Below are 57,671 nucleotides of genomic sequence, written 5' to 3' on the forward strand. Positions count from 1 at the left end.
ATGGGAAGGAAAAAGCCCCAACGATCGCAAAAAGTCTATGGAAGAATTGGAACAAGACAATCTTAAATATAGGGGCATGGGTCAAATACCACCAGGGATGTAATATTAATAATTTCCCATCTTCAGCGGTTTGATAAAATATTGAATAATAATGAAATAGTCAATGACTTAAGTAAAATGCTGTTTAATATAAAAAAAGGATTGATGTGTAAATTTACGTTAGAAAGTTAGCTAATCCATTAGTGGACGCCATTCCAGAATAAGACTTGGCGTCCATTCCATACATCATACCCATACGACCGGGTACTTCCTGAGTAGAAGTGTGCGTCCAAATTTAATATAAGGAAATAATCCAGAAAGTTATGTGTTAAATTCGAGCATGAACATAGTTATCTTAAAAAGGCTCAAGGGGAGGAATAAACATGAAAACAGATGAAGCGAATAATCACTTTGTTGCCGGTAATGCTGAAGAGCTGCTTTCTGCATTAGAGAATAAAGAGCCATATATATTAATTCCGAAGTATTTCAAAGGAAAATTTCTGGAAAATACACAATTACCATTGACAGAGAAAGAACAAATGGGGTTTGAATTAGGTTCTCGTGGTACAGCAAACTTATTATCTAGTCCTTTATTTCATTTCATAAACTGGCTTAGTAAAGATAGCAAACAACAAAAAAGGATAGACAGTAAAATTCGTAAGTACACACTTAAAGAGCAAGGAGATCATCTTCTTTTATATTTGCGTCAATTAGATTATTAAAAGGACACCGGTGAAATTGAAAGGGGATGTAAGTTTGATCGGTGATAATGTAGCAAAAACGCCCCCGGTATTTAAGAAAAAATTGGGTGTGTATAATGATTAGTTGAATAGAGTTTTATTTGAATTAAGTATTTTAGGTGGGCGATGTTTTTTGAAAAGAAATAGTTTTATCTTTGTTATAACTTCACTACTGGTATTGTTAATCACAGGTTGTGAAGTGGAAGAGCTATCCAAGGAGAAGGAACAGATACAACGGAATTCATTCAATGGTGATAGTAAATATTGGAGTTTAAACGAGTATGAATTGAAAATTGAAGATAACGAAATATTCGCTGGAAATGGAGAACTACAATACAAAGCTGAGGGGAATATTACTGATTATATTTCATTTAAAATGATTGCAGTTATCAATGATGAAAAGGTCGAATTACAAGGGATGAAAAATGTTAGCTCGGTATCAAATTTTAATAATATAGAAACTGGTAGTGCTACACAGGAAATACCTATGATTAAAGGGGAAGAAATAAGGCTTACAGATATAGATGATTATTATGGAATTATAGAATGGATGTCATCAGAAGGGAAGCGAAAGAGCGAGAAAATAAATACCTTTTAGGATGATAAAGGCCCTATATTTAACTAATGAGCAATGGGCGCGTGATAACCTAATAATTTTGCGCCTGAATTGGGCACAATGCTTTAATAAGGATTATTGCTCTATATTAAAGAATAGGGACAGCTTTGTAGTAGATCTGAATTACCTTAAAGTGATAAAGTTTCTTAAACTTAAATGTCAATGGACTTTAATATACCGCGGTTAAAGGGAGGGTAATTATGTTTCAGAAATACACCATTTTTGTGATATTTGTACTGTTACTAATAATATCTGCTTGTTCATCGCAATCAGATGATGAAAAAGTTTCCTTCCAAGATCAAGTGAATGAAGCATTGGGGACGAAAGTGTTTATCCCTAAAATGAACGATTATCCTATTACGTTAGCGGAAATCCGCCACTCACCAACTGACGATAAAAACAGTTTAATCGTTCGATACTCTAAGGAAAAGGGTGAATTAAGAGACGAATCATACAAGAAAAAATACGAGGATAACACGAATGCTGATGTATTATATGGAATTTATGGCGGTGAACCTTTAATATTTAGAATGACTTATCATAATGGAAAAGCTAATTCTCAACCTAGTGACTCCAAGACCATTAATGGTATTCATGTACAATATCATAAAGTTGAACGTAATAATGCAAAAGTGTTATTGGTTTCATTTAATGCGGGAGATGGCTCCTATTTATTGGAATTTAATCTACAAGATGAATTAACACAGGAAAAATCATTTGAGATTGTAGAGTCAATGGCGGAGGAAGTAAGTAAATAGAAGGAAAAAATGTTTAACCGAAGACGACCTACATAAAAAACCGGACTTCCTTAAATAAGGGTCCGGTTTCGGTTTATTTGGCAAAGCGGTGGTTTCCGATGGTCACTGTTGTTTCGCGTGAGGAAATCCAGTCGCTTTGTGCAGTTTTTGGGTTATAGAAATAGAGTGATTGACTTCCTTGCCCTTTATATGCGATGGCTTCATTTACAGCTTGCATGTCCTCTGCGTGGTATCCTTCATTAATAGCGCCGTTTTCAACAGGGCTAAAAGCATAGTGTCCCTTTACATTTTCATAAATAACCCCTCTTATCGAATTAGGAAAGTCTTTATGATCCACTCGGTTAAGAACTACTGTGGCTACCGCTACTTTTCCAGCATAAGGTTCGCCCTTAGCTTCCGCGTGTACAAGTTTAGCCATCAACTTCTTATTTTCGTCTGAAACAGAGTTTGGAACGTTAATTATTTCTCCCGCATACAGAAGATAACCGGTACGATTGTTAGCAATTTGCAAGTTTGCTAGCGTTACGTTGAATTTATTAGCAATTAACCAGAATGAATCCCCTTTTTGTGCTTTATAGGAAGCGGCATCGGCACCGTGTGGAATAGCTAAAATGATAAATGTGATGAATACTACACTTAGCACGTTTTTAAATTTGCTCCTCATTGTTGTCCCTCCTGCTAAGGTCTCATACTAAAAGACTACTAGATGTAATATTCCTTAGCATTCACCAATAATTACCTGTATTAAGTCGCATCTTGTCATCCGCGTGCGATCAAGTATTACATTTACATGTGGTAATAAATTCCTGGATTGTAAAAATTCAAATTTATGGAAGTGAAGGAATATGGAGGATGAACTATAACAAATGTTGCATCATTGTTACGGCCGGGCCCACTTTGCCCCGTGGCGAAAGTCGCGCGGCCCGGCCCGAAAGTTGCGCAACCGGGTGCGGAAAGGTCCCCAATGTCCAAATCCATACATGATTTGTCCATCTTCTGAATAGCTATAAAGAAAGAACGACTAGCAGGAGGAGACAGTATGCTGCAACTTATTCTGGAGCTGTTCACGAGTGAGCAAACAGCGAAAGACATTTTAGCAAATCCAACTACCGAATTGATTTTTATGATTTTGTTTACCACTTTCTTCCTCGCCATTTTGGTCCATATCAGCTTATTTACTCGACTGAAAAAAATACGAAACTATATTGATACAACCAATCGATTGGATATGGAGCCGCTAAGCACATTTAAAGCGGAGTATGACCGGGTTCGGCAGGAAGAGCCAGTCAAGCCGGAAACGTTTGTGCAGGAGAAGTTTTCCGGCTGGCGTGTTTTTAACGTGCCGGTTGTTAATCTCATTAAAATGGTGCAGATGACCGTTTCTGTCTTTATATTGATTGGTGTGCTGGGGACGTTTATCGGCCTGACCATCTCGCTTGGAAGTATCAACGGTGCGGGTGGTCAATTGGTGGAAAATGTTGCTGCCGTCCTGCCAGGTATTGATGTGGCATTTTATACGAGTATTGCCGGGATGGGGCTGTCCTTGGCGATGACTGTGCTGACGAAAGTGTTTAATACAGAACATATGCTTACAGATCTGATGTTAAAATTCGAATCCCAATTGGAAGCAACAGAACAGGATGGGATGAACCGGCTAATTGACGTGTCGGAATCTATCAACCAATCAATCCAGTATCTACAGGAAACGAATCAGCAGTCACTAACGGGTATTGAACAGGCATTTGCGGGATTTCAGGAGTATACAAGCGGTTTGCAGCAATCGGCAAAAGATTTGGCGGCTTTTAACGACGGGCTTGCTAGCAACTTGGAGACATTCCAGGAATTGTTTGCGCATATGAAAGAGGTGACGGATGGATTCGGCGAGTCCACCGCCAAGCTAAACGATAATTTTGATACGTTGTTTGTTTATTTTAAAAAGATGGATCGTAACCACGAGCAAATGGCTCAAACAATGGAGAACACGTACGAACGGATAAAAGACGTGTCGGAAACGCAGGCAAACACGCTACAGCAGTTTGAGAAGTCAGCTGAGGAGTTAAAATCATTTACTTCTTCCATCTTGGAGGAGCAGCAATCGATGCACACGGCTTTTGAAAAAATCACGCAAAAAACGAATGACCTGGCGGAAAAAATGGGCGCGCATAATAAAGAATTTAAGCAGGTGTTTGGATCGGACCTTAGTGCGAAACTGTCAGGCATCATCACAGCCGTTCGTGAATTATCCAAGGACTTCGAAAAAATGGGCGGTTCGATTAGTCAATTACCTGAGGCGCTGGAAGTTATTAATCAAACCCAAGCGGAGTATAAACACCTTTTATCCGAGCGTTTTGACGATTTGAAAGAATTTAACCGGACGTTCAACAATCACCTGAAAGCTCATTCCGAGGAATCCAAGGACTTTGAACGGCAAATGCGGGATGCGGCGCAAACTCATGAGCGGCTTGGCACGCAAAATAATCAACTTATTAATGAGATAAACAAAACGATTTCCCAAATGAACCATTCATTCCAGCAGCGCGAAAACCAAGTCGAAGCAAGTATGGATGCTATAAAAAAGACACTCAGTGATTATGTGGCTAATCTGGAGGGCAAACTTGGGGAGAAATTGGATAAGGTTGCGCGCAACATTGATGATTCGGTCGATATGACGAATGATGGTCTCAAGAAGGAATTTCAGGAGATTCGGCGTCTGTCTGAAGAAGTCCAGCAAAACAATGCCCGTTACATCCAGCAAACACTGAGGGATCTAGGCCGGGAGATAGAAGAACTAAACCGGCAGTTGAATCGTATGGGGCAGCAGCCTGAAAATAATAGTGGCAGGTTGAGACAAAATGAATACTAAATACCAGCGTCTTTTTAAGAAAGAGCAGGATGAAGGGCATTTTTGGCCATCTTTTACCGATCTGTTGACCATTATTTTGCTATGTTTCATCTTAATTTTCATTGCGATGATGATTATTAAATCCTTGCAGATAGAGGAAATGAAAAAGACCATCGACCAAATCATGGGGGTTCGTTCTAAGCTAGTTAATGAGCTACAGACCGAATTCAATGATTCAGCCCTTGGGATTGAAGTGGATAAGGAGACAGGTGCGATTATTTTTGATACAGAAATTCTATTTGCCTACAATAAGTCGGAATTAAAGCCGGATTCCTTCCAGTTTTTAGATGAATTTGTTCCTAAGTATTTGGATATTTTGTTGCAGAGCGGCTATGAAGACTATGTGGCGGAAATTATTATCGAAGGCCATACCGACCGCGATGGCGGCTATTTATATAACCTCGAGCTCTCACAGGACAGAGCATACAGTGTGGCGGAATATATTTTGAGCGACGATTTTCCATATAAAAATATTCAACAGCACCTGAAGGATAAACTAACCGTCAACGGCAAATCCTATACCGACTTCCGGACGGATGACGCAGGCAATTACAGTGCCAAAGCCTCCCGAAGAGTAGAATTTAAGTTTCGATTGAAAGATGAGGAAATTCTTAAGAAGACACGAGAGATTTTGAAGGAGTAAGACCTGGTGGAAGTCGTTTTCGCTGAAGTTGTCACAGATTTCGCTGAAGTTCACTGTATTTCCGCTGAAGTTGTCACAAAATCGGCTGAAGTTCACTATTTTTTCGCTGAAGTTGTCACAAATTTGGATGGAAATCCCAGGTTCCAGATGTAGTACGGCAAAACTCGCGCGGCCCGGGCCTAAAGTCGCGCGAAAGCAAATAATAGATTGAAAAACAATCACCCTGCCAGCGGTCCCGCATGCAGGGTGATTGTTTTTCGCGGGGCAAGAGGGGCAGGATCCATGTCCCGGTGATGTACTCGCCCGTAGAGCATGATTTCTATTTTTACGGGCAACAATAAAAGGACTCAACCTATATGGATACGCATGAAGCGATCCTCCCCCTAACAAGTATGAGCTCACTTGAATGTTTTTGATTGAAATTGATTTTTTGTGATTGATTTTTGCAATCGTTTTCGATATACTTTACTTGAAAGAAAGTGGTGGGAGGTGGATCATGCTTACAAGTGAACGTCATCAACGGATCATGGATTTAATCAAACAAAAACAAACCGTTACCATTCAGGATGTTGCCGTGGTAACTGGCGCATCGGAGTCCACCATTCGTCGTGATTTAACTGAGCTGGAAAACCGGCAAAAACTGCGGCGCATTCATGGTGGTGCGACGATTCATAAACAAATAAGCAGTGAATCAAGTGTTGGTGAAAAATCAGCCAAAAACAATCAGGAAAAAACAGCAATTGCCAAACACGCGGCATCACTTGTCGCGGAAGGGGATTGTATTTTCCTGGATGCCGGAACAACGACAACAAAGATGATTCCTTATTTGCAAGGGAAACAGGTAACCGTTGTCACCAATGGCCTTACACATATGGATTCACTTGAGGAAAATGGGATACCTACCTACCTGACTGGTGGCTATATGAAGTCAAAAACGGGTGCTTTGATTGGCACACAAACCATGGAGACGCTTGGCAACTACCGGTTTGATGCTTGTTTTATCGGGGTGAATGGTTTTGATATCACGTATGGGTATACAACGCCCGATCCCGAAGAAGCAGGGGTTAAACGTACGGCTTTACGCCTGGCCCGTGGTAAATATGTGCTAGCTGACAGCAGTAAATATCAAGGTATCACGTTTGCGGGAATTGCTGCATTAGATGCCGCTTGTTTAATCACAACGTTGACAGATGAGCACATGCTAACAGCGCTAAGAAAACAAACAGAAGTTAGGAGCGTTTCTCCATGATATATACGTGTACCATCACACCGTCGATTGATTACACGACTTATTTACCAACCTTTCGAACCGGCGACTTAAATCGCACGGAACATGTTGCGTATTATCCCGGTGGAAAGGGGATTAATGTATCCCGCGTGTTAAGCAGGTTGCGTGCAGATACGACGGCGCTGGGATTTGTCGGCGGATTTACCGGGGGTTATATAGAGACGTTTTTACAGAATGAAGGAATCTTGACCGACTTTGTTCACACCAGTGAGACGACGCGGATTAATGTGAAAATAAAAGCAGATGAAGAAACGGAAATAAATGGTCCGGGCCCGGTTCTCGAGGAAAGGCTGCAAGCGCAATTATTTTCCAAACTACAGTCACTACAACAGGGGGATACGTTCGTGCTTGCCGGGCGGATTCCAAACAGCATTCCGGATGCCTTTTTAGATAAAGTCGGCGAACTGTGCCAATCGCGAGGCGTGCATTTTGTTGTGGATACATCCGGCCCAAGGTTAAAAAAGCTCGCTAAGCAGCAACCATTTTTAATGAAACCGAATCAGGAAGAGTTAGGCGAGATGTTTGATACAACGATTCATGATCGGCACGAGGCACATGCCTGCGCAGAGCAATTAGTGGCACAGGGGATAACCAATGTAATCGTTTCGATGGGGGGAGCAGGCGCGCTCTTTGTAAATAGCGAAACGGCAGTAGCAGCAGTGGCCCCTGAAGGTCATGTGCAGAACACAGTTGGTGCGGGTGATTCGGTTGTCGCCGGGTTCCTAGCCTTCTATGAAAAAGGAGCAAGTGTGAAGGACGCTTTTCAATTTGGTGTCGCTTGTGGCAGTGCGACAGCCTTTTCAACTGATTTATGTGAACGACAGCAGGCAGAAGCATTGCGCCAAACGGTAAAACTCTCCACGATGAACAAGGATGTGAGATAAATGAAGATAACCGAGCTCTTAAAGAAAGATACGCTCATACTCGATTTAGAAGCTAATACGAAAGAAGACGTATTAAATGAATTAGTCGGAAAACTGGATGCGGCCGGGAAACTATCTGATGTGGAAAGCTTCAAACGCGATATTTGGCGCCGGGAGGAAGAAAGCACAACAGGTATTGGTGAAAGTGTCGCTATTCCGCATGCGAAATCTGCCGCAGTGGAAACGCCGGCCATTGCGTTTGGACGCTCTAGCGATGGGATAGATTTTGCCTCCCTCGACGGACAGCCGGCCCATCTTTTTTTCATGATTGCGGCAAGTGAAGGGGCAAACAATGACCATTTAGAGGCACTTTCCCGGTTGTCAACGTTTTTGATGGATACCTCATTCCGGGATAAACTATATGCGGCAACGACAACAGAAGAAATCATTCAAGCAGTCAATGCCAAAGAAGCGGAAGTTGAAGGGGAAGCGGAGGATAGTTCCGACGACGCTACCGCTAAGCTGCTAGCCGTTACAGCGTGTCCAACTGGTATCGCACATACGTACATGGCTGCTGAAAAATTACAAGAAACCGCTAATGACTTAGGGTTAGCTATTAAAGTTGAAACGAACGGATCAAGCGGTGTCAAAAATAGGCTGACAAAAGAAGAAATCGACCAAGCAGATGCCATCATCGTTGCAGCAGATACTCAAGTAGAAATGGCGCGTTTTGACGGTAAGCCGGTTATCCAAACAGGGGTTGGCAAGGCCATCCATGAGGCAGAAGATTTGTTAAAACAAGCCTCCTCCCAAAACGATGTCTCCATCTATCATCATGAGGGTGGAAAAAGTGAAGATGAAGAAAAGGGCGAACGCACCGGTTTTTATAAACACTTGATGAATGGTGTTTCCAACATGCTGCCATTTGTAGTGGGCGGCGGTATTTTAATTGCCCTTTCCTTTTTCTGGGGAATTAATGCTTCTGATCCCGACAGCCCCGAATACAATGCGTTTGCGGCGATGTTGAATGAAATTGGTGGCGGTAAGGCGTTCTTCCTTATGGTGCCAGTACTGTCCGGTTTTATCGCGTCAAGTATCGCTGAACGCCCAGGCTTTGCGCCGGGCATGGTCGGAGGTCTGATCGCAACAACGGTTTCCGGTGCCTCAGGTGCATCCGGTGGGTCAGGATTTCTGGGCGGATTAATTGCTGGTTTTCTAGCCGGTTATGTGACCCTGTTTGTGAAAAAAGCATTCAGCCGTTTGCCGGATGCGTTAGAAGGATTAAAACCGGTATTATTTTACCCGCTTTTCGGTATTGCTTTGACAGGAATCATTATGATGCTTATCAATCCGCCATTGACCCAGTTGTATACTGGCTTAACGCACTTTTTGGAAAGTATGGGCGGAACCAATCAACTGCTTGTCGGACTGATTATTGGTGCGATGATGGCATTTGATATGGGTGGACCACTCAATAAGGCGGCATATACATTCGGTATTGCCATGCTTGATGCGGGAAATTATACGTTTATCGCTGCGGCTATGGCGGGTGGAATGGTGCCACCGCTCGGGGTTGCGCTGGCTACCTCACTATTTAAAAATCGTTTTACGAAACAGGAACAAGAAGCTGGGAAAACTGCCTATGTACTAGGGGCCTGCTTTATTACAGAAGGGGTTATCCCATTTGCAGCGGCTGACCCCGCTCGCATTATTCCGGCGACCGTTACAGGTGCAGCGGTAACTGGTGGATTGACCATGCTGTTTGATATTGGGCTGCGCGCCCCACATGGCGGCATATTTGTAATGGGGCTGGTAGAAGGTGGTGCAGGTACCATACTTCTTTATGCAGTATCAATCATTATTGGTGCCATTGTTACGGCGTTGCTAGCAGGCTTATTGAAGAAGCGCATAAGGTAGTAGTGCCACTTTCGAAATGCGCTGGGTTGTGGTACGGGCTTTAAAATAGATGGTACATCATTTAAAAATGGTACATCATTTAAAAAAGAGTCTGTTTACTAAATCGTCATGATCGCCGACGACTCCACCGAGAAAAGGGCATTTATAACGCAAATGAGTGACCGAATAAGGCCGGACCATGGAAAAAAGGGCACTCATAACGTGGATGAGAGACCGATCGGGGCTGCTCCACTGGGAAAAGGGCATTCATAACGCAAATGAGTGACCAAATAAGGCCGGACCACGGAAAAAAGGGCACTCATAACGCAAATGAGTGACCAAATAAGGCCGGACCACCGAGAAAAGGGCACTCATAACGCAGATGAGAGACCGATCGGGGCTGCTCCACTGGGAAAAGGGCACTCATAACGTGGATGAGTGACCAAACAAGGCCGGACCACGGAAAAAAGGGCACTCATAACGTGGATGAGTGACCAAACAAGGCCGGACGACCGAGAAAAGGGCACTCATAACGTGGATGAGAGACCGATCGGGGCTGCTCCACTGGGAAAAGGGCGCTCATAACGCAAATGAGTGACCCAATAAGGCCGGACCACGGAAAAAAGGGCGCTCATAACGCAGATGAGTGACCAAACAAGGCCGGACCACGGAAAAAAGGGCGCTCATAACGCAGATGAGTGACCAAATAAGGCCGGACCACGGAAAAAAGGGCACTCATAACGCAAATGAGTGACCCAATAAGGCCGGACCACCGAGAAAAGGGCACTCATAACGCAGATGAGTGACCGATTGAGGCCGGACCATGGAGAAAAGGGCACTCATAACGCAGATGAGTGACCGATTGAGGCCGGACCATGGAAAAAAGGGCACTCATAACGCAGATGAGAGACCGATCGGGGCTGCTCCACTGGGAAAAGGGCACTCATAACGTGGATGAGAGACCAAACAAGGCCGGACGACCGAGAAAAGGGCACTCATAACGCAAATGAGTGACCCAATAAGGCCCCGCCACGGAAAAAAGGGCGCTCATAACGCAGATGAGTGACCAAACAAGGCCGGACCATGGAAAAAAGGGCACTCATAACGTACAGAAAGATGGTCATCATTAACGGCATCATAATTCCTGTACCGGCCGCTGCTGCTGTGAACCAATAATGATGACTACAAAAGACCGGGTCAACAATAGCCCGGTCTTGTTACATATAAAATGAAATGCACTATTAGTCTGCAAAACAACTTTTGTCGTACTGATAACCCACAGGTGCAGAAGATTTTCTAAGCTTTCCAGAAATCAGGTAAAGATGGAACAATCCCACTGCAGTTTTTTTGTTTCATAAAATTTTCTCCCCAAATGATGAATCGGCTATTTACATTCCCGGGAAGAGAGCGGGGAAAACAATCTTATTCCCCACACACTTTATTTCCCCCTGTCTTCCTTACTTTACCTTGCTTGATCCATTCATCGATTTGGTCTTTTGTCCATCCGGCCTTTTCTATATACAAAACTCAACCAATCCAACGCCCCCCAATCCCCCAGAATATGATACAATTTTGAATGAATACATAATAAAGAAACGTTTTTCTAATGCGGAACGTCTATAAAGGTACGAGGGGGGAAAAGGATGAAAAGACAATTGCAGATGATTGGTTTTTTTGCACTTGTTTTTATGTTTTTAAGTTTTGGTCTTACCTGCATTGTGCATGCAGATGAACAAGATATTAGGCTGAACATACAGGTAGACGCCGGATTAAATGGAAAAGTGAAGCAGCAGCAGGGCTATCCTGTTACGTTAACGATCACGAATGAAAAAGCAGATTTCACCGGGGACCTTGTCGTCACGCTACCAGTTGGCAACAAGGTTATCCCTATTGACATTGCCTCCGGGACAACGAAAATGATTACATTTTCGGTTCCGGCAATGCGGGAAGGTGCTTTCAGTCGAGGATCTAATCAAAAGGTGCAGCGTTTTCATTTATATGAAGGAAATTGGGAAGATGGCGAGGAAGTAACCATCGACACCAGTCTTGATTTGTCTCCTGCCTATATGGCGCGAGAAAAATTAGTGATAGGTGTACTTTCCGACCGTCCGGATAGTTTAAATTATATAAAATTAGCATCTTTCCAAGGTAATAGTCCGGAAGTTATTCATTTACAGGCAAGTGATCTCCCTGAAGATGCTACAGGGCTAGATGTTCTGGATATGCTTGTCATCAATGATTATTCGGTTGCGAAATTACCGGATAACATTCAAGCGGCCATGAAAGATTGGGTAGGAGAAGGTGGGACGCTTGTAACCGGTAGTGAGCCTGGGCTGCAGCAACAGTTTGGTGAACTTGCCGACTTATTGCCGCTAACAGTTAAAGGAAAAGAAATAGTTCAAAAGATGCAAGGTTTTAGTAAACTCTATCAAAAGCCGCTTCAAGCGGATAGCATAGAATTGTTTACCGGGGAGATCGACGAAAAAGCTCGTGTGCTGTATAAAGAAGATTCGCTTCCGTTAGTTGCTGAGAAGGCGTTTGGTCAGGGCGACGTTACCCAGGTCGCATTCGATTTGGGGTTACCTGTGTTGGCCGATTGGAAGGGAAGTCAATCATTGTGGGAAACTATTGGGAGCGATGCAGGCAATAGGAATTCGCAAATGATGCCGCTTAACTTGCGGATGAATGATCAATTGACGAACATGTCAAGAACCTTTCCGACGTTGGCGAATTTCAAAGTTTCAACGCTTTCTTACCTATTTATTGCGTATTTGTTGTTGATTCTTCCTGTTCTTTACATCGTTTTAAAAAAAGCAGATAAACGGGAGTGGGCATGGGTGGTCATTCCTGCTATTGCGGTTATATCAAGCGTTGGATTATACGCAGTTGGAGCGAAAGACCGCAGTGGTCACGTAAAAACTAATACAGTGTCGGTTATTTCCGTAGATGAACAGGGCATTGGAAGTGGTGACGGCTCCGTCTCCATGTTATCCAAAGGGGCCGGCGCATACACGTTGACTATGGACAGTGAGCTCGATCCTGTGGCTGCAAACAATCGATATAACCCACAGCAGACGGTGACAGACTTGCCGTTTGTTGAAGCAAAAGGAAAGCATACAGCGATTAACTATCGGAATGTGGAATTCTGGTCACCACGGAGTGCAGCAATTGATTATCCTGTGAAGAAATATGGTCACTTCCAGTCTGGTTTAACACGAGCAGATGATAACATAAGTGGACAGATCACCAATAATTTCAAACACGATTTGCACGACGTTTACTTGATCAGCGGAAACAATTACCAAAAGGTAGGAGATTTGGCTGCTGGTAAGTCCAAAGAAATCAGTTTCAGTGTGAAGGACAAGAGCTTTTATCAACGCCCAATTGAGGGAGTTGCTCAACGATTATTTGATCAGCTTGGTTCCATGACCCAACACAGCGATCAAGCGCTACAAGCGGATCTGTTGTCGATGGCTATTCGAAATAACATGCAGCGTAACGTTAATACACCTGTTTTAATCGGATTTAGCGACGAAGCGTTATATCCGGTAACCGTAAATGGCGATGAAACGGTTCAGAACAATCTTCATTTGTTCACCCAACCGGTAACGATTCAATTGCCTCGTAATGAAAAAAGCACTTTTTCATCCGAAATGAATTTACCAAACATATCGGTTCTTGATGGCCAAATTTTTCACAATGGGACGATGCAGAACCAACTTTTCTTTGACGCTGAATCGGGCACCTATTTATTGAGGTATGAACTGCCAGCATCGTTAAAAGAGCGAACGGTTCAGCTAAAGGAAATAGACGTGAGCATTCCGAACCACAGAAATGGAACCACCTATTCACTTCACAATGTTGAAAGTGATACGTATGAAGCAATAGATCAAAATCAGGCTTCTTTTGATCAGCGTGCTCATGAAAACTATATAACAGACAATGCGGTGGTTGTTCGTGTGAAAGCTAGTAGAGATGGTTCTATCAAAGTTCCAACGGTTCGCGTCAAAGGAGTGATAAACCCATGATAGAGATGATCAACTTAACGAAACGATACGGTCCGTTTACCGCACTGGAAAATCTGACCCTAACGATTGATAAAGGTACTGTTTTTGGGTTTGTCGGGCCGAACGGTGCCGGAAAGTCTACCACGTTTTCCATTTTGGCAACCCTTTTGGCACCAAGTGACGGTTCCGCATATGTGAATGGGTATGATGTGACGAAAAATCCCAAGCAGGTGCGCAGGCATATTGGTTATGTACCCGACTTCTTTGGTGTATATGATCAGTTTAAAGTCAATGAGTATTTAGATTTTTATGGTGCGAGTTATGGTATTTCCAGTACAGAAAGAAAGGCGATTATTCCGCAATTACTAGAGCTTGTCAATCTGACGGAAAAAGCAGACAGCTATGTTGATTTGCTCTCAAGAGGGATGAAGCAGCGTCTTTGTTTGGCACGCGCATTAATTCATGATCCGGAAGTGCTTATATTAGATGAGCCGGCGTCCGGACTTGACCCGCGCGCCCGGGTTGAAATGCGAGGAATCTTACGGGAGCTGAAGGATATGGATAAGACCATTATTATTTCATCCCATATTCTCCCGGAGCTTTCAGAAATCTGTGATGAACTGGGGGTAATTGAAAACGGGCAGCTAATCGCCAGTGGTAATGTCAGTGACATTGAACATCAATTGCAGGGGCAAAAAGTATTATTGGTGACGGTCAAAGACAATGTCGAGCAGGCTGTCCGCTTTTTTGAAGACGATCCAAACGTCGTCCGAATTGACCGGGACGAACAAAACGGACGACTTTTGCGGCTCTCTTATCAAGGGTCAGATGATGAGCAAATTGCATTGTTAAAAAAGGCTGTCAATAGTGACTTGTCCATTTTAACCCTTTCGCAAAAACAAACGAATTTAGAAGATATTTTCATGGAAATTACCAAGGGAGGCGAATAAATGGGGCGTTTACAAGCATTATTCATCAACCCTGTCTTAAATAAAGAAATCAAATTGCGGTTTCGGTCCTTTAAGAACTTTTTAGGCATCTTTTTGTTTTTGGCCATCTGCGGAGCGGTTAGTCTCGCGTTCATCTATATTGAGACGCAATTGTCGCATGATAGTTTTACAGCTTCTGACAGCAGAAATTTGTTTATGCTGCTGTCGATGGGGCAGCTTGGCTTAATCGTGTTTATCACGCCCGGACTGACAGCGGGTGCGATTAGTGGAGAAAGGGAAAAGCAGACGTTGAATATTATGTTGACGACACAACAATCCTCCACATCGATCATTTTAAGCAAGCTGTTTTCTTCCATCTTATTTCTGACTTTAATGTTAGTTGCGTCTTTGCCGCTATACAGTATTGTTTTCTTGTATGGTGGTGTTTCGCCGCAAATGGTATTTGTTACATTTGGTTATCAGTTATTGACGATGCTAACTATCGCAAGTATCGGCATCATGTTTTCGACGCTGATGAAAAGGACAATGCTTGCTACCATCACTACTTATGGCGTCATGCTATTTTTAGTTGTGGGTACGATCATTCTGTTTTTTATTATGCTCCGTTTCATCGTAGGGGTTTCGCAAGGACCACCGGGGGTAGGTCAACCCAGTCATATCATGCCATATTTGGTACTAATGCTGAATCCTGGCGTTGCGATGATGACATCATTTGAACAAAATATGTTTGTCTATCAATTTCAGCAACTGGGAATTGATTGGCCGCTTTGGCGAGGTTTTACCATATCCTATATAACAATGACAGTGGTTGCGTTGTTAATGGCGATCAAACGGTTACGACCCACGATGCGGTTAAAGGCAACGCGAAAGAAGAAGGGGTAACCGATGGAGCAGCAAAATCAGCTTTTTCAGTTGCTAAAAGAAGTGAAAAGAAAATTGTGGCTGCAAAAAACGGTACATCGTTTGTATACCGTACTTCTCATAGGTGCTGCCATTGGGTTAGTGTGGATCGGTCTCAGCCGTTTATTCGTCATTCTTTATGTAGGTGAAAAAATAGCCATCAGTTTTGGGCTCTTGATGATTGGTTTTGTCATTTATGTTTTCGTAAAAAAACCTACCAATCTTGATGCAGCTAAGAAATTTGATCAGCATGGACTGGATGACCGGGTGCTGACTGCCATGCATTTTAGCGAGGACACTTCACCTGTTGCCAGCTTACAGCGAAAAGACACGCTGACAAAGATGAAGCAGGTCCTGCCCGTTATGAAACAGGAAAAGATCCATGTCTTGCAATGGAAGAAATTACTTATCTTATGCAGCATGGTTCTGCTCGCTTATCTCGGCATTGCTTTTCCCAATGATGTACGGCAAACAGCCAAAGACACGGAAGAAGAACTCGAAATTGTGAACGAAAGCAAAGAAAAGCTTGAACAGTTTGCTGAGGAACATAAAGAAGACGCAGGCAAACAAGCAGAAGAAAAAGTGGATAAACTCATGGAAGACATGAAGCAGGAGAAAAAAGCTGCGGAATTGCAAGAAGATGTCCTGCGTGCAGAAAAACAGCTGAATAAACTAAAAGAACAAGCAAAAACGAGTCAGCAGCAGTTAAACAAAATGGCCGAACAATTAGCGAACAAAGGATTAAACAAGTTAGCAGAGGCCACCAAACAAATGAATGCAGGACAAATGCATTCACAAATGACGAAATTGCAGGAGCAACTGAACGACCTAGAGAAGGGAGACTTACAGGCGCTACAGAAAAAATTACAGTCGGCAGCGGACATGATGGGGATGGACAGTCATCATCGGAAAAAGATGATTTATCCAAGAAACAGCTCGAACAAATGATGGATCAGATGGAAAAACAGATGCAGGAGCTTGCAGAAGACGCCGGAAATGGTTCGAAGCTTGCGGCAGCACAGAAAGATTTACAAAAGCTTGCCCAAAACATGAATCAGCAAATGGCTGCTGCCGGTCTTGGTTCGCCCGGTTCACTGGCCTTTTCCAATGGTACGCCATCTGCAGGCGGCACATCCGGGGCGATTGGACAATCAGATCAACATCAGCAAGGACAGTCGGGAAAAGGATCTGAATCAAAAGGCAGTTCGGGCTCAGGAAGCGGTTCTGGATCCGGGAGTGGAAGCGGCTCAGGATCTGGAAACGGTCAAGGTTCCGGCAGCGGATCTGGCTCGGGAGCTGGTAGTGGTTCGGGATCAGGCAGTGGTTCTGGTTCAGGATCTGGAACGGGCAGTGGATCTGGTGGTAACGGTGCCGGTCTCGGTGCTGGGAATCACAATCTAACGGTTCCTGAAAAATTAGACGGGCAGGAAAATCAAACGGTAGATAAAGGTGAGATGGGCCAAGGTCCAAGCGAGCAACAAATAGCACCGAATGCGCCCATTCTTCCTGGTGAAGTGCGTTCCTACGAGGACGTTTATCAACATTATGAAAACACCTACCGTCAGTCTGTGGAACGGAATGATTATCCGGACCATTTGCAGCAAATGATTAAGGATTATTTTTCCGATATTAAGCCAAATGAGGGAGCGAATTAGTGTGGAAGAATTACAAGAAGAAGCGATCACAGACGTAAAGCAGCGAATCGATGCTGTGAAAGCTGAACTGAGTCGCTTTATCGTGGGACAGGATGACGTTGTCGAGCAGCTTTTATTGGGAATGGTTGCCGGGGGGCATGTATTACTTGAGGGGCTTCCCGGTCTTGGAAAAACAATGGTCGTTCGGAAAATATCGGAAGTCATGGATTTACAATTCTCCCGTATCCAGTTCACACCGGACTTAATGCCGACCGACATTACCGGAACGAATATGATCCAACCAAACGAACAAGGCGGGCAATCATTTGTTTTTCATCAAGGCCCGCTTTTTTCCAATATTGTTTTGGCTGATGAGATTAATCGGGCGACACCAAAAACGCAAAGTGCTTTATTGGAGGCGATGGGCGAGCGTACGGTTACGGTAATGGGTGAGATGCATCAATTAGCAGAGCCATTTTTTGTGCTTGCCACCCAAAACCCCATTGAATTAGAAGGGACGTACCCATTGCCAGAGGCGCAAATGGACCGTTTTATCATGAAAATTGACGTTTCCTATCCAACACGGGACGAGCTGAAAGAAATAGCCGTACGAACGACAGGTACAAGCGTTCAGACCTTAGAGAAACTAGTCGATGCTTCCTTCGTAATGAAGGCAAATCAAATGGCCAAACAAGTGCTTGTAGCAGAGCAGGTATTGGATTATGCTGTCCATGTTACGATGGCGACCCATCCGGATAACGAACATGCAACAGATGATGTGAAAAACTACGTGCTCTACGGTTCCGGACCAAGGGGACTGCAAAGTTTAATCGCGATTGCTAAGGTTCGGGCATTATTTGACGGGCGTTATAACGTATCGGTGGGAGATATGAAAAAGGCAGCATCGGCTGTGTTGCGTCATCGTATCTTTCTAAATTTTGAAGGTGAAGCAGCGCAAGTGGATAAAGATCAATTAATCGAGGAATTGCTCGTGTCTGCAGAAGAAAGGGCGTGATGAGATGCATACGCTCCTATCACCAGCCCTGGCTAACCGTCTTACGGCTTTCAGGCTTACCTCCAAGCGAGTTGTCCGGGGAGGGCATAAGGGCGAACGCCGGTCACCACGACTTGGTTCTTCCTTGGAATTCTCTGATTATCGTTTATACAGTCCTGGGGATGACCTGCGCCAAATCGACTGGAACACCTATGCACGAACACAAAAATATTATGTAAAACGTTTCCTGGATGAACAGGAGCTTTCGGTTTCCATCTATTTAGATTGTACAAAATCCATGGGAATGAAACAGGAAAAGTGGACAAGGGCAAAGGAATTTGCGGCTGCATTTGCATTTTTGGCGTTGACCAATTCCGACCGGTTAAGCGTGGTACCGGTTGCTTCTCCGACAGATGTTTACCCGTATACAAAAGGTAAAGCCATGACCAAGCGCGTGCTGCAGTTTATCGAGCGTGTTTCGCTAACAGATGGGAAGGAAGCATTCGGGGAACATCTCGCTAAGAACTTGCATCAAAGCAGAAAAGGGAGTCTTAATCTCATTATTAGCGACTTTTTAGATGATCCGACTGCTTTGTTTGCAGCGCTTAAAAAGATGCAGGCAAGACATCAGCAAGTGCTGCTCATCCAAGTCGTATTGCCGGAAGAAGTCAATCCTGATTACTTAGGGGATTTACAGCTTGTTGACCTTGAAACAGCCGAGCAACGTGACGTAGCCATGTCACCAAAAGTCATTAACAACTATAAACAACTATTCGAAGCTCATACACAATCTATCAAATCGTTTTGTCGGCAGCGGGGGATGGACTTGCTTACTTGTCCTACGTCCGATAGCTTGGAACAAAGCCTGTTTTCGTCTATGATGCGTCAAGGCTGGATAGGGAGGTGAAAGCGTGGGGTTTTTGGCACCTGCTTCTTTCTGGTTTTTAAGTGCGATTCCACTATTACTTGTCTTCTACTTTTTTAAAAAACAATATGAAACGCAAACGATTTCTTCTATCTATCTTTGGCAACGTACGCTTCACGAATGGGAATCGGACCGCTGGTGGAGGAAACTCCAGAAAAATATATTACTGCTTTTACAACTCCTGATCCTGCTTTTTTTGATTGTTGCACTGACACGTCCTTTTCTTGCCGGGGAGGAAGTTAACGGCGAACATCTCGTTATCGTGCTTGATTCATCCGCAACAATGGCTGCTGAACAGGATGGAACAACACGATTGGCCAGCGCTAAACAACAAGCCACAGATCTAGTTAAACAGCTGGGTGATGAACAGAAAGTAAGTATCATTCATGCGCAACAATCCCCTTCCCTGCTTGTCTCTAATCAGATGGATGACAAGGAGGCACTTGAGGCGATTGATCAATTGCAAGTGTCTTACCAGCATGAGAACCTCCGTGATAGTGTGCAATTAGCCCAATCACTCATGCAGCAGGGGGCAGGGGAGATACATATTTTCACCGATCAATTAACGAAAGAACGTTTACAAGAACTGGACACTGCCAGTCCGATCGTTGTCCATAACAGTCAATCATCACAGGAAAATATATCGCTCCGAACATTCGGCGTCAAACAAACGAACAATCATGTTACGGCACTTGTGACGGTGAAAAATGAAGCCTCACAAGCTAAAGATGTGACGCTGTCGATCAGTCATGATGGAAACGGATTGAAACAGGTGACCGAAACCATCCCGGCAAACGAACAACAAACGATTCGGCTTCGTGATTTACCTGTTCACGATTATTACCAGGCGAAAATAGATGATGATATCTACTCACTCGATAATCGTGTGTATGCGTTATTGCCAAAAGCGCAAACACCAGCTATTTATCTGGCAGGGGAAGTTAATCCATTTGTTAAACAGGCGCTGTTGTCCGCTGACATGCAGGTAACGACCGTCCCGAAAGACGAAAATGGTGATTACTCTTTTCCAGAAAACAAGCCTGCATCTATTTATCTATTATCCGGAGTGAAAGCCAAACAGTGGCCGGCTGGACCTAAGTTAATCATGTCACCTGCTGCTGGAGGTCCTTTTGACGTTCAAGCCAAGGAGTCATTAAACTATCGTCTAAAGCAAGTGGCAGATGACTCTATGTTAGCCTATTCCGATGTCGGCAATGTGTATTTAAAGCAAGCATATCCGATTGGTAAGTGGCATGGTTTAGCACCGCTTGTAAAAAGTGGGGAACAGGTTGTGATGGCGAAAGGGACGTATGAAAACGCACCAATGCTTCTATTTGCATTTGATCTCGATGATTCAGACTGGGCGCTGCAACCGGGTTTTCCAATTTTATTAGCAAATAGTGTGACACATCTCGCGGGAAGCGGCGAATCACTCGGCTATTATCAGCCAATGGAGACAACAGATATAAACCTGTCAACGACAACGGAGGAAGCGGTCATGGAACGATTGGATGGGGAGACAGTTGAAGACATACCGTTGAACCAACAGACGGTGACGATGCCAAGTCAGCCAGGCATTTACCAGCTCCACGAAAAAACAGCAACCGGATCGTTGTATCGCTATATTGTTGTTCAGTTGGATCATGACGAGCGCACTGCGGTGACAAGCGACTCGTTTACGATTGATGGATGGAAACAGGATGAGTGGGAAGTCCAATTATCGAAACAGGAAATCTGGCGTATCTTTGCAAGCGTGGCGTTATTTATCCTGTTTATCGAGTGGGAGGTGTATCGACGTGGCATTGCAGGTTGAACATCCTCTGTGGCTATTTGGCTTCATTCCTGTGGCTATTGTTCTTTATTTGTACTGGCGGTCGAACACACGGTTAACTGGTGGAAGAAAAATCGTATTGACCGTTTTACGTGCGCTTATTTTCACCCTTGTGATTGTAGCGTTAGCAGGCGTGCAAATGCGCTGGTCAGTTGAACAAGTGGATAGTGCAATTGTCGTTGACCGTTCACACAGTATGATGGAGAAGGAACAAACCGTATTAAGTCAAATAAATGATGCGCTGGAAGATAAGGCACCAGAAGACAAGGCTGGGGTTATATCCACTGGTAGAGAAGCAGTTGTAGAAAAACCTTTATCAGATCATGTTCGCGGTATTCAGTCATTTGAAACCGATACGAACCGCTCCTACACCAACTTAGCTTCGGGATTGCAGCTTGGTGGCAGTATGTTTTCCGCAAATGATACGGGTCGCGTGGTACTCATGACCGATGGCAATGAAAATATAGGGGATGCTGTCAGGCAGGCGACTTATTTACATAAACGCGGTTATGTTGTTGATGTTGTCCCTTTTTCGCCCGAATATAAAGATGATGTGGCACTTACCTCGTTTGACGTTCCGGAAACGATTTATTTAGGGGAGCAAGCCGCTCTTTCCATGACCATAGACAGCAGTATGGACACATCCGGCCAGGTCCGAATCAAGCAAGACGGACAAACCATTGTTGACCAAACGGTGTCCCTGAATAAGGGTTCGAATCAATTAGCGTTTCATCATTTGGTTTCGACAGATGGATTTCACACCTTTCGTGCTGAGGTTATCAGTGAGCGTGATCAAGTCGTGGAAAATAATCAACTGGCAGCCTTCGCGGAAACGAAAGGTCTGCCAAATGTGCTGATTGTTGAGGGGGAAAACGGAGCAGCAGCTAACTTGGAAAAAGCACTTGATGCATCGGCGGTTCAGGCGAAAACCATATCACCTGATTTATTGCCTAGGCAATTAAGCAGTTATTTAACGTATGACACGATTGTTTTCAGCAACGTGTCCGCACACATGGTAACCGGCAAACAAATGACTTTAATGGAGCGCGCGGTTAAAAATTTTGGTGTTGGTTTTATCATGACAGGCGGGGATCAAGCGTTTGGTGTTGGTGGTTATTTTAAAACACCGATTGAAAAATTACTGCCAGTGGATATGGAAGTTAAAGGAAAAAAAGAGCTGCCTTCGCTTGGTCTATCGATTGTGCTTGATAAATCAGGAAGTATGGGTGGGAATAAGATCGCACTGGCTCGTGAGGCGGCTGCCAGGTCGGTTGAACTATTAAGAGAAAAGGATACGCTTGGTGTCATTGCGTTTGATGGTACACCATGGCAAGTGGTTGAACCAGGCCCAATTGATGATAAGGAAGACGTGTTAAAGCAAATTCGGTCAATCACGGCAAGTGGGGGAACAGATATATTCACCCCATTGACACAAGCCTATGACCAAATGGATCCGCTGGAATTAAAGCGAAAGCATATTATTCTGTTAACAGATGGGCAGTCAGCAACTTCGACGAATTATCGGCAAATGATTGAGGAAGCACAGAACAAGGGGATAACCTTATCCACGGTAGCCATTGGCAGGCGAGCTGACGGACCGTTACTGGAAGAAATGGCGCAACTGGGTGGAGGTCGTTTTTACCAAGTGCACAACAATTCCAGTATCCCGACCATTTTATCAAGAGAAACATCCTTAGTGACCAGAACCTACATCGAGGATGATCCATTTTACCCGAAAGTTACTGCAGGCGCGGGTGGCTGGGGATCCTATTTTGACAAAGGCGTCCCACAGATGAATGCGTATATTGCCACAACACCCAAAGGACGCGCGCAGCAACTATTAACAAGTGAAAAAGATGATCCGGTCTTGGCGAGATGGCAGTATGGGTTAGGTAAAACGGTAGCTTGGACCTCTGACTTATCCGGCGAATGGGCTGGTGATTGGCCGCAATGGAAAAATTGGTCACCATTATGGAATGATATCGTGACCTGGACATTTCCACAGTATCAGAAAAAATCCTATCAAGTGTCGAAACAAATAGAGGGAAATCAGGTAACATTAAACGTAACAGCAGCAGACAATGAAACGTCCACCTTACATGCAACATTAGTACGTGATACCGGAGAAGAAGTGCCGTTCAACTTGCAACCAAAAGCGCCTGGTGCGTATCAAGGAGCTTTTGAAGCAAATAATCAAGGGGTTTACTTTTTACAAATCACCGAAAAACAAGACGATCAAGTCGTTGGCTCATTCAAAACAGGAATTGTTGTTCCATATTCACAGGAATATACATTCACACCGACAAATGATCATTTAATCGAGGAAATAGCATCAGCAGGAGGCGGCAAGGTAATCGATAACTTGGATCATGTCTTCTCATCAGAAGGCCTTCCTCCACGTTACGACAAACAGGATTTGTTCTACCTGTTCCTAACGTTAGCACTGCTTCTATTTCTGATGGATGTGGCGGTAAGAAGGTTTCGCATGAATGTTGCTTTTGTAAGTAAAATAAGCGAACGTTTTAAACGTAAACAAGAGAAAGTGCATGAAGATACAAAGCGTCGAGCTGCACAATTTAGTCAATTGAAACAAGCTTCAACCAAGCGGGAGAATGTGCCATCACGTAAGGCTAAACCAACAGCGAAAAAACAGCCGCAAGAAAAAGGAACAAAAACGGCGGAACAAGTTAAATCTGAGGGAACGGATCATAAAGAAAAAGAAAGCAAAGAAGACCGCTTGCAACGACTTCTCAAAGCTAAAAACAAGAAATAGGGATTCAGGTGGTTGTCCCGGTTGTCCTTCTCCGGTTGTGCGGAGTTGGTTTCTTTTCTTTACGAGCGCATAAATCTCGATACGTTGTTACGGTTTCAGTAACAAGGCGTTACGACAGGACGTCGCTTCTTAGCTTGCTTGCGTCTTTGTTCATTCTATGAATGACAGAAAGTTGTTGCATTATTCCTTTTTAAGATAATCCTCTGGTATAATAGATGCAGTGTAATAAGGTTTTCGTGGGTGGTGGCTCACCCCTTTAATAGAAAGGGGGTGATGCCTATGACAGTTTACGAGTCATTGATTGTAATGATTTCGTTCGCAGCGCTTGTCGTTGCCATTCTGTCAGAAAAAAAGTAACCACCCTGTTAGCCTAGCGAGCATTTAGGTGGTCACCTTTTCCTAATGTGAGCCGCCCCCTTGAAGGGCTGTTACACACAAGACCGTTTGGTGTACCAGCACCACTCGGTCTTTATTAATGTATTTCCTATCTATTTATATTATACACGATTTGTTGAAATGTTAAAATAAAAGTTGTCCTTTGGCTTTTTGGGTACCATACTGTTCATCCTATCAGAACATTGTTTTCCTTATAAACTACCTAATAAAGATAGATATGTACTGCAGGGGGAAAAAAGAACGTCAATGATATAGTTAATTTTGTTTGGTCTATAGCAGAAAAATTGCAAGGCCCTTATAAAAAAGAGGATCATTACGTTTGGCAATACACTGTCAAACGGCCAATTCCTGGAATATAGCTAAAAGGAGCAAACCACATGCTTACAAAAAAATTATACTATCAAGACCAGTATCAACGGTCATTTACAGCTAATCTGCAAAGGTCGGGCAAAGATGGACAAGGGCGTTTTTATGTTGTCTTGGATCAGACTGCATTTTACCCAACCGGTGGCGGACAGCCGCATGATACCGGAACGCTGAATGATGTGAACGTGTACGACGTAGAAGAAGTGGACGGAGAAATTCGGCATTACTTAGAGGAACCTGCCGAGGGATACCATACATTTACTGGAAAAATCGATTGGGAGCGGCGGTTCGACCATATGCAGCAGCACGCTGGACAACACATATTATCTGCAGCTTTTGACAACGAATTTGGCTTGAAAACAGTCAGCTTTCACTTAGGCACGGAAGTATGTTCCATTGACCTGGAAACAGTGAACCTATCCGACGAGGAAGCGGCTCAGGCAGAGGCTATCGCCAATAAGATTATCCTGGAAAACCGTCCGTTGGATACGAAATGGGTAACCGAAAATGAATTAGCTGCCTATTCGCTCAGGAAAGCCGTCTCCGTTACCGACCATATTCGTCTCGTTATCATTCCGGAATTCGATTATAACGGCTGTGGCGGCACACATCCTGATTCCTGCGGGCAGGTTCAATCGATTAAAATATTGCATTGGGAAAAACAAAAAAAGCATAAAATACGTGTTTATTTTGTTTGCGGAAACCGCGTCCTCAGGCAGCTTGGTGCGAAACATCAGGTCACACAGCGGCTCACAGCCACGTTAAATGCACCGCAGGAAAAGCTGGACGAAGCGGCAAACAAGGCTTTACAGCAAATAAAAGACCATGAAAAAACGATCGATACATTGAAATCGGAACTGATCAAGTATGAAGCAGGCGCCTATATTGATCACGCGGCCTGCATCAACGACCGCAATATCGTTCAGGCAATTTTTCAAGACCGGCCAATGCGTGAGCTCCAGCAATTGGCAAAGCACATTACGGTAAGCACAACGAATATCTTGGTGCTTCTCATTAGCGAAACCGACAATAAACTGCAGTTGGTTTGTTCGAAAAGTGACGATGTACCTGCCAACATGAATGATGTTGTTCAACAAACACTGCCTCTTATTAATGGAAAAGGCGGTGGGAACGGTTCGACTGCACAAGGAGGAGGCGACAAGACCATCGCAGCTCAGAAGGTTATGGAGGCGCTTGTGAGTCAGGTCAGCAGCCTGACACAAAAGTAGGTTCTGCAGGCCCTTCGCCGGGAGGAGCGCTTCTTTAATATGGAGCGTTTGTCGATGGAATAGTGCCTGATTTGTTGAGGAAACTTTTCACGTATTCTATAGGAGAGAGTGTGCTTATGCGTTGTTTTTGTGAGAATGGAGAAATAGTTGATTTAAAGTGAAATCAGCAAAAGCCCATGAAATGTCACTAAACTTTCCCCATGATTTCAAATCTACATTATCAAAAAGAACGAAAGAAATAGGTTGCAGATTGGCTTCCGGACTACCAAGGATTTTTACCCTATGCGGATGCTTTTGGGTCGGTCCAGTTTTAGTTACTTTCAGTCCTTTTACCATAATTAATATTTGCGACAATAATAAGGACAGGACGTTTTTTCAAGCCCTGTCCTTCCTGCTGCCAATCTTCAATTGCGTTTTTGAAAACTTGTTACGACTGTCATGTTGTGTAATAGGCATCTTTTTGTCCTCCTTATTACACATACATACACCCTTCAAAACAGGTTGGTGATTCTCCCTTCGCTCAAGTTGTCACAAATTTGGGTTTCATTTCCAAACAATTTGGTTATGGTCGGGGATTGGCTTCTCTTATAGGCGGCGGGAACGATTCCATTGCACAGGGGGGACAAGGCTATCGCAACCCCGGAGTTCATGAAGGTGTTAGTGAATCGGGTCTACAGCACTATGGCGTAAGCCGGTTGACCTCTTGGGTTGTAGACTTCTGCCAGAGGAGCACCGAGAAAAGGGATAGGCAACTTGTCTACTATGCACTCGTAATAAAAGCGTTTATTACGCCAAGGCCTTTAATCTTATCCAGGTTTTGAAGCACTTGTTTTTTCCCTGAATATGGGCCAGCCTCCACGCAATAGAGTTCACCGCTATCGACTTTATATATTTTAATGTCTGCATTAATGTTATTCTTGGTTATTAAATTATACTGGTGCTGAGCACGCTTTTTCCTGTCAGTTGTACCCACAACTATCTTATACTTCCCCATAAAAATCCTCCTAGTTCCGTTTACAGGTAGTATATTCAACTGTTAAGCAAAGGAATGGTCGATGGACATGGGTTTTTGTAAATTGATTAAATAATCTAATAGAAACTAAGGCGGGATAGCGAATACTGTCGGACAAAACGCTGGAAGAAGGTGGTTTTTTTCCGTGGAGAATGAAGTAACACTGAGGAAAGTGTATCACCTCTCATGCGGGACAACGGTAGCATAAATCAAAATTTCCGATTAGATAGATACCCATGTTTAAAAACTATCTTCCAATATAATAGTGAATTTATAGCTGATGATGAAAGTAACTTATTGGATGATTATACGGATGCCTTAAATTACTTTTTAAATAAATGGACAGTCATAAACTACAAAATTCAAAAACCCTCTACTCTTTTTCGGCATATTTGATAAAATAGTACTAGAAATAGATATAATTTCTTAAATAAGTCGGGTTGGTGAATTTTATGGAGAACTATTCACGTCTGATTTTTCAAATGAATATAAATGAAACGGTAATTGAAGAATTAGTTTCTTTTTTATGCGAGGGGACCAAAGTCTACTTTTTTACATATGACCCTACTGACATATTATTCGAAAATAAAGTTATCAAATTTGCTACTGATTTCCAACTCTTTTTTGCTTATGAGGTTCCATTTCATAGTGAACTTCATTATTCTTTCAATCACACTAATGGAGAGGTACCTAAACCAGTGCTGGAGTTCCTCGATAAAAATGCAGCTTATTTTAATAAGCAACAATTCCTTATTGAACATGCTCTCGTAAATGAAAATATCAGTGTATCTGCTGGAGCAGGTACTGGAAAAACGACAGTCATGCTTAATCGGATTATGTTTTTGAAATATAAAAATCCGAGTATGACGTTCTCAGAGCTGGCTTTAATCACATTTACTAATAAGGCAGCTAATAACATGCGTCAAAAATTAATCGATAAAATAAAGGTATATTTTAAAATTACCAATGACTTAAAGTATCTTAGTTGGCTACAGGAATTGAAAGATATGACAATCGGAACCATTCATTCGTTTGCCCGCCAAATTTTGAATTTGAATATGAATTCGATGTTTGAGAATAAAGATATACGGGTGAGTAAGTTTACTTACAAACGACGAAAGATTATTGAAGAAGTTATCGATGAATTCCATGAAGAAAAACCAAAGCTTTTTGCTAAGTTTAAATATATAGAGCAATATCGAATTGTCTATGCTGTCGAGTCAATTATCAATCAATTACGAAATTATTCTTTTTCTGTAAATGCAATCCAAAATATGGATTTTGGATATGCCGATGACGGTTCCCATGAACTTTTTGAGTTTGTTGTTAAAGAAACAATAAATAGGTTGGAAACATACAAAGCAGAGGCAGGGTATATTGAAGTAAATGACTTAATCACCAATCTAGAGCTGCTGAAGTCAAAGGAAATAGGTTATGAGATCCCATTCAAATATATCTTTATTGATGAGTTTCAGGATACAGATAGACAACAGACGATGTTCTTTTCATATTTGGTAAATCATTATCCGCTATCATTATTTGTTGTGGGTGATGTAAAGCAAAGCATTTACAGGTTTAGAGGTGCTGACTATACTGCTTTTAAACAATTGAAGGGTCAAGTAACCATTCATCAGGAACATTTTTTACAAATTAATTATCGATCGGATAAGAATCTGTTAACTCAGTTGAACAATATATTCAAGGTCTGGCCCGATTGGGTCAAAACATTTAAATTTGACAAAAAGGATTACCTTATAGACGGGTTTGAACCGGAAAAACAGTTGGATAAGCCCGTTGTTAATCAAACTTTTCAGACAAATGCAAGCCTTATCAACTATTTAAGGAAAGTAGAAAACACTGATACAGCAGTTCTGGTAAGATCTAATCGTGAAGTAAATGAATTATCAGCACTTTGTGAGGAGAACAATATCTTTTATACCGCAGATCGAGATGGAGATTTTTATCGGACGATTGCTGTCAGGGAGTTTTATCAACTTTTAAAGCGGTTTACCCATCCAAAAGTATGGAACAATCGCTACATGCTTCACCTTTCTTCTTATGGTGAGCGTAGTCTTCCTGTGGCGGATGTGTTATCTGGGTTCAATGCAGACAAGATGTATATAAGGCAATTGCTAACTGACAAAGATCAACTACTAGAGCCATTTGAAGAACAATTTAAGAATAAACCAGTATTTGAAGTACTGCAAGAAATTGTTCAAACGATAAATCCGGCAAAGGTTTATGCAGAAAGATTTATTTCAGATAAATCGGTGACTGGTACAGAAAAAGATGCAAAATATTATCTAGAGCAAGCTAGAACTTTGAGCCATGAGTATCAATTAAACCTTGATCATCTTATATATTTATTAAAAGAAGAATCTAGAGGAACTGTCCCGACGTTAAGTAAGCTTTTAAATATACTGTCACTAAAAATGACTACAGATAAAAGCATAACAAAACTTACCTCAACAGAACCGGGAAACGCACGCTTGTCCATTATGACAGTACATAAGGCAAAAGGTCTGGATTTTGACTACGTTTTTCTTCCGTATACAGAAAGAAGTTTTAATAGTTACTCAAAAACTGATGTTGTCACCAGCGGGAATGCTATAGGCTATAAAACGTTTATTTCTAAGGGTAAAACCTATAAAAATGATGTATATAAATCTTTGCGGACTGATGAGATTTTTGAGGAGGCTGGTGAGGAGACACGTTTGCTTTATGTCGCATTGACTAGGGCAAAAAAGGGTGTTTATTTGGATGCTCCAGATTATTCGCACAGTCAAACTGCAACTCGGTGGGGTGATTTGATTGCAAAAGGACTTGAAAAAGAAACAACAAACACAGCACATTAATGGGCTATTCCCGTACCAGACATATACATCTTTGGCGTCTTGTTTAGATCAACAAATTTATTCTGATAAAGAGCTCCATATATTCGGATTAGGTTCTTTGGCCGCAAAAGTTAAAAAGAATTTTAATCTTATTGTAAACACCTTTACGGATTTATCCTATTTATTGTTCAATGAGTATCATCGTGCTGAGACGCATATCTATTTTCAGTCGACATTAAGGAAATTAATTCAAGAGGGCTATTTCAATCACCAAAACTATTTAATAAACCGGTTGTCCGCGATTGTCGATACGATGTATACAATTGCGGATATCGGTGTAGAGGAAATTCCTGTTCAACTTTATAACGGTAGGCAAAAGGAAGTAATGTATCTTGTTAATCGGTTACTGGAAGAAAGCATTGTTAAAGACTATAATGATCAAAAGGTTCATCTAACAAAAGAAAATATCTCCTTGAAGTTGGCGGGGCACACTAGAATAGAAAAGTTTATTTTTTATGAGGTGGAATATTTAAATTATGGCCGTATGAATTTAATTCATTTTCTTCATCGAAAGGGTTTTAAAATAGAATTCCGTATTCCATACCAACATCAATATCAACGAACGTTCGGTTATTGGAAACAGGTTTATGAAGTTGTCACCAAGCAGAAAATTTGGGATTCGAATGTTAACGAGGGCCCAACAAATCACAAAGGGGAACGGTTTGCTTTATTCAATGAGGGAATACCTTCCAAATTAAACGAGCGGGACAATGTTTCTGTCTTTGAATTCGAATCTCAACATAGTTTTCGAACGTACTTTCAAAAAACAGATGACCATATTTTTTCTATTAATCCAGATGAAATCCAAACATTAGTTAGCGATACTTTTAGTGAGCTATACGAAAATACAATTGGTAGATTTCCATATCATCTTCAGTACTGCACGTATTGGAATGGTAAAATTTATTTATCTTACCAAAATCTGATTGATTTAATTACAAGTGAATGGGTGAGTTTAGAAGATGCCAAAGGTAAAGATGGGCTTTCACTTATGATGGACCTTTCGGATTATATGTCAGGTATTGAAACGACTGAAGATGTCAAAGAAAGACTGTACCGTTTGCAGGAACTGGACATTCTTAACAAGTCATTTGACAGAGAGAATAACGAGGATACTGGAAGAAATAGAATGAAGCGTTATATGTTAAACCCATTTCGAACGTTTTCCTTTCTTCATAGTGAAAGATACGATATAACCATTAAGCAGCTGATTAATTTGGTAGAGGAATTTGAAAGGCTCTGCGGTTACTTGTTACCGTCTGAAACGGAAATCGTTCCAGTTAACACCTATTTTGCGAGATGGCAAGAAACTTTTCGGAATCGAATAGGGTATGAGAATCAAGTGTGGGACCAAGTATTTGTAGAGCGCTTTCCTGATGACTGGGAATTTTCTGCTCCAGAACTCTTGCAGCTAATCTATTTGACAGCTTCCAACTTTAAAACGAAAAAAACAGATATTCATTCACTACCAACCCTTTGGGAGAAAATGTTAGATGGCAATCAAAATCAAACACTTCATCTGACCAATATTACTCAGATGAATTTCCCGGAAAGGCATTCCAGCACCAGTCCATCATTATTTTTTAACCACAGTGAATTTAAAAGCATGATTCAAGCTGTGACATCCTCTATGAGAAACAGGCTGTTGCATGCTTTATGGGTCGATTATACGGTTGAAGAGAATTTTCCTAAACTTGGATTATATCAACTATACAATATGTTGGCAAATTATGATGGTCCTGTGAAATTCAGTTGGATAAAAAATCTTCAGGAAGACTCACTCAGAAATATTTATTTAGAAATATTAGCCGATTTATACAATGACGGAAAGATTGAGTCATATACACCACAAGATAGGCTAACATTAGATAAAATGCAGAAAAGGGAACTTGTACAAAAACCGGATATTGATGTAAAGCAATTCCATAATAAAATACCGGATGTTTATTGGCTGAACCACGATTTCTGTTCAAAAAAATTTTTCATGGCAACCTTTATTGATCAGGAACCTATTTACGAACAAGAATTTCATCACCAATTTCTTTTTAGTAAAATAGGGAAGTTATTTTCTATATCTCAGTCAGAGCGAGAGGCGTTTCAAAACTATATTTTCCCTTTGTTTCCACACTGGACTTTTACAAAAAAAGAGAATCTTATTGACATGGAATATCAGGTAAAGCTTCGTAAGTATAAAAATTTCGAAAACATCACTTATCCACGCGAATTGCAAAGCCTACAGATTTTGCGCAGTTTGTATCGAGAGAATCGCCGAACCAAGGCCAGAAATCAGTACCGTAAGTACAAGGATTTCAATGATAAGGAAATTATAAAGCAGTTTAAGAAGAATATTAATCAGTTTGAAGTGAAGGCAGAGCCGGGTAATCATTGTAAAATGTGTCAGTTTTTAAAGATTTGCAGTGAAGGGATGTATGCCATTGACAACAACGACAATTGATCGGAAGAAAGAAATTGAAGCGTTCGGCAGGCGATTATCAAGAAGATGGAAGAACTACTTTTCATTAGAGGGGCTCCTACCCGGAATTGTACCGACAAATGAACAAAAACAAGTGGTGCAATCAAACGAGAAACAGTTAGTGATTAGGGGATCTGCCGGCAGTGGAAAAAGTTTAATGCTCGTTTATCGCTTGATTAAATTGATGGAACAGGAAGAGTCTCGCCAAAAAATTCTTTACGTTACTTTTAATCAAACGTTAACACAGGATACCCGGAAACGGCTAAATCAATCCGATAAATACCGTGAATTGTCGCAAACACATGATGTTGAAGTCATCACGTACCATGATTTAGTACGAAATATACTAATGTATGAATGTGGGTATCCAAATATTAATCGATTGCAAATGAAACAATCTTCTATAACAGAACATGAATCATTCATTGAATCCAAGATTATGACTATCCTGGATCAGTTTAAACATTCGTCAGAATATGAAAAATACGAGAAACTATTTAAGACGCATTCGGCTAAATTTTTACGTGAAGAATTTTTCTGGATGAAGGCAAATGGAATCAATACGTGGGATCAATATTCAATTAAAGAGCGTAAAGGTCGTGGTCATAGTCCAAATGTCGCAAAAAGACAGCGGCCCACTATTTTCCATTTGTTTGATCTGTATCAGGAATTTATGAAGACCAACTTCAAAACGCCACAGTTGGATATGGAAGATTATGCACTGCACTTACTTAATGAACTGCAGCTAAATCCGAATGCATCATTTAAATACGACCATATTTTGGTGGATGAATTTCAAGATCTTCAGCCAATGCAAATCAAAAGTCTTGTGAAACTTGCAAAGAAATCGATAACATTAGTAGGTGATGCTAAACAGCGTATTTATAAACGGACACCGGTTTCTTACAAGGATCTCAATTTAAAGGTGAACTCAAGAACAAATCAAAGGCTGACAAAGAATTTCCGGTCGACTAAGCAGATTATGAACCTAGCAAGTGCCCTTCAATTTACGGACGTGGAGAATGTTCGGGAAGATGATCAAAACTTTTTCCGAGAGGGGCCGAAACCGGAGATTAAACATTTTACAACTATGAAACGTTTGGCCAGTCAAATGAAAAAAGAAATAAATCAATTGCAGACGAACCATCCTGGAAAGTCAATTGCTGTTATCCATCGTTATAACGACAATGAAGTGAAACAATATGGAAATCTTCGTCATGCTCTTGAACGGGACTTTCACGTTATTGGAATAGAGCAATATGGGAAAAGTTTTAATTACAATAAAGAGAAGAAGCCGATATTCTTTACCAATCCTTTTGAGATTAAGGGACTGGAGTTTGACTTTGTGTTTATTGTTCACTTTGATAGAATGCATTATCCCTCCTCCGAAAGAATAAATGATCTGAAAAAAAGATATGACACAAAAAAGATTAACTATCAGAATTATGATAAAGACTATGATGACATACTAAATGATGAGAAAAAAGTATTGTATGTCGCTAACTCCCGAGCAAAAGAAGAATTAAAAATTTTTTACGCTGCTGAAAAGCAGATAAGGATCTCCCCATTTGTAAATGATTTCGATACACGTGACTATGTAAGTAATTTCAGTAAAAGTAAATATAAAAATAATTGAAAAACTATTAAGAGTTCGATTTGGTTTAAAATTTGTATTCTATGTGAATGCCTTTGGGTTGGTCCGGTTGTTACTATTGAGTGTTAATAGTGCTTAAGAAGCGTATGATGAAACGAATTTTTTTCTGTCTATTATGAAAAAATTGCGAAAAAGGGATTCAATCATTTCCTCTTAACCTAACCGTGATATAATATAGAAAAGAAGCTGGGGGGTAATATTAATGGAAGAAACATTGAAGCAAATACTTAGCGAAATTCAAAAGGTTAATCAAAGAATGGATGGTTTGGATAAACGCTTTGATAGCTTAAATAAAGACATAAAAGAACTTAAAGACGGACAAGAACAACCGAACGGCAGCACAATTAATCATGTTGTTGCTAAACACATCGATGAAAGATTTGATGAATTAAAGGATACTTTAGAAGAGCAGCATAGGGTTATTGATACTTTATTAGTTCGTTCCGTTAAGAATGAAAGTGAAGTAAAGGACTTCAAGCGCATAATAAAAAGTCAATAATGGAATGATTGCGCTCCTTTTTTCGTTTTCCATATAATCGGAAAATGTTGCTTTGGAAGTATGGAAAACTAGTATACAGAAGAAGGTAGTCTTTTAATGAAGAATGATCGTAAATTTTTAATAGCAATATTAACAGTAGTATTCGTTATATTAGCCGCTTGTGGAGACTCATCCGATGAATCAAGTGCTGCGTTGGACGGTCCGTCACACGCGAATCAGAACACGGATGCCGATTCTTCCAATGTAGATTCGAAAGCAAATGATTCCATCGACAATGCGAATACAGGGAATTTAAAAGAGGAATATCTCAAAAAATTAAATGATGCTAAAAAAGAGATGAAAGCGTCACGAAAAGAAGTAGAAGGTAAAACTACATATGCTATGAAAAAAATAGAAGGTGATAGATACGACGTTTGGGATGGATTGTTAAATGAGATTTACGGCGTTCTAAAGAAGCAACTTTCTGCTGAAGAGATGGACCAACTAAGAAAAGAGCAACGTAAATGGTTAGATGACCGAGATGATACTGCAAAAGAGGCATCGCTCAAATATAAAGGCGGTACGATGGAACAATTAGAATATGTCATGGTCCGGAACAATCTTACTAAAGAAAGATGCTTCGAGTTAGTTGAAGATTATATGAAATAATTTTTATTACCCACGACAATTGATTTTTCCAACCTCAGTTGCCTGATGCTTATCAGGCAACATCTTTTTTTCTGTTACCTTGTTTTCTGCCCCTCGCCAGTTCCCCCGTCAGCGGCATTACCGATAGTTATGTGTCTACTCCAGTAAAATACTTTCCGTTTTTAAAGCATCGCACGCTTTTTCGAGTTGTTCTTGCGTATCCGCCTCAATGGTGTGCAAGTGTACACCGCTAGTAAGTTTGGAAAGCAGCGTGGCATCGGTTTGGTGTAACTTTTGCAGAAATGCATCGGCATCAAGCCGGTTTTTTATCATTAGTGAACCGGTCAGATCCCCATAAATGGGATGCTCCACCATGACATTCCGAATTTTAACGCCATGGTCTACCAGTGTATAAAGCTCCGTAGCGGTATCTTCCAGCTGATGGCAGACGGCAATGACTCTTGTAAATGCTGTCGGATTCTTATTGTCTGTATAGTAAACATAGCCGCGTGACGTTGCGATGATCGGTTCTCCCCGCGCTTTCAGTAAAGAAATATCCTGCACAATGGCTTGGCGGCTTACGTTTGTTTTTTCGGCGAGGACTTTACCGGAAAAAGGCTGACTGTCTTGCTTTAACCATGATAGAATCAGATTTCTTCTATCTTCACCAAATACCTTATTCCCATCGACCACATGAACACCCCACTTTTTTCAATTATTATTATACCAAAATGTTGACATTGGTACACGAAAAAACATCTTGCATAATATCGTTATATGTGTAATGATATGTGTAAAGACACATGTAAGGTTCAGGGTTAACTAGACTTTATATGTTCAATCATTCACAAAAGGGGAGATCACATGCGAAAAGACAAAGCGAAAGTTGGTTGGGGAGTTTTGATTGTGTTACTGATTCTATCAGCCTATTTTATTCCTTACAGATTTCTATCAGGGGTTGATGCCTGGTATGGCAGTTTTCTTTTATGGGGGATTGTAGGGATGCTAGTCATTGTCGCAAATATCATGGTTACAAAGGATTGGGGGAAGTAAATTGGGTACAAGTATGGCAGTTTGGGGAATTGGCGTTTATTTTACCTTAGCATTGGTGGTTGCAATATTATCCAGACGTGGTAATCGATCGAATATGGCGGGTTTTTTCCTTGGTGGTCGCAGCATGAATGGAATCTTGTCAGCATTGAGTTATAGCGCGACAACGTTTAGTGCATTCATGATGGTTGGTTTGGCCGGGTTGACGTATCAAGGTGGTGTCGGGGCGCTTGGTTTTGAAATCGTCTATTTTACCGGGGTATCTTTGGTAGCCTTGTTTGGACCCCGATTTTGGCTGGCCGGAAAAAAATACGGATATGTGACCCCATCGGAAATGATTGGCGGGCGGTATGCGAGCAAATCAGCCGCCATTACCACGTCCATCGTCAGCTGTCTGTTTCTTATTCCGTATTGCGCGGTTCAGTTGGCTGGTGTGGGGTACTTATTGCAGGGAATCACCGGTGATGTGCTTCCATTTACGGCGGGTGTTGTGATGGCAACGGTGATGGCCATTTTGTTTTCTTATACAGCGGGCATCCGTTCTGTTGTCTGGACTGATGCACTGCAGGCGGTAATCATGATTCTTACGTCCACACTTGTCGTTTTATTTGTTGTGCAAGGGCTTGGCGGTTTTGGGCAATTCTTTACTGATCTCGAGACAAACCATCCGGGTGCATTGGCGGTTCCGGGTAACGGCTATTTCGATTTTCTAACGTTTCTTGGGCTGACGTTGCCATGGTTTTTCTTTAGTTTGTCCAATCCACAAGTGAGTCAGCGGTTGTTCATGCCCGCATCGTTAAAAGGCTTACGGCAGATGTTGATCGGCTTTCTCATGTTCGGATTCATTTATACGTTTGTATCAGTATTATGGGGATTTTCTGCGCTACAGATGTTCCCGGATTTACAAACGGCGGATTTGGCCACACCGAGACTCCTGTCATCTGAATTAGTCCCGCCGGTGCTCGGTGTAATTGTAATGGTCGGTATCATGGCTGCAGCGGTTTCGACCATCGATTCGATTATGCTGACCTTATCATCGATGGTTTCCCGTGATATTTATGGCAATGCAAGCAAACAGCCGAATGATGCGAAACAATTACGGGTGGCGAAAATCATCATGCCGGTGATTGCGGTGTTGGCGTTTGTGTTTGCCGAACTGCAACTTAATTTAATTGCTGTGCTGTCGGTTGCCGCGTCATCCGGATTGATCGTCGCTGTTCCTGCATTTTTCGGGACATTTTTCTGGAAACGCGGAACCGCTGCCGGTGTCGTCTCCAGTGTATCGCTTGGCGCAGCACTTGTTCTTATTCTGGAACTTTTCGGCAGCAAACCACTAGGGCTGGCTTCAGGTATCTGGGGGCTAGTTGTATCAAGTCTTATCTTTATAGGTGTCAGCCTTGTGACGAAAGCACCGGTGGAAAAAGCCGAGGCATTTACGAACATAACGAAGCGGGCAAAGGAAGGTAATAAACGGGCCGTTAGTTAATTTTACGCGGACCCCATCTAAAAAGAGGATGAGGATAGAAATATGGAATCCGAATGAGCGCACATGTCTCGAGCGGCCGTCTCGAAACCGAAACGGAGCTCATATGTGGCCGAAAGGGTCTTGAGCGGCCGTCTCGAAACCGAAACGGAGCTGATATGCGGCTGAAAGGGTCTTGAGCGGCCGTCTCGAAACCGAAACGGAGCTCATATGTGGCCGAAAGGGTCTTGAGCGGCCGTCTCGAAACCGAAACGGAGCTGATATGCGGTCGAAAGGGTCTCGAGCGGCCGTCTCGAAACCGAAACGGAGCGCATATGTGGTCGAAAAGGTCTTGAGCGGCTGTCTCGAAACCAAAACGGAGCTCACATGCGGTCGAAAAGGTTTCGAGCGGGCGTCTCGAAACCGAAACGGAGCTCACATGCGGTCGAAAAGGTCTCGAGCGGGCGTCTCGAAACCGAAACGGAGCTCATATGTGGCTGAAAGGGTCTTGAGCGGCTGTCTCGAAACCGAAACGGAGCTCAAATGTGGTCGAAAAGGTCTTGAGCGGCCGTCTCGAAACCAAAACGGCTCGGAAAACTGCTGCAAAAATATAATGCAATTGTTCATGAAAAAACCGACTGGTAAGATACGTATGGATGCAACAATGTTGTGACAAACTTCTTTTTAGGCGAAATACATGGTATGATAAGAAAAAAAGATACGCGCTGAAAGGAGTGGACAATCTTTGAAGAAATATTTGGTGATCGGCTTTGTACTGATGATCGTATTGGTAAGTGCGTGTTCAGATAAAGGAGATCAGGATGAGCAGGCGAATGAGGCAAGTACCGGAGATATCCGGGAAACAACCACTTCTGTCGATGACTTGCCAACATTTTTAGATGCGAAGTCCGATGATATGAAAACCCTGTATACAGCAGTGGCAAAAAGTCAGGATTTATTGGAATCCATGCCTTGTTACTGTGGTTGTGGGGAATTTGGCCACACGAGCAACTATGATTGCTTCATTAACCAAAATAATGATGACGGTTCGCTCGTTTGGGATGATCATGCGACGAAATGTCAGGCATGTCTGGATATAGCAGCGGAGTCGATTGTGGAATTCGGTAAAGGTAAATCCATCAAAGACATTCGCCATATGATCGATGAAAAATATCAGGAAGGCGACTATCCGGAACCAACACCGACGCCAGAAGTTTGAAATGACGGACAAAAAGCTTACCACCATCGTGATAAGCTTTTTTCTATCGTGACAGGCGAGAAAACTCCAACCTCGGACGAACACAGGAATTCCCCTCTGTAAGAATAGGCAAGTGGTGGGGAGTTTAAAAGACCTTTTCTTGTTCCTGTTCTTCAATGCCTTTCATGTATTTGATCCGGTTCTGTTTGGAAGCAGCATTCACCTGTTCATCGGCATGGTAAGATGACCTTACTAGCGGGCCGGATTCACAATGGCTAAACCCTTTCTCCAGTGCAATTTGCTTTAGCTCTTCAAATTCATCAGGGTGGTAGTACCGTTCAATATTCAAGTGCTTTTTCGTCGGCTGCAGGTACTGGCCAATCGTCATGATATCTACATTGTGGGCGCGTAAATCATCCATCGCTTCTATGATTTCGTCTTTTGTTTCGCCCAATCCAACCATAATGCTTGATTTGGTCGGTGTATTAGGTGCGATTTCTTTGACACGTTCCAGCAGCTTTAGAGAGCGTTCATATGTAGCAATTGCACGCACCCGTTTCGTCAGTCTGCGAACGGTTTCAATGTTATGGTTAAATATATCCGGCTTGCTATTCATTAACGTATAAAGACTTTCATAATCACCTTTCATATCTGATGGCAAAATTTCAATCGTACACCCTGGATTTTTGCGTCGGATCGCCCGGACGGTTTCCGCAAAAACAGCTGCACCGCCATCATTTAAGTCATCACGTGCAACAGCTGTGATAACCGCGTGCTTGAGCCCCATCATTTCGACGGATTCAGCTACTCGTTCCGGTTCTCCCCAATCCAGTTCACTTGGCCGTCCGGTTGCTACTGCACAAAACCGGCATCCGCGTGTGCATACATTGCCTAAAATCATGAATGTTGCTGTTTGGCGTTCACTCCAGCACTCATGAATATTCGGGCAGCGAGCTTCCTCACAAACCGTATTCAACCGCTTCTCCCGCATTAACTTTTTAAGACCGGTATAAGACTTATTCGTTTTCAAGTCTGTTTTTAACCACTCCGGTTTTCGGATATGCTGGTAGTTTTTAGCCATGTTTCACAGACTCCTTTCGCAATCGATAATAATTCCAATCATCTGTACGATATTTTGTTTCGGCCAAACGATAAACTTCCTCCCACTGCTGGCGTGACAGCTCAAACGGTTGCAAGGTCACATCCAGCCCTGTTTCAAACCCGGCATAAAAGGCATCTTTCATCATATCGTATGTGTGCGTTTTGTTCGTCAATTGATCAATGGTGATCGCCTTTCTGTGAAAAGCATCACGCATTCTTTGCTTTATTGCATTATTAGGGAAAAGAAATAAGTCATAAAGCATTTCGGTATCCATGTCCATGGGGATGGATCCGTGCTGCAGGAGGACCCCTTTATTTCTTGTTTGTGCATTTCCGGATAATTTCTTGCCATCAACCATCATTTCGTAAAAGGCAGCTTTTTCAAAACAGACAGCGGAACGATCGCGTGCTGTTTGTTTATCCGGCATCGCATAATCCACCGTAATACCCAAATTATTAAACCCTTCGACGAGCCCCTTTGACAAAATATAATAGGCTTCTGTGACAGACGCAGGAATACCTGGGTGATCCTCTGAAACAACTATGCTATAAGTTAGCTCATTATCGTGCAAAACTGCACTGCCGCCAGTTAAACGTCGGACAAACTGACAATTATATGTACGCACAGCGCCAAAATCAATTGTCTTATGGGTCTTTTGGAACTGTCCAACTGAAAGCGTCGGTCTGGACCAGCCGTAAAAGCGTAAAGTTGGCGGGATTTTCCCTTCCTTATGCCAATTCAAGAGTGTCTCATCTAATGCCATATTTACCGCTGCATCGAGATAGCCACTATCCAGAAAGTACCATTCTTCATGCAAATCTCACACCCCCCTCATCATTTCTCTCAACCATGTTCAGATTAGCATGACTGAAAATTTATGTAAAGGAATAAGGAATATTTCCATCTTCTGTAAATTTTCTGTCAATGACATTTTCTTTTGATGAGATCCATGTGCGGCCAGCAATTCGGGATGAACGTGGAACCGGCCTAGCTATCTATGCTGGCCTTTTCGGCAAAATAGCAGCAAGGCAGCTGGGGGTATGCTGTCGTCTTTCATCTATTAATGCTAAACGACGCTACTTTTTACGAGTATTCTTCCCAGCGGCTTTTCCCCGTAACCATACACCCACCAACAACAGAATGGGAATAAGCACATGAACGAGAACATCATAAAATGGCCATGTCGTGCCTAACACATGAGCGACTTTCTGTAAATTGGGGGCAGACCAAATGGTCATGATGACTAACAAGAAACCGAGTGGAAAGACCAGCTGCCTATAATCTGATAATTTCAACCATTGCGCCGTACCAATGACAAGGACATAATGGAAGACGGCAATTTTCACAAAGGTACCAGTAACCCAAATCGCCATGACAATAGCTTCAACGTGTTGCAGGAAATCCGCCATACTTATATACCTGACTGCACTCATGACCGGATAATTAAACGTGCTTGTGATATCTCCAAATATAAAAAGCGAAAGTAAATTGGCTAAAAAGAACGTAATCATCGTTACAATCACCGAAAACATTCCCCATTTCAACCCTTTTTGCTGGTTACCTAAAGAGGGCAGGAAGAAAGACAGGAGAAAGAATTGCATAAACCAGCTTGATGCAAGGAAACCGCCTGTTAAGGAGGGACCTATTCCATTTCCCATGATCGGTAGCATATGCTGCGGCTCCAAATCTGGCACAAGCATGATTGCAATGAATAGAAACAAGGCAAAGATTAGTGGTATGAAAATAGTTGCGGTTCTTGACAATACTTCAATTCCACCACGCACAGCAGCTGCACAAACGAATACCATCGTTCCCAGTACAACGAATATGGGTGTTTCCGGAAGAAAATTTCCCACAACGAAGTCACCGTATTCTCTTAATGACAGTGCATTCAGATGCAAATAATAGACGAGAAACAGTAATCCAATCAATTTTCCCGGAATCCGTCCGATAACTTTTTCACTGTATTGGATAATCGTTTGCTTAGGGTAAATGGTATGCAACCGATAAGCAATGAAGACAGTTAGAAAGCCGGCAATGGATCCCCAAATGGGTGCTAACCACATATCTTGTTCGGCGACTCCCCCGGTAATGGCGGGGGCGATTAATACGGCTGTTGACGTGATCGCCAAATAAAGCAAAAACGCCAGTTGTATTGCGCTGATTTTCCCTTTATCCATCATCGCGCGATTCACCTCCTGCATGAAAAGAACTTGGTCGGACGACGATTATGGCTCCAACAGCTTCCCTAAAGGCTTGAAAATCGCCTCAACTAATTGGGTAGGACCCGGCATATCAGGGAAATACACGAGCACAATACCTAGGATGACGCTGCCTGTTGTTAGCACGACGAATACCTTTTTTTCCCTCTTTTGCTCCTTTTCTATTTTCGGCCATTCGTATAAGGTGATAAGAATAGCGACGGCAACAATTCCGAGAACCATTAACCATTTCATTTCTTTTTCTCCTTCTCTTAAGGTACGCCTTGTGGTCCGCTTGATCTGCCGGGTCTTCTTATTTTCGCATCACTTTTTATGACAACTTCTATTTCGGGGAATTTTTCATTCCACTTATCCTTTGCTTGCTTCCATCGTTTCGGATAGTGGCGCTCAAACGTCTCGCCGAATCCAAAAATGTCTGCCTCCATTCCTGTTTGCACCTCGTCGAGCACCAATTGAATACGTTTATCAATTTCTTTTTCCATTTGTTTTTCCAGTTTTTCTATAGTCTTTGGATCCATCATGTCCAATTTGGTTTCGTTTTCGGCAACATCGTCTTCTGTGGTAATCTGAACGGTCATCTTCCATTTTCCGTTTTTGATAGTGGGAATTAATTCCGTACTGGAACGCAGCAATTTAAAGGAAATATAACCTTCCGCATCCTTTGGTTGAATGGTGACGGCAGATAGTTGAATCTGATCAATGATCCACAGTAATCCCCTTGTCACTTTGTCATCGATTTGTCCGGTTAGTTTATTGTTTTTGAAAACTGCCGTGCCATTGACACGTAACCCTTCTCCTAATTTGGATTTACTTTCCGTTATTATTGGTAACGCTGTATCACCTGATGTGCTGGCTAATTGTTGCAGCAAGTCTTTGGTGGTTACATTCAATCCAATTTTAAGCTTTGCCAGTTCCCTTGCAACTTCTGCAGATTCCCCATCCTCGAAGCTTGGAATAACTTTTAAAATATCAGTGGCTTTCCCATCCGTAAAGAATACATTTGCCCGGAGACGTGGGACGGGAAATCGGGCAAAAAAGTCGATATGCTTACGAATGCCTGCTTCAGCCAGCGCCTTGCCGATGATGATCACACGATTATGCCCCTCAAAAAGCCGTCTGGATGTCCTTTCTTGTAATTTGGATCTGGCATCATAGATCGTTTTACCAGTGGCTGTTTTAACAATCACAGGTTTTTCTCCACCTTGTCCGCCACCGCCGTTCATTCCTGCGCCCCCAACCACTTTAGGATTGACGATTTGGGCCGACAGCTCAATCTTGCCATTATCCGTCCTATCAAGCCCCACGCCTACAACAATCGCTAAATCATTGATTTCTGTCCGATCCCAGCAGCCTGACAGAAAAATAGGGATGAAACATAATATGATTGTTAGTAGGCGTTTCTTCGGGTTAAATAAACGTTTCATGTTGTTCACCTTTCAGTGTTACTGCTTTTTTGGAACTTATTGCGCAACTTAGCCGTCAACAGCAAAACAAGGGGAATGACTATTAGAAATAAACAGGCATAAAAGGTCCAGGAAGTATTCGTGAAGTGTGTCAGTTCCTGTGCATTAGAAGCACTCCACATACTGATAGAGACTGATAAAAAGCCAATGGGAAACACAATCGGACGATAATCAGATAAGTGCAGCCATTGCGCCGTACCAATCACAACAACGTAGGAGAAAATACAAATTTTGACAAACATGCCTGTTACCCATATAGCCATGACAATAGATTCCACATGCTGCAGAAATTCAGCTATATTAATATAACGGGCAGCGTCCATAACCGGATAGTTAAATGAAGGGGTAATATCCCCGAACAAGAGAAGCGAGAATAAATTCGTGATAACCAAAGTGACCAAGATAAGCACTGTTGAAATCAGCCCCCATTTTAATCCGTTCTCTTTTTTACGAAGGTAGGGTAAAAGAAAAGAAATAAGAAATAATTCACTAAACCATTGTGAAGGTATAATCGCCCCCACAATCGATGGATTCACACCCTCTTCCATAACAGGGAATATGTTTTTCGGTTCTAACGCCGGAATTAATAATAGAACGATAACAAGAAACAACACGATAAAGACAGGAAAGAAAATCTGGGAACTTCGTGCGATTACCTCCAGCCCGCCGCGTACCGCCAATGCACAGACAAACGCCATGGTCATGATCGTAACAATAATTGGTGTTTGCAAAAGAAAATTCCCAGTGACAAACTCCGCGTAATCCCGTAAAATCATTCCATTCGTATGCAGGACGAAAAAGAGGAAACCAAGTCCGAGCAATTTTCCCGGGAATTTCCCCACAATCTTCTCACTATATTGCACAAATGTTTTCTGCGGGTAATAGTGGTGGAGACGATAGGCAATTATGACAGCAAGATAACCAAATAAAGAAGCCCAGATTGGTGACAGCCACATATCCTGTTTTGCAAATTGGCCTGTCGTAGCCGGCAAGATAAGAATAGCCGTCGCTACAACAGTTGGATAAAGTAAAATGGCCATCTGTACAGCGCTGATCTTTCCTTTTTCTATCATTGTGTTCCACCTCGCTATCGAAAAACGGTTGATTATTCTTTCCCGCGTATCGGACTTGGTTTTTGACTAGGAGACTGACGATATTCATTAGATTCACCGGTAAGGCGAGGTCGCTTATTTAATTTCCACCACGGTGCACGCATCAGTGTATCCTTCATTTCATTAAATTGCATTGGTGCCATCGGACTTAGATAAGGTTCACCAAATGAGCGTAATGTCGCCAAATGCACGATAATCATAATAATGCCAAGCATGATTCCCAGCAGCCCGAGCGTCCCCGCAAGTAATATCATAGGAAAGCGTAGCATGCGAATAGCCGTTGCCGCGGAATAACGGGGAATGGTAAACGAGGCAATCCCTGTTATTGCAACAACGATAACCATTGGAGCAGAAACAATACCTGCCGAAACCGCAGCCTCGCCAATGACGAGTGCTCCAACAATACTCACAGCAGACCCGACTTGATTTGGAAGTCGTACCCCTGCTTCCCGTAACGCCTCAAAAGTGATTTCCATCATTAGTACTTCGACAAGTGCCGGGAAGGGAATCTGTTCGCGTGCTGCTGCCATACTAATTAACAGCGATGTCGGCAGCATTTCCTGGTGATAGGTAAGCACCGCCACATATAACGATGGCAGCAGCAGCGATATGACTAGAAAAAGATACCGAAGCCAGCGAATCGCTGTAGACATTAGGTAACGCCGGTAATAATCTTCCCCCGCCTGTAATAGGGTGTAAAGTGTTGTCGGTACAATGAGGGAAAAGGGAGTACCGTCAATCAATATAGCCACACGTCCATCCAACAGATTGGACGTTACGATATCCGGCCGTTCCGTTGCCAATGTTTGCGGAAAAGGAGAATGAGGGTCATCTTCAATGAATTCTTCAATCACACCACTTTCCAGCACGCCATCTATGTCAATCCGATTCAATCGATTGGTCACTTCCTCGACTAGCGTCTTGTCGACGATCCCCTCCACAAAAGTAACCATAACGTTGGTTTTGGTATAACGGCCTATTTCCATCGATTGCATCTTCAGCTTTGGACTTCTGATTCTACGCCTTAGCATGGAGGTATTGACAGTTAATGTTTCAACAAAGCCTTCTCGTGGGCCTCGTATCATTTTTTCAGCTTCGGGAGATTCCACCGAACGTTTTTCCCATTTGGATAAACCTAAGGAAAATCCCGTTTGACTGTTGTCTGCCAGGACGACAGGTTTCCCGGTGGAAATTGCTTGTATACAATCAGAGAATGTTTTGACAGCTTTTGTTTCAGAAACAGCTACCGTGTTCTTGATTAATTTATCTACTTGTTGCTCCTGATCATTTCCTGTCGCGGTCATAAGTGGCGAAAGTACGCTATCATCGATTTCTTCCGTATTCGATAAACCATCTATGTAAATAAGCAACGCCTGGTGTTTTCCGCCTATGCTAAAAGGATGGAAGACAACATCCGAACAATCCTGGTAAATCGACCGTAGCTGGTTTTCATTATCGGTTATATGATTATATAGTGGGTCTTGCTCCTGTTTCGATTGCTTTAGCGCCGATTGTTTTTTCTTTTTATCCTTTTTACGCCGAATTCGCCACATCATACCACCCCTTCCAAACTCCAGTACCCTTACCATTTTCTGTAACGTCCAAAAGTATACATTTTGGAGAACTTTTTAAAAAGGCTCCGGCAATTGCTATAAGACAAGGCCATGCCGAGCTTTCCAATAGTTTGTGTAATGATTGGAATTTTATTCTTGAACGATAGTAAATGGCATAACAAAAGGATAAACACGCGGCAACCTTGAAAAGCATGCGATTATTGATGATTTGCAGCTAAAGCGTCGATGTTTCGCCGTAAAGCGTTGATAAATGCAGCTAAAGCGTCGATGTTCAGGTGTAAAGCGTTGATGATTGAGGCTAAAGCGTCGATGTTCAGGCATAAAGCGTTGATGTTTGTTGCTAAAGCGTCGATGAATGCAGCTAAAGCGTCGATGTTCAGGCGTAAAGCGTTGATGATTGAGGCTAAAGCGTCGATGTTCAGTCGTAAAGCGTTGATGATTGAGGCTAAAGCGTCGATGTTCAGGCGTAAAGCGTTGATGTTTGTTGCTAAAGCGTCGATGTTCAGTCGTAAAGCGTTGATGTTTGTTGCTAAAGCGTCGATGTTCAGGCATAAAGCGTTGATGTTTGTTGCTAAAGCGTCGATGTTCAGGCGTAAAGCGTTGATGTTTGTTGCTAAAGCGTCGATGTTCAGGCGTAAAGCGTCGATGTTTCGCCGTAAAGCGTTGATGATCCGCCATAAAGCGTCGATGTTCCTAGCTGAGGGGTCTACCATCTCCTAGATAATAAAAAACACCTTCGTCATCTGGAAGGTGTTTCAGGTCTGTTCCTACTAATTGGTGTTGGGGATATGTTCCTGTAAAGATAGCCACATGCGACCGTTCTGTTCTTTTGCTTCAACGGGAAGACGGTAAAACCCTGATAATGTGCTTGCCGACAGCAGATTCTCCGTTTTTCCTTTATCAAAAATAGTTCCTTCACGCAGCAATAACGTATGACTGAAGATCGGCAGGATTTCTTCAATATGATGCGTGACAAACAGAATGGTTGGTGCATCCGGTTGTGCAGCCAGCTGCTGGATGGAGGCGAGCAGTTCTTCACGGGTAATAAAGTCAAGCCCGTTCGTTGGTTCATCCAGGATGAGTAATGCTGGCGAGGCCATGAGTCCACGCGCAATCAGCAGTTTTTGTTTCTCTCCTTGTGAACACGTCTGATACGTGCGACCGTGTAAATGACTGCAGCCAACCTGTTCCATCAGCTGGTGCGCCCGCTCGTAATCCTCGGCAACCGGCTGGTCGTACAGTCCGAATGAAGCAAATTTACCACTGATCACTATTTGTTCAGCAAGATCGGTACCCCTGATCCTTTCCTGCAGTGAGGAACTGACCCAGCCAATCGCTTTTCGCAGCTCGCGAATATCTGTCTTGCCAAATGTTTTGCCAAGGACACGGATTGTTCCGGCTGTCGGCCAAATATATCCATTCACCATGTTTAACAGCGTCGTTTTTCCGGAGCCATTTAACCCGAGAATCGCCCAATGCTGCCCGCTGGTAACTTGCCAGTCGATATTATGTAAGATGGTTTCTCCTTGTCTTTTCCATGAAACATTTTGGAAATCGATCACATTCGTCATCCGGTTTTCCTCCTTCTGTATTAACTCTTTTTCTATTGCTTTGTATTGTTTCGATGCATGGTCGTGTTTGTTAATTATAGCAAATTACTATTATTCTGTAATCTATATAGTGTAGGTGGTCCGAAAATAAATCATCCCTCATGTGCCGTTAGCCAGCGCTGAGGGATGATTGGGCTCAAAAAATCTATTGGAAGTGTTCCATGTAGCAGTATGGATCGGCTTTTAATATGGTATGTCTTCGTTGTTTATCATACCAGCGTTTAGGGTAAAGGAGTGCTAACTGTCCGTATCCCCGTCACGGTACACGCCTGTAACGGCCTCATACAATATGTTGACACCGTTCATTAACGCGTCATGATGAAAGATCATGTCCGGGTGGTGGAGGCCTGGTTTAAGGTCACACCCAAGGCCGAGCATGGTCGCTTTTAAGGTCGGGCGCTTGATAGTGTAAAAATGAAAGTCGTCGCCGCCTGGTGTCACGAGCGGTGGATGCACATGGTCGTCGCCGAGTACGCGTGCTGCAGCATGTTCCATAATCTGAATGGCTTCATCGTTGACGGCTGCTGCCGGAATGTATTCCGTGTCCGTGATCGTGATGGTCACCCCATAGAGACGTTCCATCGTCTGAAATATTTCCTGTACCTTTTGCGTCATCTCATCCATCGTCTGATTATCCTGTGCGCGCATATCCACCGCGAACGAAGCGTTACCCGGAATGATATTGGTACTCTTGCCCCCGGCGGTGATGTTGGTCATTTTTACCGAATGGGGGACGCGCGGATTAAGATGAATGCTGTTAAGCTGACCTACGATGGCCGATGCCACTTCAATCGCGTTAGCAGTCAAATGCGGCCGGGCCGCGTGGGCATCGTGGCCGCTGACTTCTACCTTATACGTGGTATTGGACCCGTGGACAATGACCGGCGCTGCGTGATTCATTCCCGTTTCCTCAGCCGGGCGGAGGTGGACACCGAATAAATAATCGACATCATCGACCACGCCTTTTTCGACCATTTTTAACGCGCCCGCCCCTAGTTCCTCAGCAGGCTGAAAAATAAATTTCAAGGCTACCTTATTTTTCAGCGCTGGATCGGTTGTTATTTTCCATACCAAGCCAAGCACCATCGCCATATGGGCGTCGTGTCCACATGAATGGTTTGCTTGAAATTTTCCGTCCACTTCCTGCCATAACGCGTCCATGTCGGCACGGATGGCGACGACTGGCAGGTTGCTGTCGAAATTGCCGTATGTACCGACCACGCCTGTGCAGTCTGCAAACGTTGTCACGGCGCACCCTTGTTCCTGTAAAATAGACGCAATATAGGCTGTCGTTTCTGTTTCTTCCCAGCTGATTTCAGCGTGCTGATGCAAATGGTGAAACGTATCTTTTACACGATTCTGCAAATCCGACATCACTTCTTTACCGCCTTTCATTAGTGCCTTCCGTTCTTTTTTGATAGGTTACTTCATACGTCCCGTCACTAGCCTGGATGGAGGTCCCACGGTAGCCGGCTTCAAGCAAATGCTGCTGTGCGTCTGTATCCTCCATGCTGACAATTTTTACATCAGTTGGGGACGGCTTTTCGTCCGACAAAAGATTCGGAAGAGGACATACCGCAGTTTTCCGTTATATTTTTCTTTTAATGCAACGATTTCCATGCCGAGTGCGAGCTTATCCTTTAGGCTGGGAATGTTGAATGGGGCAACGGTTGCTGCCACGTACGGAAACCGTGTTGCATCTACATGCGCCATGACCAAGTGGCCCATATACGTCTGCAAGCCATTTCCCTGATACCTAGGGTGGACGACGGAAACCTCGGAATAGATCATTTTCGAAAGATCCTCTTCTCCGAGACCAGCATCCGTCCCAAGGTGCTCCGGATCATCGGTGGGGGGGACGAACATAGCGCGAAATGCAATTAAATCGTCACCAATAAATGTCCCGATCATAAACCCGTTACCGGATAAAATAGATGAAAATTCCTCTCGTGTAAGGGATTGCAGCTGTTCCGGATTTTCCAGGGATGCTGCCACGGCAGACTGGAGCTGCAAAATGGTTGTAAGATCAGTACTGGCAAGCATTCGGACATGAAATGGCTCACCAGTTGTCTTCAATTCGCCTTCTGTAAGCATAGGTGTTTCCATCATGAGGTAACCTCCTCTGAATAAACGGTTAGATCATTAAGGATGGCTTCGTCGATATCTACACCAAGGCCCGGACGTGTATTCAATTGGATAAACGGCACGTCATAATGCAGGTTGCCAATATCCCGGGAAAATTTGAGCGGTCCGGTGAGCTCGACACTTGTGATCATTTTTTTGGAAAAAGCCACATGAAATCCTGCCGCCGAGCCAATGGACGACTCGACCATGGAACCGACTTGGCAGTCCATACCGGCCATTTCAGCCATGGCTGCTAGTTTGGCAGCCGGATACATGCCGCCGCACTTCATCAGCTTGATATTCACTTTATCAGCAGCCCGTTTGGCAATAATCTCCCGCATCTCCTTAAAGCCGGTGAGCGCTTCATCCGCCATGATCGGCACTGTCGCCTTGGCTTTCACCTCACGAAGGGCATCGATATCTGACGCTAGAACCGGTTGCTCCAGCCAGTCCAGGGATACGTTGTTCAAATCATTTAGCGCTTGTAAGGCTGCAGCGGATGACTGCCAGCCCTGATTCACATCGACCCGGATTTTTGCTTGACGGCCGACACGATCATGAACCGCTTTGATTCGGTCCACATCATCCTGTCTATCGTAGCCCACTTTCAATTTAAACGATGTATACCCTTTAGCCACATGCTTCTCCGCCTTGTCGGCCATCATTTCCGGGGTGTCAATGCTGAGCACATGGGTGATCGGAAATCGGTCATGGAAACGGCCGCCAAGCAGGGAATAAGCTGGTACCCCAAGTGCTTTTCCGGCAATATCGAAGCATGCGATGTCCAGTGCAGCCTTGGCGGTTGGGGCGCCGAGAATCGCCCGGTCCATGATGGTATGCACTCTTTCCTGGTTGAACGGATTTTCACCAATAAGCAGGGGGGCAAGTGTTTTCGTAATCACCTGGTAAACACTTTCTACCAATTCGCCTGTTACATGTTCATCCGCAACACCTTCTCCATAGCCTGTCCAGCCATCATCTGTTGTCACTTTTACAATGACTGATGGCATCTTATCGTACGAAACGTAACTAATGGTAAACGGTTCGATTAATGGCAGTTCAATGACAAAAGCTTCAATGGCTGTTATTTTCATAGAAATCTCCTTTTGTAGTTGTTGTTGGTTATTGTGCTGATTCTATTTTTCTATTAGTTTCATTTTGATTGGCATTTTTCATTTTTGCAATCGTAAGCCCGGTAAAGGCATAGAACAGTGCAATCAGCGGAACGGAAAAATTTAAGATAGCGTAGGGTGCATAGGCAAAAGCATGGACACCTAATGTTCCGTAAATGAATACACCACACGTATTCCAAGGTACAAAAACACTCGTTAAGGTTCCGCCGTCCTCCAGTGAGCGGGAGAGGGTTTTTGATTGCAATCCCTTTTCCTTGTAAACACTAGCAAACATGCGTGATGGAACGACGATAGAAATATATTGTTCGGAACACGTGGCATTTGTTAAAAAGCATGCTCCGATGGTTGAAGCGATTAGGGAGCCTGTCCTTTTAACCACCTTCAGCAGCTGATCCATCATCGCCTGTAACATGCCGGAGTATTCCAGAATACCGCCAAACGTCATGGCGACAATGGTCATCGAAACGGTATACATCATCGACATTAAACCGCCACGATTGAATAATTCAGAAACCATTTCATTGGATGTATCGATGGTATATCCGTTTTGCAACACAGCTAACGCATTGGAAATCGTATCTCCTTGTACGATAATTTCAGAAAAGAATCCCATAACCACCCCTACAGCTATAGCCGGAATGGCCGGAACCCTTAGGGCCACCAGTAAAATAACGGTCAATGGCACTAACAGGAGGTAGGGAGAAATGACGAAATTGGCTTGCATATCCGCCATCATCTGACTGATTCCTCCCTTCTCAATCTTTCCGGATCCAAAGTTCCTTCCCAAAAAGAAAAACACAATCAGGGCAATAATCAAGCCGGGTATTGTCGTGTAAAACATATACTTGATGTGATCGAATAAGTCTGTATTTGTCAGTCCTGAAGCTAGGTTTGTCGTGTCTGAAAGCGGTGACATTTTATCGCCAAAATAAGAGCCGGAAATAACTGCCCCCGCTACCATTGGTGCAGGAATCCCCATACTCATGCCAATTCCCATGCCGGCCACACCGATTGTCCCCATTGTCGCCCAGGAACTACCCACGGTCAGCGCTACAAGTCCACAAATAATGATGATTGTTACCAAAAATAGGGAAGGGGAGATGATTTTCAACCCGTAATAAATCATTGTCGCAACAATGCCGCCTCCTACCCAGGCACCAATCGTCAAACCAACCATCATGATGATAATCACCGCGGGAAGCGCAAGGCGAATGCCGCGAAACATCATTTCCTCTATTTCTGTCCATGCATAGCCGTTTTTCCAAGCGACAAGTGCCGCAACAGTTGTTCCGACGATTAACGGAATATGGGGCTCCCCTTTGAATACAACAATTGTCAGTACCATTGCCGTAATCATGATTGCCAGTGGCAGAACTGCCCACCAAACCGGTATATGTCGTTTCTTAATATCAACACTCATTATGTTGCCCTCCCCCAATATGATGTAATTTTCAGAGATAATATACGAGGTTAATTTTGCAGTAAAAATCGAAAATTGTCAATAAAATTTATTATTGGAATGGGAAATTGGGTGTGTCGATTGCCTTTATTAATTAAGGGCTAGGCACGGAGACAATGATAGGGGGAAAGATGTCAAACACAAAAAGAGAGCTGAAGCGCCCTCTTTTTTAGTGTTTTCGTTATTTAGATCAATTTTGACTGCGAATCGTGAAAAACGTCTTGTTACTGTTGTAATTTACCTGCCACATATCCACCGTCAACAGGGATGGTGACACCACTAATTTGTCTGGCCAAGTCAGAACATAAGAACGTCACTGCATTTCCCTGGTCTTCAGGTGTCGACATTTCACCGGCTGGAAGGGATTCCAAAACGCCATTATATTGTTCGGGTGCTCTTTCCGCCCATTTTTCTATCGCGGGTGTCATTGTTGCACCCGGAGCGATGGAATTAATTCGAATGCCTTGTTTCCCATATTCCAGGGCGACAGATTTCGTTAATCCAACGATCCCGTGTTTGGATGCGGTATATGGTGTCATATTCGGGGAACCTTCTACTCCAGCACCGGACGCTGTATTAACGATTGCGCCACCACCAGTTTTCAGCATCGCATTCACTTCATGTTTAATGCTATAGAAAGTCCCATATAACGTAACTTTTAATGTTTTATCCCAGTCATTTGAATCCAATTCTCCAATTTTCTTTTGACCGGCATTGATACCAGCGTTATTATGGGCAAAATCCAACTTTCCAAAAGCCGCAACTGTTTCATCGACTAGAGCTTTTACTTGTTCCTCATCACTCACGTCACACTTGAAGAACTTGGCTTCCCCTCCATTTTCCGTTATGATTCTTACCGTTTCCTTTCCTGCTTCTTCGTCAACATCAGAAACCATTACTTTGGCCCCGGCTTTAGCTAAAGCAACAGCACTTCCTCTGCCAATGCCTGACCCCGATGCTGTTACTAAACCAGCTTTACCAGTCAGTAGTTGTGTCATATAAACACTCCTTGCGTATTTTGTTAGGCCTCATATTTATTTTACGCTTTACTGTTCTGTTATCAAAGTTGTTTGCGTGCCAGGCACCAAGAAAGTTGCTTGCGTTTTCCAATAGATTATTTTTGCGGAGTAGTTTATAATGAGGTTAGTAGATTATGAAGCAAAGGGGAGGGTGTTGGAGTGACGAATGAACAAAATGATCAAATCATGCAAGCCATCAAGGAGCTGCATGATCAAATGAATGACGGCTTTGCAAAGGTAGACAAACGATTTGAAGAAGTGGACAAACGGTTTGAAGAAATAGATAAACGATTTGAAGAAGTAGACAAACGATTTGATCACTTCCGAGCGGAGATGAATTCAAGATTTGATGAAGTGGATAAGCGATTTGATGTAATGGATGAAAGGGTAAATAAATTGCAGGACAGTATGAATCTGCTCGCTAGGAAAAACTTCGAAAACGAAACCGAAATTTACAGAATTAAAAAGGCAATCGGTCAGCAATGAAATGAACGCAGTCCAAATGGGCTGCTTTTTTGTTTAAAAAGAAAATATACATTCTGTCAGACTAGAAATAACCACCCTAACCTGGTGAGTGAGGGTGGTTACAGGATTCATTAGCTGCCTATAGAGGGGTGTAATTTTCTTACCATATTAATAACCTACTTCCACCACTGCGTTGACGATATACATAAAGTCATTTTTATCCTGCTGATCCTCCAGATAAATCCCGCTGGTCGTGGCCATACCACCATTCATTACTTCCACAGTGACTGTCCCGTACGGAATGAGTGCTTTGATCATTTCTTCATCCAGCTGATCATGGTCTTTAGGAATGGCAAGTTTCACATGGACTTGCATATTGTCCAGGCTTTGGTCCGGAAGCATTTTTCGCACACCGGGCATGGAATTATAGTGAATCGCATTGGTTACAGCCCGTTTTGATGCTACGTTAACGTCCTGACCATGCACGTCAATCCCCATACCTGTTTCAATGAATAGAATGTCTTTCATGTGATTTTCCTCCTTGCTGTATCGATAGTGTTTGGCGTATTCATTAAATGATGTGATGTACCACGCTTATAACCAATTGTAGCTGTTCTTGGCTTGTAATGCTAGTGTGTTGATGTATTGGGGATCAGGCACGAGGTCGCGCTAGTTTGGGGCTATGTCGCGCGTCTTTCTCGAATATCGCGCGAGTTTTTCCTAGCTGGCGATGCCGATACGGGAAGAAAGTCAATGATGTGATCGGACAAGCCGGCTGAATGATAATTTACTAGTTTCGTCTTGCACATTCCTTATTTTCGGGTATAATAGAATCGTTTGGAACTTGTGTCCAAACCGTGGTTCGAAACCATCCCACGATAAAAAACTAAGGAGTGATTTATATGAATACGAAAACACTAGCTGCCAATGCGCTGGTGGCCGCTGCTTATGTCGCCGTGTCATTGGTCGCCGCCCCGATTGCCTTCTCGAACATTCAATTTCGCATTCCGGAGATTTTTAACCATCTCGTTGTCTTCAACAAAAAATATTTTTTCGGAATTGTACTGGGTGTCCTCTTAACCAATTTATTTTCACCAACGGGTGTTTACGATTTGGTCTTTGGCGTCGCGCACTCTGCCGTATCGCTTGGGATTGTCATACTCGTGGGCAAGTTTATTAAACATACATGGACGCTGCTCGTGATAAACACGATGGTATTTACGTTCAATATGTTTATTATCGCATTCGAGCTTTATCTTGCTCTCGATTTGCCATTTTTCTTGACATGGCTGACGACCGCTTTAGGTGAATTAGGCATCATGGCCGTCGGAATGCCGATTATGTATGTACTGAATAAGAAATTGAATTTCCATCAGCTTATGGGAAAAAATTAATGTTGCTATACCATATCGAAAAAGTGTCCCAAGGCTACATGCTTTTGGGGCACTTTTTTGTTATGCCACCAATGGTAGGTTCGACCAATCCGAAGTAAAATGAAAGAAAGTGCTTAATTTTACTTCGGTATCTGTGATTGGCCGTTTTGTCTCAACGACCGCTCAAAAGAACAGTAATGCTGCAATCATGGTAACGAACAGACCAATGGAGACGGGGATGAAGCTTTTTCGGACCAAGTCAATAACGGATACTTTTGCAAAGCCAGCAATAGCAATGATTGGTGACCAGGCAATAAGTGTACCACCGCCTACCCAGATAGCACCGATTTGGCCGATGGAAGCGAGGGTTGTTGGATCCAGTCCTGTTGTTGCGGCCAGTGCTTCGGAAAGCGAACCGATTAGTGGCAAGGCGGAAAATCCAGAACCGTCAAGACCGGAGACCATCCCTAAAATTAACACGCCCAATGCGGTGAAAAAGGCGTTATCTGGAATATACGCCTGGCTTTCCTGCACTAAGTCAAATAGGAACGAAGGTGTCGTATCCGGGTCTGTACCGAAAATCTGACCTGCCAGTTCTCCGCTTCCGATGAAGAAAAAGGCGGCAACAGGGATCACCAGCCCCATGACTTTAAAGGCAAATACGAAACCGTTGACGATATGATCGCTCACTTCCTGCAATGTTTGTTTGTAGTTGCGGAACAGGGACATGACAATAATTAAGAGAATCGCTGTACCGCCAACAAGGGAAGAACCTGCCCCTTCATCAATAGCCGGTATGACATCAGAGAATGTTGCGATAACGACGTAGGTGACGATGACTAAAAAGATAAATGGAACGAGAAAAGCGAATACGGGACTGTATTTACCCTTTTTAATGTTGGTGTCATCTTCCCTAATGTTTAAATCATTATCGCCACTATTTTCCCATTCAGTAAGGTTTTGTTTTGCTGGTTTTCTCATAGATTTGCGAACCATGACATAAGCAATGCCTAACGAAATCGCCCCGGCAATCAAAGACAAAATGAGTGTCTGCTCCCCGATTGCACCAGCTGCAAGGACACCACTGCCAGAAGCGGTTAATTCAGGTGCAACTTTTAAAATGAAATCGGACGACAAAGCCATTCCGTGGCCAGCAAGCGAAATTGCAATCGCCGCTCCGATTGGCGAGAGCCCGGCTTGGATAGCTACCGGAATTAACAGTGCACCAATGAGTGGGGCAGCTGGCGCCGGCCAGAAGAATAGGGATAAAAAGTACGTAACGACGACAAGCACCCAATAAGCTAATGGTCCGTTTTTCATGACCTTTTGGAGCGGCTGAATCATCTGCTCATCCGCGCCAATCGACTGAATCGAGCGCAAAAGAGCCGTCATAACGGCAATGATTAAAAAGATGTTGAACAGTTCAGACGCCGCCGTCAAGTTTGCATTGAAAATAGCTTGAATACCGTCCAGGAAAGATCCGGTAAACGACCAAGCAACGAAAAAACTCATCACTAACGCTGGAACAACAACGTTTTGTCTGAATAACATCGTTAAAATTATGAGCAACGTCCCGACTAAATACAACCAATGTGCCAATGTTAGTTCCATGGTTACCCATTTCCCCTTTACTGAGAACTACGGAAATACATGAATATTTTATGTAGCATTTGGGCGGATGTGATGGTTTTCAAGTGATGGCCGTTTCAAAAGCATGTTTTTCCAGCTTTGTCCGAAAGAAGGGGGCAAGGCTTTTAGAACGAATCTCTTCATCACGTCCTGCCTTTTTAATGAGGTGCACTTTTTTGTATACCCCTTTCGATATAATGAGTCTAGAAAACTTTGAAGGGGGAAGAGAAATAATGAAACGTTTCGCTATCATGGTGTTCATGGTATTGGTGTTAATTCTGGCGGCTTGTCAAGCAGAGGGTACTGACAATGAAGCTGGCAGTCAGGAACCGGATGCTGCTGAAGCAGAAGAAAGCAGCGATGGTGGGGTATCCGCCACGAAAGGTACGATTAAGCAAGCGGAATTTGATAAAGTATTTTCTGATCCAAAAGCGTACAAAGGCTATGAAGTGACGTTCACGGGAAAGGTATTTGTCCAGCCGGAGCGCGATAACGATGGAACCTATTTACAAGTGTTCGCTGATCCGGAAAACGCGGAGCAAAACGTCATTGTCGGTGTGGAGGACCCAGACTTGGATGTATCCAGCGAAGATTATATTCGTGTATCAGGGGTAATCCGGGATGAGTTTACTGGCGAAAATGCCTTTGGTGCCGAATTAAAGGCCCTGGTTGTGGGTGCAGATACGGTGGAAGTCGTGGATTATGTAACCGCCGTCTCTCCAGCGATGGAGACCATACAGGTCGATCAAAGCCAGGACCAGCACGGG

51 protein-coding genes and 1 riboswitch (2 of these 52 only partly in view) are annotated in these 57,671 nt (G+C 43.1%); of the genes, 32 read left to right on the forward strand and 19 right to left on the reverse strand.

Annotation, left to right across the window (positions count from 1 at the left end; genetic code table 11):
- The 4 genes from FFL34_RS14725 to FFL34_RS14740 all read left to right on the forward strand — a co-directional run.
- Positions 1-103, forward strand: partial view of a hypothetical protein gene (locus tag FFL34_RS14725; RefSeq protein WP_138604094.1) — the 3' portion only. 107 nt of this gene lie to the left of the window's left edge; only the last 103 of its 210 coding nucleotides appear in the window; its start codon lies off the left edge, out of view; its stop codon occupies positions 101-103.
- Between the two features lie 319 nt (positions 104-422).
- Positions 423-761, forward strand: a complete 339-nt coding sequence (locus FFL34_RS14730; RefSeq protein ID WP_138604095.1) for a hypothetical protein — start codon at positions 423-425, stop codon at positions 759-761.
- 151 nt (positions 762-912) lie between these two features.
- Positions 913-1,377 carry a hypothetical protein gene (locus FFL34_RS14735; RefSeq protein ID WP_138604096.1) on the forward strand — a complete coding sequence of 155 codons (465 nt, stop codon included), beginning with the start codon at positions 913-915 and terminating at the stop codon, positions 1,375-1,377.
- Positions 1,378-1,595: 218 nt separating this feature from the next.
- Positions 1,596-2,153: a hypothetical protein gene (locus FFL34_RS14740; protein ID WP_138604097.1), complete on the forward strand. Its 558-nt coding sequence runs from the start codon at positions 1,596-1,598 to the stop codon at positions 2,151-2,153.
- Between the two features lie 73 nt (positions 2,154-2,226).
- Here the strand turns inward: FFL34_RS14740 and FFL34_RS14745 are convergent, their stop codons facing one another.
- A complete protein-coding gene (locus tag FFL34_RS14745; RefSeq protein WP_138604098.1) occupies positions 2,227-2,817 on the reverse strand; it encodes a cell wall hydrolase in 591 nt (196 codons plus the stop codon).
- 375 nt (positions 2,818-3,192) lie between these two features.
- Here FFL34_RS14745 and FFL34_RS14750 point away from each other — a divergent pair, with 375 nt between their 5' ends.
- The 16 genes from FFL34_RS14750 (at position 3,193) to FFL34_RS14820 (ending at position 25,750) form a co-directional block, all read left to right on the forward strand.
- Positions 3,193-5,016, forward strand: a complete 1,824-nt coding sequence (locus tag FFL34_RS14750) for a MotA/TolQ/ExbB proton channel family protein (protein ID WP_138604099.1) — start codon at positions 3,193-3,195, stop codon at positions 5,014-5,016.
- On the forward strand, positions 5,006-5,698 hold the full coding sequence (locus tag FFL34_RS14755; protein ID WP_138604100.1) for an OmpA family protein: 693 nt from the start codon (positions 5,006-5,008) through the stop codon (positions 5,696-5,698). Before FFL34_RS14750 ends, FFL34_RS14755 begins: the two co-directional genes overlap by 11 nt.
- Before the next feature lie 496 nt (positions 5,699-6,194).
- Complete coding sequence (locus tag FFL34_RS14760) at positions 6,195-6,947, forward strand: DeoR/GlpR family DNA-binding transcription regulator (RefSeq protein WP_138604101.1); 753 nt, start codon at positions 6,195-6,197, stop codon at positions 6,945-6,947.
- Positions 6,944-7,870 (forward strand): 1-phosphofructokinase, encoded by a 927-nt coding sequence (gene pfkB, locus FFL34_RS14765; RefSeq protein ID WP_138604102.1) that lies wholly within the window; start codon positions 6,944-6,946, stop codon positions 7,868-7,870. Before FFL34_RS14760 ends, pfkB begins: the two co-directional genes overlap by 4 nt.
- Positions 7,871-9,766 carry a PTS fructose transporter subunit IIABC gene (locus FFL34_RS14770; RefSeq protein ID WP_138604103.1) on the forward strand — a complete coding sequence of 632 codons (1,896 nt, stop codon included), beginning with the start codon at positions 7,871-7,873 and terminating at the stop codon, positions 9,764-9,766. It begins immediately after the preceding gene.
- A 1,622-nt stretch (positions 9,767-11,388) separates the two neighbouring features.
- Entirely contained in the window at positions 11,389-13,773 is a 2,385-nt protein-coding gene (locus FFL34_RS14775) for a hypothetical protein (protein ID WP_138604104.1), read from the forward strand.
- A complete protein-coding gene (locus FFL34_RS14780; RefSeq protein ID WP_138604105.1) occupies positions 13,770-14,702 on the forward strand; it encodes an ABC transporter ATP-binding protein in 933 nt (310 codons plus the stop codon). Before FFL34_RS14775 ends, FFL34_RS14780 begins: the two co-directional genes overlap by 4 nt.
- Complete coding sequence (locus tag FFL34_RS14785) at positions 14,703-15,584, forward strand: ABC transporter permease (protein ID WP_138604106.1); 882 nt, start codon at positions 14,703-14,705, stop codon at positions 15,582-15,584.
- 3 nt (positions 15,585-15,587) lie between these two features.
- A complete protein-coding gene (locus tag FFL34_RS14790) occupies positions 15,588-16,550 on the forward strand; it encodes an AAA family ATPase (protein ID WP_138604107.1) in 963 nt (320 codons plus the stop codon).
- Positions 16,547-17,257: a hypothetical protein gene (locus FFL34_RS18845; protein WP_171046396.1), complete on the forward strand. Its 711-nt coding sequence runs from the start codon at positions 16,547-16,549 to the stop codon at positions 17,255-17,257. Before FFL34_RS14790 ends, FFL34_RS18845 begins: the two co-directional genes overlap by 4 nt.
- Positions 17,241-18,251: an AAA family ATPase gene (locus FFL34_RS14800; RefSeq protein WP_138604108.1), complete on the forward strand. Its 1,011-nt coding sequence runs from the start codon at positions 17,241-17,243 to the stop codon at positions 18,249-18,251. The genes FFL34_RS18845 and FFL34_RS14800 overlap by 17 nt, the downstream gene beginning before the upstream one ends.
- Positions 18,252-18,255: 4 nt before the next feature.
- Entirely contained in the window at positions 18,256-19,137 is an 882-nt protein-coding gene (locus tag FFL34_RS14805) for a DUF58 domain-containing protein (RefSeq protein ID WP_138604109.1), read from the forward strand.
- Between the two features lie 4 nt (positions 19,138-19,141).
- Entirely contained in the window at positions 19,142-20,968 is a 1,827-nt protein-coding gene (locus tag FFL34_RS14810; RefSeq protein WP_138604110.1) for a vWA domain-containing protein, read from the forward strand.
- A complete protein-coding gene (locus FFL34_RS14815) occupies positions 20,952-23,759 on the forward strand; it encodes a VWA domain-containing protein (protein WP_171046397.1) in 2,808 nt (935 codons plus the stop codon). Before FFL34_RS14810 ends, FFL34_RS14815 begins: the two co-directional genes overlap by 17 nt.
- Positions 23,760-24,038: 279 nt before the next feature.
- A complete protein-coding gene (locus FFL34_RS19065) occupies positions 24,039-24,116 on the forward strand; it encodes a putative holin-like toxin (RefSeq protein ID WP_407656622.1) in 78 nt (25 codons plus the stop codon).
- A gap of 416 nt (positions 24,117-24,532) precedes the next feature.
- Entirely contained in the window at positions 24,533-25,750 is a 1,218-nt protein-coding gene (locus FFL34_RS14820; RefSeq protein ID WP_138604112.1) for an alanyl-tRNA editing protein, read from the forward strand.
- A gap of 760 nt (positions 25,751-26,510) precedes the next feature.
- On the opposite strand, the gene FFL34_RS14825 is transcribed toward FFL34_RS14820, so the two are convergent.
- Positions 26,511-26,744: an SPOR domain-containing protein gene (locus FFL34_RS14825; RefSeq protein WP_138604113.1), complete on the reverse strand. Its 234-nt coding sequence runs from the start codon at positions 26,742-26,744 to the stop codon at positions 26,511-26,513.
- A 470-nt stretch (positions 26,745-27,214) separates the two neighbouring features.
- Here FFL34_RS14825 and FFL34_RS14830 point away from each other — a divergent pair, with 470 nt between their 5' ends.
- From FFL34_RS14830 to FFL34_RS14850, 5 genes are all read left to right on the forward strand, one after another.
- Positions 27,215-29,617 carry a UvrD-helicase domain-containing protein gene (locus tag FFL34_RS14830; protein ID WP_138604114.1) on the forward strand — a complete coding sequence of 801 codons (2,403 nt, stop codon included), beginning with the start codon at positions 27,215-27,217 and terminating at the stop codon, positions 29,615-29,617.
- A complete protein-coding gene (locus tag FFL34_RS14835; RefSeq protein ID WP_138604115.1) occupies positions 29,574-32,111 on the forward strand; it encodes a hypothetical protein in 2,538 nt (845 codons plus the stop codon). Before FFL34_RS14830 ends, FFL34_RS14835 begins: the two co-directional genes overlap by 44 nt.
- The gene (locus tag FFL34_RS14840) at positions 32,092-33,765 is read left to right on the forward strand and encodes a UvrD-helicase domain-containing protein (RefSeq protein ID WP_171046398.1); all 1,674 of its coding nucleotides are present in this window, start codon (positions 32,092-32,094) and stop codon (positions 33,763-33,765) included. Before FFL34_RS14835 ends, FFL34_RS14840 begins: the two co-directional genes overlap by 20 nt.
- 220 nt (positions 33,766-33,985) lie before the next feature.
- Positions 33,986-34,282 (forward strand): hypothetical protein, encoded by a 297-nt coding sequence (locus FFL34_RS14845; RefSeq protein ID WP_138604117.1) that lies wholly within the window; start codon positions 33,986-33,988, stop codon positions 34,280-34,282.
- Positions 34,283-34,378: 96 nt separating this feature from the next.
- Complete coding sequence (locus tag FFL34_RS14850) at positions 34,379-34,930, forward strand: lysozyme inhibitor LprI family protein (RefSeq protein ID WP_138604118.1); 552 nt, start codon at positions 34,379-34,381, stop codon at positions 34,928-34,930.
- A 135-nt stretch (positions 34,931-35,065) separates the two neighbouring features.
- On the opposite strand, the gene FFL34_RS14855 is transcribed toward FFL34_RS14850, so the two are convergent.
- Positions 35,066-35,602 (reverse strand): transcription repressor NadR, encoded by a 537-nt coding sequence (locus FFL34_RS14855; protein ID WP_138604119.1) that lies wholly within the window; start codon positions 35,600-35,602, stop codon positions 35,066-35,068.
- Positions 35,603-35,773: 171 nt separating this feature from the next.
- Here FFL34_RS14855 and FFL34_RS14860 point away from each other — a divergent pair, with 171 nt between their 5' ends.
- The 3 genes from FFL34_RS14860 to FFL34_RS14870 all read left to right on the forward strand — a co-directional run bounded on the left by FFL34_RS14860 (position 35,774) and on the right by FFL34_RS14870 (position 38,640).
- Complete coding sequence (locus tag FFL34_RS14860) at positions 35,774-35,962, forward strand: hypothetical protein (protein ID WP_138604120.1); 189 nt, start codon at positions 35,774-35,776, stop codon at positions 35,960-35,962.
- Between the two features lies 1 nt (position 35,963).
- A complete protein-coding gene (locus FFL34_RS14865) occupies positions 35,964-37,445 on the forward strand; it encodes a sodium:solute symporter family protein (protein ID WP_138604121.1) in 1,482 nt (493 codons plus the stop codon).
- Between the two features lie 754 nt (positions 37,446-38,199).
- The gene (locus FFL34_RS14870; protein WP_138604766.1) at positions 38,200-38,640 is read left to right on the forward strand and encodes a PCYCGC motif-containing (lipo)protein; all 441 of its coding nucleotides are present in this window, start codon (positions 38,200-38,202) and stop codon (positions 38,638-38,640) included.
- 124 nt (positions 38,641-38,764) lie between these two features.
- Here the strand turns inward: FFL34_RS14870 and lipA are convergent, their stop codons facing one another.
- The 7 genes from lipA to FFL34_RS14905 form a co-directional block, all read right to left on the reverse strand.
- On the reverse strand, positions 38,765-39,700 hold the full coding sequence (gene lipA / locus FFL34_RS14875; protein ID WP_138604122.1) for a lipoyl synthase: 936 nt from the start codon (positions 39,698-39,700) through the stop codon (positions 38,765-38,767).
- Positions 39,693-40,538, reverse strand: coding sequence for a lipoate--protein ligase family protein (locus FFL34_RS14880; RefSeq protein WP_325053278.1), 846 nt, complete (start codon positions 40,536-40,538; stop codon positions 39,693-39,695). The genes lipA and FFL34_RS14880 overlap by 8 nt, the downstream gene beginning before the upstream one ends.
- 259 nt (positions 40,539-40,797) lie before the next feature.
- On the reverse strand, positions 40,798-41,904 hold the full coding sequence (locus tag FFL34_RS14885; protein ID WP_171046399.1) for a GerAB/ArcD/ProY family transporter: 1,107 nt from the start codon (positions 41,902-41,904) through the stop codon (positions 40,798-40,800).
- A gap of 45 nt (positions 41,905-41,949) precedes the next feature.
- Positions 41,950-42,177, reverse strand: coding sequence for a hypothetical protein (locus FFL34_RS14890; protein WP_138604123.1), 228 nt, complete (start codon positions 42,175-42,177; stop codon positions 41,950-41,952).
- Positions 42,178-42,194: 17 nt separating this feature from the next.
- The gene (locus tag FFL34_RS14895) at positions 42,195-43,367 is read right to left on the reverse strand and encodes a Ger(x)C family spore germination protein (protein WP_138604124.1); all 1,173 of its coding nucleotides are present in this window, start codon (positions 43,365-43,367) and stop codon (positions 42,195-42,197) included.
- Between the two features lie 5 nt (positions 43,368-43,372).
- Complete coding sequence (locus FFL34_RS14900; RefSeq protein WP_171046400.1) at positions 43,373-44,479, reverse strand: GerAB/ArcD/ProY family transporter; 1,107 nt, start codon at positions 44,477-44,479, stop codon at positions 43,373-43,375.
- Between the two features lie 32 nt (positions 44,480-44,511).
- On the reverse strand, positions 44,512-46,074 hold the full coding sequence (locus FFL34_RS14905) for a spore germination protein (RefSeq protein WP_138604125.1): 1,563 nt from the start codon (positions 46,072-46,074) through the stop codon (positions 44,512-44,514).
- 306 nt (positions 46,075-46,380) lie between these two features.
- Here FFL34_RS14905 and FFL34_RS18355 point away from each other — a divergent pair, with 306 nt between their 5' ends.
- Positions 46,381-46,812: a hypothetical protein gene (locus FFL34_RS18355; protein ID WP_234031518.1), complete on the forward strand. Its 432-nt coding sequence runs from the start codon at positions 46,381-46,383 to the stop codon at positions 46,810-46,812.
- A gap of 50 nt (positions 46,813-46,862) precedes the next feature.
- Here the strand turns inward: FFL34_RS18355 and FFL34_RS14915 are convergent, their stop codons facing one another.
- The 7 genes from FFL34_RS14915 to FFL34_RS14940 form a co-directional block, all read right to left on the reverse strand.
- Positions 46,863-47,663 (reverse strand): ABC transporter ATP-binding protein, encoded by an 801-nt coding sequence (locus FFL34_RS14915; RefSeq protein WP_138604126.1) that lies wholly within the window; start codon positions 47,661-47,663, stop codon positions 46,863-46,865.
- 276 nt (positions 47,664-47,939) lie between these two features.
- Positions 47,940-49,097 (reverse strand): M20 peptidase aminoacylase family protein, encoded by a 1,158-nt coding sequence (locus FFL34_RS14920; RefSeq protein WP_234031519.1) that lies wholly within the window; start codon positions 49,095-49,097, stop codon positions 47,940-47,942.
- The gene (locus FFL34_RS18960) at positions 49,084-49,212 is read right to left on the reverse strand and encodes a hypothetical protein (protein ID WP_325053279.1); all 129 of its coding nucleotides are present in this window, start codon (positions 49,210-49,212) and stop codon (positions 49,084-49,086) included. Before FFL34_RS18960 ends, FFL34_RS14920 begins: the two co-directional genes overlap by 14 nt.
- Positions 49,213-49,223: 11 nt before the next feature.
- Entirely contained in the window at positions 49,224-49,811 is a 588-nt protein-coding gene (locus tag FFL34_RS14925; protein WP_325053280.1) for a GNAT family N-acetyltransferase, read from the reverse strand.
- The gene (locus tag FFL34_RS14930; RefSeq protein WP_138604127.1) at positions 49,808-50,920 is read right to left on the reverse strand and encodes a mandelate racemase/muconate lactonizing enzyme family protein; all 1,113 of its coding nucleotides are present in this window, start codon (positions 50,918-50,920) and stop codon (positions 49,808-49,810) included. Before FFL34_RS14930 ends, FFL34_RS14925 begins: the two co-directional genes overlap by 4 nt.
- 28 nt (positions 50,921-50,948) lie before the next feature.
- The gene (nhaC, locus tag FFL34_RS14935) at positions 50,949-52,379 is read right to left on the reverse strand and encodes a Na+/H+ antiporter NhaC (protein WP_138604128.1); all 1,431 of its coding nucleotides are present in this window, start codon (positions 52,377-52,379) and stop codon (positions 50,949-50,951) included.
- Positions 52,380-52,642: 263 nt separating this feature from the next.
- Positions 52,643-53,416: an SDR family NAD(P)-dependent oxidoreductase gene (locus tag FFL34_RS14940; protein WP_138604129.1), complete on the reverse strand. Its 774-nt coding sequence runs from the start codon at positions 53,414-53,416 to the stop codon at positions 52,643-52,645.
- A 180-nt stretch (positions 53,417-53,596) separates the two neighbouring features.
- Here FFL34_RS14940 and FFL34_RS14945 point away from each other — a divergent pair, with 180 nt between their 5' ends.
- Positions 53,597-53,923, forward strand: coding sequence for a hemagglutinin (locus FFL34_RS14945; RefSeq protein ID WP_138604130.1), 327 nt, complete (start codon positions 53,597-53,599; stop codon positions 53,921-53,923).
- Positions 53,924-54,070: 147 nt separating this feature from the next.
- On the opposite strand, the gene FFL34_RS14950 is transcribed toward FFL34_RS14945, so the two are convergent.
- On the reverse strand, positions 54,071-54,430 hold the full coding sequence (locus FFL34_RS14950; protein ID WP_138604131.1) for a Lin0512 family protein: 360 nt from the start codon (positions 54,428-54,430) through the stop codon (positions 54,071-54,073).
- 323 nt (positions 54,431-54,753) lie between these two features.
- Positions 54,754-54,798, forward strand: a riboswitch (PreQ1 riboswitch).
- A 6-nt stretch (positions 54,799-54,804) separates the two neighbouring features.
- Here FFL34_RS14950 and FFL34_RS14955 point away from each other — a divergent pair.
- Entirely contained in the window at positions 54,805-55,296 is a 492-nt protein-coding gene (locus FFL34_RS14955; protein ID WP_138604132.1) for a QueT transporter family protein, read from the forward strand.
- Positions 55,297-55,458: 162 nt separating this feature from the next.
- Here FFL34_RS14955 and FFL34_RS14960 read toward each other — a convergent pair whose 3' ends face one another.
- Positions 55,459-56,886 carry a hypothetical protein gene (locus FFL34_RS14960; RefSeq protein ID WP_138604133.1) on the reverse strand — a complete coding sequence of 476 codons (1,428 nt, stop codon included), beginning with the start codon at positions 56,884-56,886 and terminating at the stop codon, positions 55,459-55,461.
- 251 nt (positions 56,887-57,137) lie between these two features.
- Here FFL34_RS14960 and FFL34_RS14965 point away from each other — a divergent pair, with 251 nt between their 5' ends.
- Positions 57,138-57,671: the 5' portion of a DUF4352 domain-containing protein gene (locus tag FFL34_RS14965; protein ID WP_138604134.1), read on the forward strand. Its footprint extends 327 nt past the window's final position; 534 of the gene's 861 nt are visible here — the first part of the coding sequence; the start codon lies at positions 57,138-57,140; the stop codon falls past the right edge of the window.

Source organism: Lentibacillus cibarius, from assembly GCF_005887555.1.
Lineage (GTDB): Bacteria > Bacillota > Bacilli > Bacillales > Amphibacillaceae > Lentibacillus > Lentibacillus cibarius.

Coding starts and splice junctions, on each gene's coding strand:
- FFL34_RS14915 (WP_138604126.1), bottom strand. CDS start 47,663: ATGACGAATGTGATCGATTTCCAAAATGTTTCATGGAAAAGACAAGGA.
- FFL34_RS14950 (WP_138604131.1), bottom strand. CDS start 54,430: ATGAAAGACATTCTATTCATTGAAACAGGTATGGGGATTGACGTGCAT.
- FFL34_RS14760 (WP_138604101.1), top strand. CDS start 6,195: ATGCTTACAAGTGAACGTCATCAACGGATCATGGATTTAATCAAACAA.
- FFL34_RS14775 (WP_138604104.1), top strand. CDS start 11,389: ATGAAAAGACAATTGCAGATGATTGGTTTTTTTGCACTTGTTTTTATG.
- FFL34_RS14805 (WP_138604109.1), top strand. CDS start 18,256: ATGCATACGCTCCTATCACCAGCCCTGGCTAACCGTCTTACGGCTTTC.
- FFL34_RS18845 (WP_171046396.1), top strand. CDS start 16,547: ATGATGGATCAGATGGAAAAACAGATGCAGGAGCTTGCAGAAGACGCC.
- FFL34_RS14895 (WP_138604124.1), bottom strand. CDS start 43,367: ATGAAACGTTTATTTAACCCGAAGAAACGCCTACTAACAATCATATTA.
- FFL34_RS14925 (WP_325053280.1), bottom strand. CDS start 49,811: ATGATGGAAACACCTATGCTTACAGAAGGCGAATTGAAGACAACTGGT.
- FFL34_RS14780 (WP_138604105.1), top strand. CDS start 13,770: ATGATAGAGATGATCAACTTAACGAAACGATACGGTCCGTTTACCGCA.
- FFL34_RS19065 (WP_407656622.1), top strand. CDS start 24,039: ATGACAGTTTACGAGTCATTGATTGTAATGATTTCGTTCGCAGCGCTT.
- FFL34_RS14900 (WP_171046400.1), bottom strand. CDS start 44,479: ATGATAGAAAAAGGAAAGATCAGCGCTGTACAGATGGCCATTTTACTT.
- FFL34_RS14920 (WP_234031519.1), bottom strand. CDS start 49,097: ATGAAAGGCGGTAAAGAAGTGATGTCGGATTTGCAGAATCGTGTAAAA.
- FFL34_RS18355 (WP_234031518.1), top strand. CDS start 46,381: ATGATTGAGGCTAAAGCGTCGATGTTCAGGCATAAAGCGTTGATGTTT.
- FFL34_RS14870 (WP_138604766.1), top strand. CDS start 38,200: ATGATCGTATTGGTAAGTGCGTGTTCAGATAAAGGAGATCAGGATGAG.
- FFL34_RS14830 (WP_138604114.1), top strand. CDS start 27,215: ATGGAGAACTATTCACGTCTGATTTTTCAAATGAATATAAATGAAACG.
- FFL34_RS14800 (WP_138604108.1), top strand. CDS start 17,241: ATGAGGGAGCGAATTAGTGTGGAAGAATTACAAGAAGAAGCGATCACA.
- FFL34_RS14770 (WP_138604103.1), top strand. CDS start 7,871: ATGAAGATAACCGAGCTCTTAAAGAAAGATACGCTCATACTCGATTTA.
- FFL34_RS14940 (WP_138604129.1), bottom strand. CDS start 53,416: ATGACACAACTACTGACTGGTAAAGCTGGTTTAGTAACAGCATCGGGG.
- FFL34_RS14960 (WP_138604133.1), bottom strand. CDS start 56,886: ATGGAACTAACATTGGCACATTGGTTGTATTTAGTCGGGACGTTGCTC.
- FFL34_RS14785 (WP_138604106.1), top strand. CDS start 14,703: ATGGGGCGTTTACAAGCATTATTCATCAACCCTGTCTTAAATAAAGAA.
- FFL34_RS14885 (WP_171046399.1), bottom strand. CDS start 41,904: ATGATGGATAAAGGGAAAATCAGCGCAATACAACTGGCGTTTTTGCTT.
- FFL34_RS18960 (WP_325053279.1), bottom strand. CDS start 49,212: ATGGAGGATACAGACGCACAGCAGCATTTGCTTGAAGCCGGCTACCGT.
- FFL34_RS14845 (WP_138604117.1), top strand. CDS start 33,986: ATGGAAGAAACATTGAAGCAAATACTTAGCGAAATTCAAAAGGTTAAT.
- nhaC (WP_138604128.1), bottom strand. CDS start 52,379: ATGAGTGTTGATATTAAGAAACGACATATACCGGTTTGGTGGGCAGTT.
- FFL34_RS14905 (WP_138604125.1), bottom strand. CDS start 46,074: ATGATGTGGCGAATTCGGCGTAAAAAGGATAAAAAGAAAAAACAATCG.
- FFL34_RS14740 (WP_138604097.1), top strand. CDS start 1,596: ATGTTTCAGAAATACACCATTTTTGTGATATTTGTACTGTTACTAATA.
- FFL34_RS14890 (WP_138604123.1), bottom strand. CDS start 42,177: ATGAAATGGTTAATGGTTCTCGGAATTGTTGCCGTCGCTATTCTTATC.
- FFL34_RS14930 (WP_138604127.1), bottom strand. CDS start 50,920: ATGAAAATAACAGCCATTGAAGCTTTTGTCATTGAACTGCCATTAATC.
- FFL34_RS14790 (WP_138604107.1), top strand. CDS start 15,588: ATGGAGCAGCAAAATCAGCTTTTTCAGTTGCTAAAAGAAGTGAAAAGA.
- FFL34_RS14850 (WP_138604118.1), top strand. CDS start 34,379: ATGAAGAATGATCGTAAATTTTTAATAGCAATATTAACAGTAGTATTC.
- FFL34_RS14750 (WP_138604099.1), top strand. CDS start 3,193: ATGCTGCAACTTATTCTGGAGCTGTTCACGAGTGAGCAAACAGCGAAA.
- FFL34_RS14730 (WP_138604095.1), top strand. CDS start 423: ATGAAAACAGATGAAGCGAATAATCACTTTGTTGCCGGTAATGCTGAA.
- FFL34_RS14755 (WP_138604100.1), top strand. CDS start 5,006: ATGAATACTAAATACCAGCGTCTTTTTAAGAAAGAGCAGGATGAAGGG.
- FFL34_RS14825 (WP_138604113.1), bottom strand. CDS start 26,744: ATGGGGAAGTATAAGATAGTTGTGGGTACAACTGACAGGAAAAAGCGT.
- FFL34_RS14820 (WP_138604112.1), top strand. CDS start 24,533: ATGCTTACAAAAAAATTATACTATCAAGACCAGTATCAACGGTCATTT.
- lipA (WP_138604122.1), bottom strand. CDS start 39,700: ATGGCTAAAAACTACCAGCATATCCGAAAACCGGAGTGGTTAAAAACA.
- FFL34_RS14860 (WP_138604120.1), top strand. CDS start 35,774: ATGCGAAAAGACAAAGCGAAAGTTGGTTGGGGAGTTTTGATTGTGTTA.
- pfkB (WP_138604102.1), top strand. CDS start 6,944: ATGATATATACGTGTACCATCACACCGTCGATTGATTACACGACTTAT.
- FFL34_RS14955 (WP_138604132.1), top strand. CDS start 54,805: ATGAATACGAAAACACTAGCTGCCAATGCGCTGGTGGCCGCTGCTTAT.
- FFL34_RS14745 (WP_138604098.1), bottom strand. CDS start 2,817: ATGAGGAGCAAATTTAAAAACGTGCTAAGTGTAGTATTCATCACATTT.